The organism is Peribacillus sp. B2I2, from assembly GCF_041261685.1.
Lineage (GTDB): Bacteria > Bacillota > Bacilli > Bacillales > DSM-1321 > Peribacillus.
Map to the genome: position 1 here is coordinate 1,501,961 of NZ_JBGCCB010000001.1, position 56,773 is coordinate 1,558,733.

63 protein-coding genes, 1 pseudogene and 2 other annotated features are annotated in these 56,773 nt (G+C 40.1%); of the genes and pseudogenes, 48 read left to right on the top strand and 16 right to left on the bottom strand.

Annotated elements, in window-relative coordinates; all coding sequences use genetic code 11:
• Nucleotides 1–85: 85 nt before the first annotated feature.
• The 5 genes from ABIE66_RS07635 (at nt 86) to ABIE66_RS07655 (ending at nt 4,269) form a co-directional block, all read left to right on the top strand.
• Nucleotides 86–1,444, top strand: a complete 1,359-nt coding sequence (locus ABIE66_RS07635) for a dihydrolipoamide acetyltransferase family protein (RefSeq protein ID WP_289317287.1) — start codon at nt 86–88, stop codon at nt 1,442–1,444.
• Between the two features lie 3 nt (nt 1,445–1,447).
• The gene (lpdA, locus tag ABIE66_RS07640; RefSeq protein ID WP_289317286.1) at nt 1,448–2,860 is read left to right on the top strand and encodes a dihydrolipoyl dehydrogenase; all 1,413 of its coding nucleotides are present in this window, start codon (nt 1,448–1,450) and stop codon (nt 2,858–2,860) included.
• A 276-nt stretch (nt 2,861–3,136) separates the two neighbouring features.
• The gene (locus tag ABIE66_RS07645; RefSeq protein WP_353957684.1) at nt 3,137–3,394 is read left to right on the top strand and encodes a hypothetical protein; all 258 of its coding nucleotides are present in this window, start codon (nt 3,137–3,139) and stop codon (nt 3,392–3,394) included.
• Nucleotides 3,391–3,735 carry a hypothetical protein gene (locus ABIE66_RS07650; RefSeq protein WP_370014339.1) on the top strand — a complete coding sequence of 115 codons (345 nt, stop codon included), beginning with the start codon at nt 3,391–3,393 and terminating at the stop codon, nt 3,733–3,735. The genes ABIE66_RS07645 and ABIE66_RS07650 overlap by 4 nt, the downstream gene beginning before the upstream one ends.
• Before the next feature lie 12 nt (nt 3,736–3,747).
• Entirely contained in the window at nt 3,748–4,269 is a 522-nt protein-coding gene (locus ABIE66_RS07655; protein ID WP_353957937.1) for a polysaccharide deacetylase family protein, read from the top strand.
• A 26-nt stretch (nt 4,270–4,295) separates the two neighbouring features.
• On the opposite strand, the gene ABIE66_RS07660 is transcribed toward ABIE66_RS07655, so the two are convergent.
• The gene (locus ABIE66_RS07660; protein ID WP_370014340.1) at nt 4,296–4,730 is read right to left on the bottom strand and encodes a DUF1885 family protein; all 435 of its coding nucleotides are present in this window, start codon (nt 4,728–4,730) and stop codon (nt 4,296–4,298) included.
• 405 nt (nt 4,731–5,135) lie between these two features.
• Between ABIE66_RS07660 and ABIE66_RS07665 the strand changes: the two genes are divergently transcribed.
• A complete protein-coding gene (locus tag ABIE66_RS07665) occupies nt 5,136–5,261 on the top strand; it encodes a GapA-binding peptide SR1P (RefSeq protein WP_072272684.1) in 126 nt (41 codons plus the stop codon).
• A gap of 190 nt (nt 5,262–5,451) precedes the next feature.
• On the opposite strand, the gene ABIE66_RS07670 is transcribed toward ABIE66_RS07665, so the two are convergent.
• Nucleotides 5,452–6,909, bottom strand: a complete 1,458-nt coding sequence (locus ABIE66_RS07670; protein WP_289324285.1) for an aminotransferase class I/II-fold pyridoxal phosphate-dependent enzyme — start codon at nt 6,907–6,909, stop codon at nt 5,452–5,454.
• A gap of 404 nt (nt 6,910–7,313) precedes the next feature.
• Here ABIE66_RS07670 and ABIE66_RS07675 point away from each other — a divergent pair, with 404 nt between their 5' ends.
• The 10 genes from ABIE66_RS07675 (at nt 7,314) to ABIE66_RS07720 (ending at nt 16,187) form a co-directional block, all read left to right on the top strand.
• The gene (locus ABIE66_RS07675) at nt 7,314–8,282 is read left to right on the top strand and encodes an NAD(P)H-dependent flavin oxidoreductase (protein ID WP_370014341.1); all 969 of its coding nucleotides are present in this window, start codon (nt 7,314–7,316) and stop codon (nt 8,280–8,282) included.
• Between the two features lie 56 nt (nt 8,283–8,338).
• On the top strand, nt 8,339–8,614 hold the full coding sequence (locus tag ABIE66_RS07680; protein WP_289324287.1) for a UPF0223 family protein: 276 nt from the start codon (nt 8,339–8,341) through the stop codon (nt 8,612–8,614).
• A gap of 76 nt (nt 8,615–8,690) precedes the next feature.
• Nucleotides 8,691–8,921: a binding site (T-box leader), on the top strand.
• Between the two features lie 35 nt (nt 8,922–8,956).
• Nucleotides 8,957–9,193: a binding site (T-box leader), on the top strand.
• A 170-nt stretch (nt 9,194–9,363) separates the two neighbouring features.
• Nucleotides 9,364–10,758, top strand: coding sequence for an anthranilate synthase component I (trpE, locus tag ABIE66_RS07685; RefSeq protein WP_370014342.1), 1,395 nt, complete (start codon nt 9,364–9,366; stop codon nt 10,756–10,758).
• Nucleotides 10,755–11,360 (top strand): anthranilate synthase component II, encoded by a 606-nt coding sequence (locus ABIE66_RS07690; RefSeq protein WP_370014343.1) that lies wholly within the window; start codon nt 10,755–10,757, stop codon nt 11,358–11,360. Before trpE ends, ABIE66_RS07690 begins: the two co-directional genes overlap by 4 nt.
• Nucleotides 11,361–11,389: 29 nt before the next feature.
• Nucleotides 11,390–12,412: an anthranilate phosphoribosyltransferase gene (trpD, locus tag ABIE66_RS07695; protein WP_370014345.1), complete on the top strand. Its 1,023-nt coding sequence runs from the start codon at nt 11,390–11,392 to the stop codon at nt 12,410–12,412.
• Nucleotides 12,413–13,189, top strand: coding sequence for an indole-3-glycerol phosphate synthase TrpC (gene trpC, locus ABIE66_RS07700; RefSeq protein ID WP_370014346.1), 777 nt, complete (start codon nt 12,413–12,415; stop codon nt 13,187–13,189).
• 10 nt (nt 13,190–13,199) lie between these two features.
• Nucleotides 13,200–13,814: a phosphoribosylanthranilate isomerase gene (locus ABIE66_RS07705; RefSeq protein WP_370014347.1), complete on the top strand. Its 615-nt coding sequence runs from the start codon at nt 13,200–13,202 to the stop codon at nt 13,812–13,814.
• 4 nt (nt 13,815–13,818) lie between these two features.
• The gene (gene trpB, locus ABIE66_RS07710) at nt 13,819–15,024 is read left to right on the top strand and encodes a tryptophan synthase subunit beta (protein ID WP_289317275.1); all 1,206 of its coding nucleotides are present in this window, start codon (nt 13,819–13,821) and stop codon (nt 15,022–15,024) included.
• The gene (gene trpA, locus ABIE66_RS07715) at nt 15,017–15,796 is read left to right on the top strand and encodes a tryptophan synthase subunit alpha (protein ID WP_289324292.1); all 780 of its coding nucleotides are present in this window, start codon (nt 15,017–15,019) and stop codon (nt 15,794–15,796) included. The genes trpB and trpA overlap by 8 nt, the downstream gene beginning before the upstream one ends.
• 46 nt (nt 15,797–15,842) lie before the next feature.
• On the top strand, nt 15,843–16,187 hold the full coding sequence (locus ABIE66_RS07720) for a hypothetical protein (protein WP_370014348.1): 345 nt from the start codon (nt 15,843–15,845) through the stop codon (nt 16,185–16,187).
• 18 nt (nt 16,188–16,205) lie between these two features.
• Here ABIE66_RS07720 and ABIE66_RS07725 read toward each other — a convergent pair whose 3' ends face one another.
• Both ABIE66_RS07725 and ABIE66_RS07730 read right to left on the bottom strand, forming a co-directional pair.
• Nucleotides 16,206–16,823, bottom strand: a complete 618-nt coding sequence (locus ABIE66_RS07725) for a YktB family protein (protein WP_289317273.1) — start codon at nt 16,821–16,823, stop codon at nt 16,206–16,208.
• A 78-nt stretch (nt 16,824–16,901) separates the two neighbouring features.
• Nucleotides 16,902–17,135, bottom strand: a complete 234-nt coding sequence (locus ABIE66_RS07730) for a DUF1054 family protein (protein ID WP_370014349.1) — start codon at nt 17,133–17,135, stop codon at nt 16,902–16,904.
• Between the two features lie 200 nt (nt 17,136–17,335).
• Here ABIE66_RS07730 and ABIE66_RS07735 point away from each other — a divergent pair, with 200 nt between their 5' ends.
• The gene (locus ABIE66_RS07735; RefSeq protein WP_034314018.1) at nt 17,336–17,533 is read left to right on the top strand and encodes a hypothetical protein; all 198 of its coding nucleotides are present in this window, start codon (nt 17,336–17,338) and stop codon (nt 17,531–17,533) included.
• Between the two features lie 412 nt (nt 17,534–17,945).
• Nucleotides 17,946–18,749, top strand: coding sequence for an inositol monophosphatase family protein (locus ABIE66_RS07740; protein ID WP_289324294.1), 804 nt, complete (start codon nt 17,946–17,948; stop codon nt 18,747–18,749).
• 142 nt (nt 18,750–18,891) lie between these two features.
• Here ABIE66_RS07740 and ABIE66_RS07745 read toward each other — a convergent pair whose 3' ends face one another.
• Nucleotides 18,892–19,074 (bottom strand): YlaF family protein, encoded by a 183-nt coding sequence (locus tag ABIE66_RS07745; RefSeq protein WP_289324295.1) that lies wholly within the window; start codon nt 19,072–19,074, stop codon nt 18,892–18,894.
• 124 nt (nt 19,075–19,198) lie between these two features.
• Between ABIE66_RS07745 and typA the strand changes: the two genes are divergently transcribed.
• The 3 genes from typA to ABIE66_RS07760 are packed head-to-tail and all read left to right on the top strand — an operon-like array spanning nt 19,199 to nt 21,666.
• Complete coding sequence (gene typA / locus ABIE66_RS07750; protein WP_289324296.1) at nt 19,199–21,046, top strand: translational GTPase TypA; 1,848 nt, start codon at nt 19,199–19,201, stop codon at nt 21,044–21,046.
• 22 nt (nt 21,047–21,068) lie between these two features.
• Nucleotides 21,069–21,377 (top strand): YlaH-like family protein, encoded by a 309-nt coding sequence (locus ABIE66_RS07755; RefSeq protein ID WP_289317269.1) that lies wholly within the window; start codon nt 21,069–21,071, stop codon nt 21,375–21,377.
• Between the two features lie 4 nt (nt 21,378–21,381).
• Nucleotides 21,382–21,666 carry a hypothetical protein gene (locus tag ABIE66_RS07760; protein WP_289317268.1) on the top strand — a complete coding sequence of 95 codons (285 nt, stop codon included), beginning with the start codon at nt 21,382–21,384 and terminating at the stop codon, nt 21,664–21,666.
• Nucleotides 21,667–21,703: 37 nt separating this feature from the next.
• Here the strand turns inward: ABIE66_RS07760 and ABIE66_RS07765 are convergent, their stop codons facing one another.
• The 3 genes from ABIE66_RS07765 to ABIE66_RS07775 form a co-directional block, all read right to left on the bottom strand.
• The gene (locus ABIE66_RS07765; protein WP_370014350.1) at nt 21,704–22,135 is read right to left on the bottom strand and encodes a hypothetical protein; all 432 of its coding nucleotides are present in this window, start codon (nt 22,133–22,135) and stop codon (nt 21,704–21,706) included.
• Nucleotides 22,119–22,319, bottom strand: a complete 201-nt coding sequence (locus ABIE66_RS07770) for a YlaI family protein (RefSeq protein WP_072272690.1) — start codon at nt 22,317–22,319, stop codon at nt 22,119–22,121. Before ABIE66_RS07770 ends, ABIE66_RS07765 begins: the two co-directional genes overlap by 17 nt.
• A gap of 160 nt (nt 22,320–22,479) precedes the next feature.
• Entirely contained in the window at nt 22,480–23,079 is a 600-nt protein-coding gene (locus ABIE66_RS07775; protein WP_370014351.1) for a YhcN/YlaJ family sporulation lipoprotein, read from the bottom strand.
• Between the two features lie 266 nt (nt 23,080–23,345).
• Here ABIE66_RS07775 and ABIE66_RS07780 point away from each other — a divergent pair, with 266 nt between their 5' ends.
• On the top strand, nt 23,346–24,677 hold the full coding sequence (locus ABIE66_RS07780; RefSeq protein ID WP_289324299.1) for a PhoH family protein: 1,332 nt from the start codon (nt 23,346–23,348) through the stop codon (nt 24,675–24,677).
• A 56-nt stretch (nt 24,678–24,733) separates the two neighbouring features.
• Here ABIE66_RS07780 and ABIE66_RS07785 read toward each other — a convergent pair whose 3' ends face one another.
• Entirely contained in the window at nt 24,734–25,237 is a 504-nt protein-coding gene (locus ABIE66_RS07785) for a peptidyl-prolyl cis-trans isomerase (RefSeq protein ID WP_289324300.1), read from the bottom strand.
• A gap of 220 nt (nt 25,238–25,457) precedes the next feature.
• Between ABIE66_RS07785 and ABIE66_RS07790 the strand changes: the two genes are divergently transcribed.
• Both ABIE66_RS07790 and pyc read left to right on the top strand, forming a co-directional pair.
• Nucleotides 25,458–25,739, top strand: coding sequence for an Fpa/YlaN family protein (locus tag ABIE66_RS07790; protein WP_034313996.1), 282 nt, complete (start codon nt 25,458–25,460; stop codon nt 25,737–25,739).
• A gap of 606 nt (nt 25,740–26,345) precedes the next feature.
• On the top strand, nt 26,346–29,783 hold the full coding sequence (gene pyc / locus ABIE66_RS07795) for a pyruvate carboxylase (RefSeq protein WP_289324301.1): 3,438 nt from the start codon (nt 26,346–26,348) through the stop codon (nt 29,781–29,783).
• A 190-nt stretch (nt 29,784–29,973) separates the two neighbouring features.
• Here pyc and ABIE66_RS07800 read toward each other — a convergent pair whose 3' ends face one another.
• Nucleotides 29,974–30,960 carry a COX15/CtaA family protein gene (locus tag ABIE66_RS07800; RefSeq protein WP_370014352.1) on the bottom strand — a complete coding sequence of 329 codons (987 nt, stop codon included), beginning with the start codon at nt 30,958–30,960 and terminating at the stop codon, nt 29,974–29,976.
• A 607-nt stretch (nt 30,961–31,567) separates the two neighbouring features.
• On the opposite strand from ABIE66_RS07800, the gene cyoE reads away from it, so the two are divergent.
• The 7 genes from cyoE to ABIE66_RS07835 all read left to right on the top strand — a co-directional run bounded on the left by cyoE (nt 31,568) and on the right by ABIE66_RS07835 (nt 38,441).
• Nucleotides 31,568–32,506, top strand: a complete 939-nt coding sequence (gene cyoE / locus ABIE66_RS07805) for a heme o synthase (protein WP_289324303.1) — start codon at nt 31,568–31,570, stop codon at nt 32,504–32,506.
• 260 nt (nt 32,507–32,766) lie between these two features.
• Nucleotides 32,767–33,849 carry a cytochrome c oxidase subunit II gene (coxB, locus tag ABIE66_RS07810; RefSeq protein WP_289324304.1) on the top strand — a complete coding sequence of 361 codons (1,083 nt, stop codon included), beginning with the start codon at nt 32,767–32,769 and terminating at the stop codon, nt 33,847–33,849.
• A 24-nt stretch (nt 33,850–33,873) separates the two neighbouring features.
• On the top strand, nt 33,874–35,745 hold the full coding sequence (gene ctaD / locus ABIE66_RS07815; protein ID WP_289324305.1) for a cytochrome c oxidase subunit I: 1,872 nt from the start codon (nt 33,874–33,876) through the stop codon (nt 35,743–35,745).
• Nucleotides 35,745–36,374, top strand: coding sequence for a cytochrome (ubi)quinol oxidase subunit III (locus ABIE66_RS07820; RefSeq protein WP_289317258.1), 630 nt, complete (start codon nt 35,745–35,747; stop codon nt 36,372–36,374). Before ctaD ends, ABIE66_RS07820 begins: the two co-directional genes overlap by 1 nt.
• 3 nt (nt 36,375–36,377) lie before the next feature.
• Nucleotides 36,378–36,713 (top strand): cytochrome c oxidase subunit IVB, encoded by a 336-nt coding sequence (gene ctaF / locus ABIE66_RS07825; RefSeq protein ID WP_289317257.1) that lies wholly within the window; start codon nt 36,378–36,380, stop codon nt 36,711–36,713.
• A 138-nt stretch (nt 36,714–36,851) separates the two neighbouring features.
• A complete protein-coding gene (ctaG, locus tag ABIE66_RS07830; RefSeq protein WP_370014353.1) occupies nt 36,852–37,754 on the top strand; it encodes a cytochrome c oxidase assembly factor CtaG in 903 nt (300 codons plus the stop codon).
• Between the two features lie 225 nt (nt 37,755–37,979).
• Nucleotides 37,980–38,441 carry a DUF420 domain-containing protein gene (locus ABIE66_RS07835; RefSeq protein ID WP_370014354.1) on the top strand — a complete coding sequence of 154 codons (462 nt, stop codon included), beginning with the start codon at nt 37,980–37,982 and terminating at the stop codon, nt 38,439–38,441.
• Nucleotides 38,442–38,553: 112 nt separating this feature from the next.
• Here ABIE66_RS07835 and ABIE66_RS07840 read toward each other — a convergent pair whose 3' ends face one another.
• Nucleotides 38,554–38,916: a YugN family protein gene (locus tag ABIE66_RS07840; RefSeq protein ID WP_289317254.1), complete on the bottom strand. Its 363-nt coding sequence runs from the start codon at nt 38,914–38,916 to the stop codon at nt 38,554–38,556.
• A 345-nt stretch (nt 38,917–39,261) separates the two neighbouring features.
• On the opposite strand from ABIE66_RS07840, the gene ABIE66_RS07845 reads away from it, so the two are divergent.
• The 5 genes from ABIE66_RS07845 (at nt 39,262) to ABIE66_RS07865 (ending at nt 42,240) form a co-directional block, all read left to right on the top strand.
• Nucleotides 39,262–40,296, top strand: coding sequence for a CAP domain-containing protein (locus ABIE66_RS07845; protein ID WP_289317253.1), 1,035 nt, complete (start codon nt 39,262–39,264; stop codon nt 40,294–40,296).
• Between the two features lie 261 nt (nt 40,297–40,557).
• Entirely contained in the window at nt 40,558–40,989 is a 432-nt protein-coding gene (locus ABIE66_RS07850) for a YlbD family protein (RefSeq protein ID WP_289324307.1), read from the top strand.
• Between the two features lie 12 nt (nt 40,990–41,001).
• Nucleotides 41,002–41,244 carry a YlbE-like family protein gene (locus ABIE66_RS07855; RefSeq protein WP_370014355.1) on the top strand — a complete coding sequence of 81 codons (243 nt, stop codon included), beginning with the start codon at nt 41,002–41,004 and terminating at the stop codon, nt 41,242–41,244.
• A 60-nt stretch (nt 41,245–41,304) separates the two neighbouring features.
• A complete protein-coding gene (locus ABIE66_RS07860; protein ID WP_370014356.1) occupies nt 41,305–41,730 on the top strand; it encodes a hypothetical protein in 426 nt (141 codons plus the stop codon).
• 60 nt (nt 41,731–41,790) lie between these two features.
• Nucleotides 41,791–42,240 carry a YlbF/YmcA family competence regulator gene (locus ABIE66_RS07865; protein ID WP_370016999.1) on the top strand — a complete coding sequence of 150 codons (450 nt, stop codon included), beginning with the start codon at nt 41,791–41,793 and terminating at the stop codon, nt 42,238–42,240.
• Between the two features lie 205 nt (nt 42,241–42,445).
• Here ABIE66_RS07865 and ABIE66_RS07870 read toward each other — a convergent pair whose 3' ends face one another.
• The gene (locus ABIE66_RS07870; RefSeq protein WP_370014357.1) at nt 42,446–42,805 is read right to left on the bottom strand and encodes a hypothetical protein; all 360 of its coding nucleotides are present in this window, start codon (nt 42,803–42,805) and stop codon (nt 42,446–42,448) included.
• A gap of 101 nt (nt 42,806–42,906) precedes the next feature.
• Here ABIE66_RS07870 and ABIE66_RS07875 point away from each other — a divergent pair, with 101 nt between their 5' ends.
• The gene (locus tag ABIE66_RS07875) at nt 42,907–43,182 is read left to right on the top strand and encodes a YlbG family protein (protein ID WP_048684554.1); all 276 of its coding nucleotides are present in this window, start codon (nt 42,907–42,909) and stop codon (nt 43,180–43,182) included.
• A 52-nt stretch (nt 43,183–43,234) separates the two neighbouring features.
• On the opposite strand, the gene ABIE66_RS07880 is transcribed toward ABIE66_RS07875, so the two are convergent.
• Complete coding sequence (locus ABIE66_RS07880; protein ID WP_370014358.1) at nt 43,235–43,624, bottom strand: DUF7147 family protein; 390 nt, start codon at nt 43,622–43,624, stop codon at nt 43,235–43,237.
• Between the two features lie 457 nt (nt 43,625–44,081).
• Between ABIE66_RS07880 and rsmD the strand changes: the two genes are divergently transcribed.
• Both rsmD and coaD read left to right on the top strand, forming a co-directional pair.
• Nucleotides 44,082–44,657: a 16S rRNA (guanine(966)-N(2))-methyltransferase RsmD gene (gene rsmD / locus ABIE66_RS07885; protein WP_289317247.1), complete on the top strand. Its 576-nt coding sequence runs from the start codon at nt 44,082–44,084 to the stop codon at nt 44,655–44,657.
• Nucleotides 44,658–45,149: a pantetheine-phosphate adenylyltransferase gene (coaD, locus tag ABIE66_RS07890; protein ID WP_289324312.1), complete on the top strand. Its 492-nt coding sequence runs from the start codon at nt 44,658–44,660 to the stop codon at nt 45,147–45,149.
• A gap of 41 nt (nt 45,150–45,190) precedes the next feature.
• Here the strand turns inward: coaD and ylbJ are convergent.
• A pseudogene (gene ylbJ / locus ABIE66_RS07895) lies at nt 45,191–46,409 on the bottom strand (sporulation integral membrane protein YlbJ).
• 311 nt (nt 46,410–46,720) lie between these two features.
• On the opposite strand from ylbJ, the gene ABIE66_RS07900 reads away from it, so the two are divergent.
• On the top strand, nt 46,721–47,518 hold the full coding sequence (locus tag ABIE66_RS07900) for a patatin-like phospholipase family protein (RefSeq protein ID WP_137018809.1): 798 nt from the start codon (nt 46,721–46,723) through the stop codon (nt 47,516–47,518).
• A complete protein-coding gene (locus ABIE66_RS07905; protein WP_289324314.1) occupies nt 47,508–48,533 on the top strand; it encodes a SepM family pheromone-processing serine protease in 1,026 nt (341 codons plus the stop codon). Before ABIE66_RS07900 ends, ABIE66_RS07905 begins: the two co-directional genes overlap by 11 nt.
• Nucleotides 48,534–48,624: 91 nt before the next feature.
• On the opposite strand, the gene ABIE66_RS07910 is transcribed toward ABIE66_RS07905, so the two are convergent.
• On the bottom strand, nt 48,625–49,830 hold the full coding sequence (locus ABIE66_RS07910) for a nucleotidyltransferase (protein ID WP_370014359.1): 1,206 nt from the start codon (nt 49,828–49,830) through the stop codon (nt 48,625–48,627).
• Between the two features lie 218 nt (nt 49,831–50,048).
• On the opposite strand from ABIE66_RS07910, the gene ABIE66_RS07915 reads away from it, so the two are divergent.
• From ABIE66_RS07915 to ABIE66_RS07930, 4 genes are all read left to right on the top strand, one after another.
• Entirely contained in the window at nt 50,049–50,570 is a 522-nt protein-coding gene (locus ABIE66_RS07915) for a YceD family protein (protein ID WP_289324316.1), read from the top strand.
• 65 nt (nt 50,571–50,635) lie between these two features.
• Nucleotides 50,636–50,809 (top strand): 50S ribosomal protein L32, encoded by a 174-nt coding sequence (gene rpmF, locus ABIE66_RS07920; protein ID WP_034313929.1) that lies wholly within the window; start codon nt 50,636–50,638, stop codon nt 50,807–50,809.
• A gap of 116 nt (nt 50,810–50,925) precedes the next feature.
• Nucleotides 50,926–51,723 (top strand): enoyl-CoA hydratase/isomerase family protein, encoded by a 798-nt coding sequence (locus tag ABIE66_RS07925; protein WP_370014360.1) that lies wholly within the window; start codon nt 50,926–50,928, stop codon nt 51,721–51,723.
• Nucleotides 51,724–51,801: 78 nt separating this feature from the next.
• The gene (locus ABIE66_RS07930; protein ID WP_370014361.1) at nt 51,802–52,422 is read left to right on the top strand and encodes an RsfA family transcriptional regulator; all 621 of its coding nucleotides are present in this window, start codon (nt 51,802–51,804) and stop codon (nt 52,420–52,422) included.
• Between the two features lie 42 nt (nt 52,423–52,464).
• Here the strand turns inward: ABIE66_RS07930 and ABIE66_RS07935 are convergent, their stop codons facing one another.
• A complete protein-coding gene (locus tag ABIE66_RS07935; protein WP_370014362.1) occupies nt 52,465–52,953 on the bottom strand; it encodes an N-acetyltransferase in 489 nt (162 codons plus the stop codon).
• Nucleotides 52,954–53,411: 458 nt separating this feature from the next.
• Here ABIE66_RS07935 and ABIE66_RS07940 point away from each other — a divergent pair, with 458 nt between their 5' ends.
• From ABIE66_RS07940 to bshC, 3 genes are all read left to right on the top strand, one after another.
• Nucleotides 53,412–54,296 carry a 2-dehydropantoate 2-reductase gene (locus ABIE66_RS07940; protein ID WP_289324320.1) on the top strand — a complete coding sequence of 295 codons (885 nt, stop codon included), beginning with the start codon at nt 53,412–53,414 and terminating at the stop codon, nt 54,294–54,296.
• A gap of 4 nt (nt 54,297–54,300) precedes the next feature.
• Nucleotides 54,301–54,693, top strand: coding sequence for a DUF3397 domain-containing protein (locus tag ABIE66_RS07945; RefSeq protein ID WP_370014363.1), 393 nt, complete (start codon nt 54,301–54,303; stop codon nt 54,691–54,693).
• Nucleotides 54,694–54,803: 110 nt separating this feature from the next.
• The gene (bshC, locus tag ABIE66_RS07950) at nt 54,804–56,432 is read left to right on the top strand and encodes a bacillithiol biosynthesis cysteine-adding enzyme BshC (protein WP_370014364.1); all 1,629 of its coding nucleotides are present in this window, start codon (nt 54,804–54,806) and stop codon (nt 56,430–56,432) included.
• The last annotated feature ends 341 nt before the right edge of the window (nt 56,433–56,773 follow it).

The following is a 56,773-nucleotide window of genomic DNA, read 5'->3' on the forward strand; positions in this document are numbered from 1 at the left end:
AAAGTGATTTTGCATTAACGGTAATGCAAGATAAAGGACTTTATTCAATGCACTAAGTATGATTTAATATAGGAGGTTGAACTCAGTGGCATTCCAATTTAGACTCCCTGATATCGGAGAAGGTATACACGAAGGTGAAATAGTGAAATGGTTTGTAAAACCAGGAGATAAGATACAAGAAGATGACGTGCTTTGTGAGGTTCAAAACGATAAGGCCGTTGTTGAAATCCCATCACCAGTGGAAGGTACCGTTGAAGAAATCCTTGTTCAAGAAGGAACGGTTGCCGTTGTTGGCGATGTACTTGTAACATTCGATGCTCCAGGATATGAAGATCTTCAGTTTAAAGGGGATCATGGAGAAGAAGCGAAGGCAGAAGGTGGAAAGGATACGGAGGCCCAGGTTCAAGCAACTGCTGAAGCTGGACAGGAAGTCAAGAAAGAGGCTGCTCCGGTTCAAGAAAATAGTGCAGAAACGGGCGCGGGATCACAACCACAGGTTGAGGCGGATCCTTCACGACGTATTATCGCCATGCCTTCTGTTAGGAAATATGCACGCGAACAAGGGGTAAATATTCGTGAGATTTCTGGTTCTGGAGATAACGGCCGCATCATGAAAGAAGACATCGATGCTTTCAAAAACGGCAAAACGGCTCCACAGCAACCAGCAGCTCAAAGTGAAGCTTCACAACAAAATGATAAGGAAACAACCGAAAAACAAAAAGTTTCGATTCCAGAAGGACAATATCCTGAAACTCGCGAGAAAATGAGCGGTATGAGAAAAGCTATCGCCAAAGCAATGGTTAAATCCAAACAGACTGCTCCACATGTAACATTGATGGATGAAGTCGATGTGACGCTACTAGTTGCTCACCGTAAGAAATTCAAGGAAATTGCTGCAGAAAAAGGAATCAAGCTTACATTCCTACCTTATGTTGTTAAAGCGTTAACAAGTGCATTGCGTGAATTTCCTATGCTTAACACATCATTTGATGATGAGGCTAGTGAGATTATCCATAAACACTATTACAATATCGGAATTGCGGCAGACACAGACAAAGGACTGCTTGTTCCAGTTGTAAAAGATGCAGATCGTAAATCAACTTTTGCCATTTCACAAGAAATTAATGAATTAGCGACGAAAGCTCGTGACGGTAAATTGGCTCCTAACGAAATGAAAGGTGCTTCTTGCTCCATTACGAATATCGGTTCCGCAGGCGGTCAATGGTTCACACCTGTAATCAATCATCCAGAAGTTGCCATTCTAGGGATTGGACGCATTGCCGAAAAAGCAATTGTACGCGACGGGGAAATTATCGCCGCTCCAGTTCTGGCATTATCACTGAGCTTTGATCACCGCATGATTGATGGAGCAACTGCTCAGCATGCATTGAATCATATCAAAAAGTTATTGAACGACCCAGAATTATTGTTAATGGAGGCGTAAACAATGGTAGTAGGAGATTTTCCAATCGAAACAGATACTTTAGTGATCGGTTCAGGCCCAGGGGGATATGTTGCCGCAATTCGCGCAGCACAGCTTGGACAGAAAGTAACGGTCGTTGAAAAAGGAACAATCGGCGGAGTTTGTTTGAATGTAGGCTGTATCCCATCGAAAGCTTTAATCTCGGCGGGACACCGTTTCCATGAAGCTCAGCATTCAGAAGACATGGGTATCTTTGCAGAAAAAGTTACTGTTGATTTTTCTAAAGTACAAGCTTGGAAAGGTACTGTTGTAAAAAAATTAACAGGCGGTGTAAGCAGCCTGTTAAAAGGTAATAATGTTGAGGTTGTAACTGGGGAAGCTTATTTCGTTGATGAAAACAGCATCCGTGTTATGAATGATGACTCAGCCCAAACATATACATTTAAAAACGCAATCATCGCTACTGGTTCATCGCCAATCGAGATTCCGTCATTTAAATATACGAAACGAGTACTTAATTCCACTGGTGCCCTTGCTTTGGAAGAAGTTCCAAGTTCTATCGTGGTAATCGGCGGAGGTTACATTGGTACCGAGCTTGGCGGAGCATTCGCAAGTTTTGGCACTAAAGTGACCATCCTTGAAGGTACGGAAGAAATTCTTTCTGCAGGCTTTGAAAAACAAATGGCAGCTCTTGTTAAACGTAACCTTAAAAACAAGGGTGCTGAAATTGTTACCAAAGCAAATGCTAAAGGCGTGGAAGAAACTGAAACAGGCGTAACCGTTACTTATGAAGTAAAAGGCGAAGAGAAAAAAGTTGAAGCCGATTACGTTTTAGTAACAGTTGGACGTCGTCCTAATACTGCAGAAATCGGCTTAGAACAAGTTGGAATCAAAATGACTGACCGTGGTTTGATTGAAACGGATAAACAATGCCGTACAAGCGTGAAAAACATTTACGCAATCGGTGATATCGTTTCTGGACCTCAGTTAGCTCATAAAGCTTCTTATGAAGGTAAAATTGCAGCTGAAGCCATTGCAGGTCATTCATCTGAAATCGACTATCTTGCCATTCCGGCTGTTGTATTCTCTGAACCGGAACTAGCTTCTGTCGGTTATAATGAAAAAGAAGCGAAGGAAGCTGGAATCGAAGCGCTTGCTTCTAAATTCCCATTCGCTGCAAATGGACGTGCTCTTTCATTAAATAATACGGACGGATTTGTGAAGCTTATCACTCGCAAAGAAGACGGATTGGTTATAGGAGCACAAATTGCAGGACCAAACGCATCTGATATGATTGCAGAACTTGGTTTAGCTATCGAAGCGGGAATGACTGCTGAAGATATCGCGATGACAATCCATGCACATCCAACTTTAGGGGAAATCACTATGGAAGCAGCTGAAGTTGCCCTTGGAACTCCTATTCACATCATTAAGTAATTGATTTTAAAAAAAAGCGTACTGCATTAGGCAGTACGCTTTTTTGTATTGGCAAGAAGATGAAAATGAAGGATTACTCCTAATTCATTATTTTCTTTACACTAGTTAAATGAAAAGGACAAAAAGGGCATAAGCTATAAAAAGGACTTCTAACTTTTTTCCTTGAAAGGGTTTTAAAAAGGTAATAGAGGATAAAAAATAGGATGAGCGATGTTTGCTAAAGGATATTTTTTGCCAATAAAAAGACTATGGCTGATGTATTCATATTAAAATGGGGTGGATCACTTGAAAAATTATCTGGTAATCCTCTTTCAACTAATCGTTTGGAGTGGGTATACATTAGTTGAATGGCTGTCTGTTAATGATCGATTTGTTTTCAAAGTATTCATGTTTCTGGTCTTTTCTTATTTAGCCATTTACATTGGCAAAATGATTTTAAAGTCCAATAAGCGAACCATGCTTGTTACCGTGATAAGCCTATTATGTTATGGGATTTTACAAATCCTTTTGGAAACGTTAGTACCCATTTATTGAATTTTGTTCGTATGGCCAGCAACGACACAAGAAGCAACGGAGGAACCATGATTAACAGAGTATTAGTATTACTTACATCTATATCATTTTTCTTGATGGCTTGTAACGATCACAATCCCAATCAAACCGAAAATGAGAATCAAGAAAGTGTGGAAACGGCAGCAACAGTTCAAGATGAAAGCCAGCCAGAAAAAGATCTGAAAAAAGAAACATCAAAAATAAATCTCGTAGGGAATGTAAAGGCAGAATATCGGGTGAACAAAGATAATTGGTCATTTAAACCCATTGGGGATGCAAATCCGAAAGTTGTGTTGTTAACCTTTGATGATGCACCTGATTAATATTCGCTGGAAATTGCCAAAACCCTTAAGCGACTTGAAGTACCTGCGATTTTTTTCGTGAACGGTCACTTTCTTGAAAAAGATGAAAATAATGCGATGCTAAAAGTAATTCATGATATGGGTTTTTCTATCGGTAATCATACGTATTCCCATGTAAATGTAAAAGAATTGACTGAAAAGGAACAAGAGAGGGAAATCGTTAAATTGAACAATTTGGTTGAAGGCATTATAGGTGAACGCCCTAAGTACTTCAGGGCGCCTTTTGGATTGAAAACCGATCATTCAAAAAAAGTTGCTGAGGAAGAAAACATGTTGGTCATGAATTGGACATATGGATATGACTGGGAAAAAGAGTATCAGGATAAAAAAGCTTTAACTGATATCATGTTGAACAGCTCATATTTAGGAAATGGTGCGAACTTACTGATGCATGACCGGAAATGGACGAGTGAAGCGATAGAGGATATCGTGAAAGGTTTTCAAAAGAAAGGTTATAAGTTCCTTGATACAAAATTAATTGAAACGCCTGCATGAGCTGATTCTCGGCCACAGCAGGTTTTTTATTTCCTTGGATAGTAATACATCACCCGATTATTGAATAGATGGAGCTGTGCCCGTAATTTCTTTGCTAGGAACTTGCACAATTCATTAGCTTTTCCCTTATCACCGAAAGTTGCTGTTTCAGGGAGGGTGAATTGGATATAGGATTGAATCCGCTCTAATCCATTTTCATCCTTAACGACTTCTTGGTCAACGCCTATCAATATCATGTGGTATCGATCCTCTTTGGCTTGGAGATAAATAGCCTTATCTTTCATTCTTTCAGGTACTTTCATTTCATAAGGAAATGCTTTCTTATCATACTCCCAATCCAGTTGCTTTCCTGTTTTTGCTGTAATCATTTGATAATAATTCAGCAATTCTTTCACATCTTCAATGGTTACAGTCGCTTTTACGGACTCGGGAACAAGTTTAATATAGGCATTTTCAGTCATTTGGATCCCCCTTAGATCTTTCGAATGTAAGTATATATTAACATTTTATGGTTGTTTTATATACTAATCTATATGTAATTTGAAAGGCAAAATTCCTTTTTCACCTTGTTTTGCTGAGTAAGGAATGTGGTGGAATTTTAAAAAAAGAGCTCAAAGAGCCGTTCGTTTTTTGAAAATGAACGTTTTCATAATAAGAATTCCAATGATTGGAACCGTTTACTTCCAATCGGCGGTTTCAAAATGAAAGAAATAAATCAATGGAATGAACCTATATTGAATTTAATGGAAAAAAGTATATATGTTATACTTTTTAGCTTGATATAATAAATGTGTTATATTATAATTCATATAAAGCGGTTACATTATGTAATTGATGCATACAATATAGAGGAAGGGGTTGTAAAAATGGGAACTATCGTATGTCAAACTTGCAATAGCACGATTGAACATTTTGAAGATGAAAAAGTAAGTGTACTTTATACACACAATCACAACTGCCAAAGCTGTGATACAGCTGCCTCTGAAAAATAAATGGAAAAAGACTTTTAGATTAATAGAATTGAAGGGTGTTTCAGGGTTGTAACCTGGAGCACCCTTTTTATCGAAGTTAACGAGGGAGAATTCTTCCGTTTCCATCCAAAGCACTTTGCTCAATTACGTTGAATCAATAAAATGGGCAAAAAACCAGAGCAGGTATCTGCTTTGGTTTGATGAAATTCATTCAGTTTTTAATGATGCGCAAATATTTTATCTCTGGATCCTCTGGACCTTGGACAGGTAGGCCTGCCTCGATGTTTTTCCGGATGTAATTGATATTATCTTCAGTAATCAGTTCGCCTGGTATGAAGATCGGGATTCCCGGCGGGTAAACCATGATGAATTCAGCACTGATTTTGCCGACCGATTCCTCGATGGGAACCACTTCGGTCTCTGCATAAAATGCCTCCCTTGGTGATAAAGCAAGTGGCGGTGTATCAGGAAGGAGGACTTCAATTTTTTCATGTTCAGCAGCCATTTCCTTAAACTCATCCGATAAGTCTCGTAGGGCAGCGATCAGCAGGTCCGCTTCTATTTTTGAGTCTCCCGGTGTTATCAGGCAAAGGATATTGTACAAGTCAGAAAGTTCGACTTCGATATTATGCTTTTCACGAAGCCATTTCTCAACGTCGTATCCGGTAATATTCAATTCCTTAATGGAAATGATCAACTTAGTCGGATCATAACTAAATGCTGCCTTACTCTCAAGAATTTCGCTGCCGACACAGTATAGATAAGGAATCTCATTCACGGCCTCACGGATATATCCTGCAAGATTGATGGCCTCATCGATCATTTCCCTGCCTACCGTCGCCAGCTGTCTTCTAGCCGTATCCAGGGAAGCCAGAAGTATATAGGAGGTTGAGGTCGTTGTGAGCATGCTCAAAATGGCTTGTACACGATTTGCTGAAACCAATCCAGTTTTAACATTTAATATGGAACTTCCCGTTAGTGAACCGCCCAGTTTATGAACACTTGTTGCAGCCATATCTGCTCCAGCTTGCATGGCTGACATCGGCAAGTCTTCATGGAAGTGAATATGGACACCATGTGCTTCATCTACAAGAACTGGGATTTCGTGGGAATGAGCAAGTTCGACTATTTTTTGCAAATCAGCCGAAATACCGAAATAGGTGGGATTGATTACAAGCAAACCTTTAGCATCACCATGTTCCCTTAAAGTTTTTTCAACGGCATCGATGGTGATTCCGTGGGAGATGCCCAAGTCTTTGTCTATTTCAGGATTGATGAAAATGGGAACAGCTCCGGAAAATACAATGGCAGACATTACGGATTTATGTACATTCCTCGGAACGATGATTTTGTCCCCAGGTCCGCAGACTGTCATGACCATCGTCATGATCGCTCCACTTGTTCCTTGAACGGAAAAGAATGTATGATCTGCACCAAAAGCTTCAGCGGCAAGATCCTGAGCTTGTTTAATGATACCTTTAGGTTGATGGAGATCATCGAGTGGTGCAATATTGATTAAATCTATGGATAATGCATTTTCTCCAATGAAATTACGGAAATCAGCGTCCATTCCTTTTCCTTTTTTATGACCTGGAATATGAAATTGAACGGGATTTTTTTTTGCATGCTGCAATAAGGCAGTGTATAAGGGTGTTTCATTCTGTGACAATTCTTTGTGGCCCCTTTTCAATATAATAGGTACGAAATATCGGGGAGGGTATACTCCCTTTCTATTAACGATCGTATGTTTCTCCGATTCCATTCAAATGGTCTTGTGGATAGACATAAAACAAATGAATTATAGCACGTCTTATAATAAATGCCTAGCGTGACTTTAATGTCCTGACATAAACAAATTTTAAATGCCTTCGATGTTAAGGGGCTCAATAAAAATATCAGCCGATTATAATTGAGTATATGCCTAGTATTAACTGGATTGACTCAAGAATTCTTCATTTAAAAATATTGAATGCGTGAGTTTAAAAATTGAACGGGTAAGCAATATTTGCCATAATTAAGCTATGTTATATAGATTGCAGCTTAATAAAACAAATCACTAAAAGGAAAAGGGAGATGAGGAGTTTGAAGTGGAATACGCGTGTGACCAATTTGTTAGGGATTCAATACCCAATCGTACAAGGGGGATTGGCTCATTTAGCTTATGCAGAACTGGCTGCGGCAGTTTCGAATGCAGGAGGGCTTGGACAGGTAACGGCCATGTCCTTGGAAAACCAAGAGCAACTGATAGATGAAATTAGAAAAACTAAATCATTGACGGATAAACCCTTCGGTGTGAACTTTGCAATCGGGCAGCATGGAAGGCCTTATGAACACATGCTTGAAGCAGCATTGAAAGAGGATATCGCAGTTGTTTCCGTAACCGGCGGAAACCCTTCGCCATTTCTTGAATACGTCAAAGGTACTCAGGTGAAAAAACTGGTGCTAGTTGCTGCAAGAAAGCAGGCTGTGAAGGCTGAACAGCTTGGTGCAGATGCAGTGATGGTGGTTGGGCAGGAGGGCGGCGGACATTTAGGCCGTGATGATATTGGAACCTCTGTGTTAATTCCTCAAGTTGTGGATTCCGTTAAAATTCCAGTCATCGCCTCGGGGGGGTTTGGCGATGGGCGCGGTTTGATGGCAGCATTGGCACTTGGCGCCGATGGAATCGAGATGGGAACACGATTCATAGCAGTCAAGGAGTGCGTTCATGCGCATGAATTATATAAAAATGCCTTGGTTTCCGGTACAGAAAATGATACCGTTGTCATTAAGAGGTCCATTGGTGCACCAGCCAGGGTAATTGCAAACAACTGGACCGATAAAATCCTTGAAATAGAAAAAGAAAATGGCGGATATGAGCAATTGAAGGATTACATAAGTGGAAAAGCGAACCAGCGTTATATTCACGACGGTGTTGAAAGTGAAGGATATGCCTGGGCTGGACAAGTGATGGGGCTGATTCATGATGTACCATCGACTGCTGAACTATTCAGTCGGATTATCGGCCAAGCGGAAGCAATTCGTTCAAAATGGGCAGACTGAAGATAAATGGACTCCCGGACAACATGAAAAACTATCTAGAAGGAGCGTGTTAGGGTATGGATTATCAATATCCAATGGATCTTGATTGGACTACTGATGAAATAGTAGATGTGATTAAATTTTTTGAAGCGGTAGAAAAGGCTTATGAAAATAAAATACAAAAAGAAGAATTTATGAAAGCATATCGAAGATTCAAGGAAATAGTCCCCGGTAAGGCGGATGAAAAAAAGTATACGGATGAGTTTGAGTCAGCCAGCACCTATTCAGCATATCTCGTTATTAAGAAGGCAAAAGGAATCGAAGACGGAGAATGGATAAAAATGAAAAATTAAAAATTAAAAATATAATTTTTAGAAAACTCCATTGACTTACTGAAAAGATTGTTTTAACATAATAATCAAGAAAAAGATAAAGGCAGTGACGAAGAAGAGTACCTTAATGCTGTTCTGCAGAGAGCCAGTGGTTGCTGAAAACTGGTGAACGAATTTAAGCGAATGGACTTCCGAGCCCCAAACCGAAACGGATTGACGGAGTAGGCTTTGGCGATTATCTCATCGTTAATGGAGATAGGCATGTTAATGCCGTAAAGTGAGCTAATTTAGCTAATTAAGGTGGTACCACGGGTTCCTCGTCCTTTGGATGAGGGCCCTTTTTGCGTTTTTATGAAAATGATAATTAAATCTATGAATAAGAGTAGTAATCTTTTTAGATGCGTCACAGAGAGCCGGAAAAGGTGGAAACCGGTACGATATAAGAAGATGAATGGACTTATGAGTGGTTTCTTGAAATAAGTAGGGAAACTCGGCTGCCACCGTTAAAGGGTATTCGCAAGAAACTTTCATTTCTTGCTTGAGAGGGAAAAATGAAAGTTTTTCCAACTTGAGGTGGCACCGCGGTATACCGTCCTCTGCAGACACATATTTGTGTTTGCAGGGGATTTTTTTATGGGATTTTCAATATAAATACCTTTTAGAGGAAAAGTCAAAAAATATTCAGAGTAACTGGAAAATCCGGCACTCGTCAAAAGGGTCTGCCCTTTTAACAGTTTATATGATCGTATAAGAATCGGGAGGGAATTGAGATGAACAATTTGGATGAAAAAAAAATACTCCGCTTCAAAATGGACACAATTGAAGGGGATATCCACACACCCATTGCCATATTTCAGAAAATGGATGGGGAACAGAAATTTTTATTGGAAAGTTCCAATTCGCATCATGACAACGGGCGCTATTCTTATCTAGGTTCAAACCCATACTTGGAGGTGACATCGCTCGCTAACCAAGTATATGTGAAAGACCCTGAAACAGGTGACCAAATCGTAAAGAACATCAATATCATCGAGTTTCTAAAAAATGAATTGTTAGTTGAGATAGGAGAGGCCCCCGTACATCTTCCGCCATTTAATGGAGGTGCAATCGGCTATATGGGCTATGATATCATTCGGCTATATGAAAATATAGGCTCGGTGCCGCCTGATTCTCTGCAAATGCCTGATGCTCATTTTCTCTTTTATAAAGAATTGTATATATTCGATCATGTTTTGCAAAAAATCCATCTTTTGACTGCGGAAGAAGATAGTGAAAAAAGTTTATTGGGGATGAAGGAAAAAATCAATCAGGCAAGCAAACCGTCAAAGGAAATATCGTCGGAATATTTGGAATTCAAGTCGAATTTCAGTCAGGATGAATTTGAGAAAATGGTTCTTGATGTTAAAGCGGCGATTGTGGCTGGTGAAGTGTTCCAAGTTGTTTTATCACAAAGATTTAAAGCGGACTTCGATGGTGAACCTTTCGATGCCTATCGTCGTCTGCGTTTAGCCAACCCATCACCTTATATGTTTTATATAGAATTTGGTGACTATACCATTCTAGGGTCGTCTCCAGAAAGCTTGATCAGTGTTTCATCAGGAATGGTTCACGTTAATCCCATTGCCGGTACAAGGCCGAGAGGGAAAACGGACGAAGAAGATAAGGGATTGGAAAAAAGCCTGCTGATGGATGAAAAGGAACTTGCTGAGCATAGGATGCTTGTTGATTTAGGAAGAAATGACCTTGGGAGGGTTTGCGAAATTGGTTCAATCCACCTGACCGAGGAAATGGAAATTCAAAGATATCAGCATGTCATGCATATTGCTTCTAAGATTAGCGGAAAGCTTAGGGAAGGATTCACGAGTTTGGATGCGCTGACGGTCTGCCTCCCTGCTGGAACAGTTTCAGGTGCTCCTAAAATCAGGGCGATGGAGCTGATCAATAAACTGGAAAATTGTAAACGCGGGATGTATTCAGGCTCAATAGGATTCATTGGTTATGGAGGGGATCTTGATATGGCATTAGCCATTCGGACGATGATCATTAAAGATGGCAAGGCACATGTACAGGCAGGGGCAGGAATTGTATATGATTCAGATCCAAAAACGGAATATGAAGAAACACAAAATAAAGCACGAGCTCTAATGGAGGTTCACACAAAATGATTTTATTAATTGATAACTATGACTCGTTCACTTACAACCTTTATCAATATTTAGGGGAAGTGGAAAAAGAAATCGTTGTAAAAAGGAATGACGAAATCACCCTTGCTGAAATTAAGGAATTGAATCCCATGGCAATCGTCATTTCCCCGGGACCTGGCCGGCCGGAAGATGCTGGTATCAGTATGGAGATCATTCGTAGCTTTTATGAGAAGGTTCCGCTTTTAGGCATTTGTCTGGGGCATCAGGCCATTGGTGCAGTTTTTGGTGCGAACGTGGTTGGGGCAAAACAAATCATGCACGGGAAAACATCGGTCATCGAGCATGATGGAACAGGTGTATTTGCGAAACAGGACCTACGATTCCCGGTAATGCGTTACCATTCTCTTGTAGTTGAAAGGGCGAGTTTGCCAAATGAGCTGACTGTGACGGCGAGTGCACTTGATGATGGGGAAATCATGGCCCTAAAACATCAAGATTTCCCGCTATACGGGTTACAGTTCCACCCTGAATCAATAGGGACGAAAATCGGCAAGGAATTATTACATCAATTTTATAAGATTGCCGGAACCTTTCAATCAGAGAAGGAACAATCCATTTTATAAATACAAAAAACGACTGGGGGAGTTTAGTGGTGAAGGAGTATTTAGCGAAGTTAGCAGAGCGTCAAACATTGACGGAAGAAGAGATGAGCAGAGCAGCCCAAGCGTTATTTTCTAAAGATATCACCGAAAGCGAGATGGCAGCTTTCATCATAGCCCTTAAATCCAAAGGGGAAACGGCAGGTGAGATAGCAAGCCTTGTCCGAGTCATGAGAAAAGAAGCAAGAAGTGTAAAAACAAGCTCCCTTAATGTAATGGATAATTGCGGAACGGGAGGAGATGGATCACAAAGCTTCAATATAAGTACCGCATCGGCCTTCGTACTGGCTGGGGCAGGTGTCAAGGTTGCCAAACATGGAAACCGTAGCATTTCAAGTAAAACGGGAAGCGCGGATGTATTGGAAGAGCTAGGTGTTAATTTGTACTTGGAGCCTGACATGTTAAAAGAACTGCTGGAGGAAAATGGGATCACATTCTTATTTGCCCCATCCGTCCACCCTAATATTGCACGAATAATGAAAGTAAGAAAAGAATTGAAAATCCCGACAATATTTAACCTTATCGGACCTTTGACAAATCCAGTTCAACTCGACACGCAATTATTGGGAATTAATCGACGCGATATGCTCGAGCTATTTGCGGAAGTCCTGCATAAATTGGGCAGGACACGCGCGATCGTGATAAATGGTGCCGGTTTTATGGATGAAGCAAGCCTGCAGGGTGAAAATTCACTCGTGCTTTTGGAGCAAGGGGATATAACCCAATTTACGCTGCATCCTGAAGAAGTGGATCTGCCGGTTTACGGAAATGATGCCATCCGTGGCGGTGACGCCAAACAAAACGCCGATATTATGCTTCGCCTTCTCAAAGGGGAAAAAGGTGCCTATCGCGATACCGTTTTATTGAATGCTGGATTGGGATTATACGCACATGGTACGGCAGCTACGATCAAAAAAGGAATCTCCATGGCCAAAGAAAGCCTGGATAGCGGATCGGCTCTTACAAAGTTAGAAAATCTAATTGCTTATGGCAATAGAAATAAGGTGGTCATGTAAATGGAAAATATCTTAACGAAAATCATCGAACAGAAAAAGGTGGAAGTCGCAAAATTAAAAGAAAGGGACTTAGATGATTCGGTATTGATCAATATAGTCAGACCATCTCTTGTAGAAAATTTGAAAACGGCAAAATCAATGGCTGTTATTGCGGAAATAAAACGGGCTTCCCCTTCAAAAGGGGACATTAAAATTAATGTGAATCCAATCGAGCAGGCACTTTCATATGAAAGCGGCGGTGCGGCAGCAATATCCGTATTGACGGATGAGATTTTCTTTAAAGGATCTTTTGCAGATTTGAGAACCGTAAGCGAGGCGATACGGATTCCCAGGTTGTGCAAGGATTTCATCATCGATGAAATTCAAATCGATCGTGCCTATCGAGCTGGTGCAACAATCATTCTATTAATTGTGGCTGCACTTTCTAAAGAACGTCTTCATGAATTATATCAATATGCAAAAAATAATGGGCTTGAAGTATTAACGGAAGTCCATGATGAAGCCGAACTGGAACGAGCACTCGAACTAAATGCAGAGCTCATAGGGATTAACAATCGGAATTTAAAGACCTTCAAAGTGGATTTGGCTGTAACGGAACGACTAGCGAAGTTACTTGATCCAAAACGCCATATCATTATCAGTGAAAGTGGAATAAAGACAAAAGAAGACGTTATGCGTGTGAAGGAAGCTGGTGCAAAAGCGGTTTTAGTCGGGGAGACACTGATGACTTCATCAAATCTTCCTTATACGATGGCCGAATTGCAAATGAGTATATAAGGAGATTAATATGTTAGTGAAAATCTGCGGGATAAAGACTTTGGCAGCTGCTCGGACTGCTGTTGAATCCGGGGCAGACTTTATTGGTTTCATTTTTGCCGAGAGTAGCAGAAAAGTCGAGCCGGATATAGTAGGTGAGTTTGGGGCGAATCTACCCGGACATGTTAAAAAAGTCGGAGTGTTTGCCAATCAAACTGAACAAGAAGTGATAAAAAGTGCTGAAATTGCAGGATTGGATTATATTCAGCTTCATGGTAACGAGTCTGCCAGCTTCGCCCGCAGAATGCCCCTGCCGGTGATCAAGGCCTTTGCCATCCAGTCAGAGAAAGACCTTGAAAACCTTCATGAATACCCGGCAGATTATCTATTAGTGGATCTTCCTAAGGGTTCTTCCGGTAAGGGACTAACTTTGGATTGGGAAATGATCCGAAAAGCGGACTTGCCATGGGGGAAGGTGATTCTAGCGGGTGGGTTGACTCCGGAAAATGTCGGAAAAGCGATTAGTGCCGTTTCACCATTCGCAGTTGACGTAGCCAGTGGCGTTGAAACAAACGGATTAAAAGATGTTGTAAAAATAAAAGCATTTATCAATGAGGCAAAATATACAGCCGGAAAAGAGGAATGAATAGATGAATACTTATACACAGCCTGATAAAACTGGACATTTTGGAGCATATGGAGGCCGTTTCGTTCCGGAAACTTTAATGGCGGCTATTACAGAGCTTGAAGAAGTATATGAACAATCTAAAAAAGATCCTGAATTTCAAAAGCAGTTAAGCTATTACCTGAAACAATATATCGGGCGGGAAACACCTCTTTATTTTGCTGAGAACTTAACGAGACTAGCAGGTGGTGCAGATATTTATCTGAAGCGTGAGGACTTGAATCATACTGGAGCCCACAAAATAAATAATACGATCGGTCAGGCTTTGCTGACTCGGAAAATGGGCAAGAAAAAAGTGATTGCCGAAACGGGTGCAGGACAGCATGGGGTTGCAACGGCAACTGTATGTGCTTTGCTGAAGTTGGAATGCATCATCTTTATGGGAGAAGAAGATATCAGGAGACAGAAATTGAATGTGTTCCGGATGGAACTTTTGGGAGCCAAGGTCATATCTGTATCACAGGGAAGCGGGACACTGAAGGATGCAGTGAATGAGGCATTACGATATTGGGTAGCAAATGTGGATGACACCCATTATATAATGGGATCTGTTCTTGGACCTCATCCATTCCCCGTTATTGTACGTGATTTTCAAAGCGTGATAGGGAATGAAACGAAGCGTCAGTATTCGGAGACGGTTCATTCCCTTCCGGATGCAGTAGTCGCATGCATAGGTGGTGGCAGTAATGCAATGGGGATGTTCTATCCCTTCATTGAGGATGAATCCGTAAAATTATATGGAGTGGAAGCGGCAGGTCATGGACTGGAAACACCATTACATGCTTCAAGTTTGACGAAGGGAAAACCTGGGGTGCTCCACGGTGCATTCATGTATGTATTGCAGAACGAAGACGGTCAGATCCAGGAGGCACATTCAATTTCAGCAGGGTTGGATTATCCAGGGGTAGGACCTGAACATAGTTACCTAAAAGATATCAACAGGGTGGAATATACTTCCGTTACCGATGATGAAGCATTGAAAGCCCTTGTGTTGCTTTCAAGGGAGGAAGGGATCATCCCTGCTTTGGAAAGTTCACATGCCATTTCCTTCGGTTTAAAACTTGCTAAAGAAATGGAGAAAGGAACAGGACTGGTGATTTGCCTGTCTGGCCGTGGTGATAAGGATGTAGAAACGGTCCAATCATTAATAGGGGGTAATGAACATGAATAAATTAACAAAAGCGCTTGAAGAGTGTCTAACAAAGCGGGAAAAAGCATTCATTCCTTATATTATGGCAGGTGATGGCGGTCTTGAACGGTTAAAGACTCAGCTTCTTTTCCTTGAAGAAAGTGGGGCAACTGCTGTTGAATTAGGTATACCATTCTCTGACCCTGTCGCTGATGGACCGGTTATCCAACAGGCGGGCATCCGTTCTTTGGAGAATGGAACAACTTTAAAAGATGTCCTGAAAAAAGTTAAGGAAATCCAAGATGATGTTAACATTCCAATTATTTTAATGGGATATTCGAATTCAATCCTTGCATATGGACTTAAAGAGTTTACGGATGATTGTCTTCAAGCAGGCATTTCCGGGTGCATCATCCCCGATCTACCGATTGAGGAAGAAGCCATCTTTTCATCTATCAAAACTGCAGGGATCATGCTTATCCGACTTGTGACACTCACGTCTTCGAAAGACCGTATCACTGAGATCACCGCAGGGGCAGAGGGCTTTATCTACGCAGTTACAGTCAAAGGCATTACAGGTGCCCGTGATGCTTTTGGGGAAGAGCTCGGGGGCTATTTAAAGAAGGTGAAAGAGCTAAGTCCCGTTCCCGTTCTTGCTGGGTTCGGCATATCGACGCCAGAACATGTTCGTGATGCGATGCAATACTGCGATGGAGTCATTGTCGGCAGTAAAATCATCGAATGCTTTGAAACTGGTAAAGAAGAACAAATTAGTGACTTGATACAAGCTAGCAAAGGATTGGTGCGAAAATAAAGGAAAGGAGAGCCTTCAAGGCTCTCCTTTTTCTAACCAGTTTATTGTGCATCCGATAATTCAATCCGAATACGGATCAAATGGCCGAAAGAGAAAAAACGTCATAACCTTCAAGCACGATTATCCAACGAACTTGACGCATTCCAGTGCGAATTCAAAAAGTTTCTTTCCGACTGTCACAATAAACCGTTTTGAAACCACAACTTCGGTATCAATCGAAAAGGCGGAATTCGAAATGAAAAATGAACTCATACGAAACAAGATGTTTAAGGTTGGCAAATTGACGGTCACGGTAAGAAGCAATGAACCAAGTGAAGAAGCGGTTGAAGATTTCAATTCGTGGATAAATAAAAAGGCATATGAAAAAGCGTCCGAACCCGTTCAACAATAGCGGGCGGAACGCTTTTTTTTATTTATACGATAATTTATATAATGGAATAAGAGTTTCAAACGTTTCTTTGGCAACGTTCAAGAATGCGTTTCCGTCCGTCAAGATAGGGTCGTTTGCGGGAATGTGTCGTCCAAGAAGGAATTCAGCTTTCTTGACGTCCCGAAAACGTTCAAGCGATTCTTTCAAGTCAATTTCCTTCATTGATATTGCGTCCTTCTTCATATGATCAAGCGAAACAACGAAATCATTCGGAACGGTCGTTTTGATTTCCTTCATATTCTTCAAGAAATTCTTTGCGATTTGCTCTTTGTTCGGCAATTCGTAAATGAACGCAAGCCATATGAATACATGATCGTCAAATAATCCAATCTGAAAATGCGGGTGTTGTTTGTATCCACGTTTATTCGCCGCTATCGCAAGCCATGTATCTTTCGGGGCGTTCACACTTCTTCGGGCGTGTCTTGCAATATGCAAAAACATTTCGTTCCCAAGATTCAAGGAAAGGTCGTCCGTCAACGTTTGCCCGATCGATTGGAACTTCGGTTGAATCCGTTCTTGAATTGCCTTCATTCTTCCGTCAAGACCTTCTATATTAAATGTGTCAAAATCGTTCTTTGTGAATCCTTCAAATTGCATTACATAAAAACTCCTTCTTCAAGTTTATATTATTTTAGGTAGGGGTAAATAAAAATCAAGCAAGGACGAACTATTGAGTTAGATTTTGCGGACAACCCATGTATCATTAGGAGGGTTAACTGTCCGTCTAGCATGCTTTTCGACGTGAGGGTGCATTTCATCGCCCGTCATCACTGACAGTTGTGGGGAAAAATGTTCTCCAAGAGCTTGAAGTTTGGGCTGGATACGTTCTTTTAAAGCATCCATTCGGGGTTCCAATCCATCAATTTTAAAGACACCAAAATCATCAGCTGTAAAACCTGCAATATTCATTTTCATCTCTCCTACCGTAATATCTGCACATATTGTAGCATAAGTAAAAGTAAAATTTAAAAAATACGATTTGGATTGGTCCTGAAAAAATTCCTTATGGGTTAAAGCACAAATTAGTTGCTATTTGTGGTAGGAAGTCATATGATAAAATAAAATAAATTCAGAAAATTACGTTAATTGATGAAGGGAGAATGTTAATTATGAAACAAGTCATGAACCAAGCATTAAAAGCTAAAGAAGTTGAAAGACATAGAGCTGCAGTGTTAAGAATGGAAATGGACTATGAATTAGCAACCCTTTTTGAAGCAATTGGTGAAGAGAATGACCAAAAGAGGTCACAATGCAAGCAAAGGCTTGAACGCATCCGGTTGGAATTGTTGAAACTGAAAGCCTTGTAAAAAATGATTGGCTGCAGAGATCTTGAAGGAGATTGAATAAAAGAAATGAATCAATTTCAATACAAGGAATTTTATTATAGATGAACGGACACTTATTTTAATAAAAAATATGTGTCCGTTTTTCATTAAATTCCCCAATATATATGAGGCGGAATTTTATTATCAAGCATCGTTGAGTCGGATTCCTTTAATAAGGAAAGGAACCGTTCAAGTAAAGGTAATTTGAAGGGATTCGTGCCGGCTTACCCATGATCGGGAAATCGTATTATGAATTAAACCTTCATTACTGATACGTTTAAAAAAATGGAAAAATTAAGATGTGAAAAACTTGAAGGTAAGCTATATTTGCTTTAATCTTTAGAAGAGGATCATTTTAATGTAGTTTCTGATCATAAAGGACGGGGATATTATAATGGCATCGGTTAAGGAAATGGATACATATGCGAAGTTATGGATGAAAGAGGCGGGTACGAGGCTAAGGGCGTCCTTTACAACCAAGTTGAATATTGAAATGAAAACGAATCCCAATGATTTGGTTACTAATATGGATAAGGGGATAGAAAAGTTTTTTTGTGAAAAAATCGGCGAAGTCTTTCCAGAACACCGGATTTTTGGGGAAGAGGGAATGGGCAATGATATTAAAGACCTAAAAGGAACGGTATGGATCATTGATCCGATTGATGGAACTTTGAATTTCATTCATCAACAGCGGAATTTCGCAATTTCCCTTGGGGTTTATGTGGATGGCATCGGAAAAATTGGCATGATTTATGATGTCGTTAGTGATGAATTATATCATGCGATTAAGGGGCAGGGAGCTTTCATGAATGATCAAAGGCTCCCATCTCTTGAAGAGGCATCGGTAAGCAAAGCGATCGTTTCCATTAATGCAAGCTGGGTAACGGAAAACCGTAGGATTGATCCGAGTCTTCTGGCACCGCTAGTCCGGGATGCAAGAGGGACCCGTTCTTATGGATCGGCAGCATTGGAGCTTGCATTCGTGGCAGCTGGAAGGATTGATGCATACATAACCATGAGACTCATGCCCTGGGACTTTGCCGGAGGAGTTTTACTGGTTGAGGAAGTGGGCGGGGAAGTTAGTAATATCAAAGGTGACAAATTGGATTTTTTAGAGGGTGACTCACTCTTCGTTTCTAAACCTGGGCTGCACAAAGAAATATTCGATAAATACTTATCAGGTACTTCCAGCCATTAGAACCTGGTTAAAGACGGTGGCAAGCCGAAAGGGAATTTCGAAATGTCCATGGCATGACCGAAGTCTTGGTGAAAATGGAATAAAATACTCACTTTGAAATAATTAACAAAAAAACTCGCTGTCTGTCAGCGAGTTTTTTATATTATAACTTCCCTGCTTCACGCAATTTCTTCTTTTGAGTGAAACCGAACCCCATAACTCCGCAAAGAACAACGATTGCAGCCAATATTCCAATCCAGCTTTTTTCAGCAATGAAGATGCCAATGGAGCCAATGCTGGATGTTGCCAATAACGCTAATATTAAGAAATTCCATTTAATATTCATTAATATCACCCCTAATATATCTATTGTACATAATTTCTGTATTTGTTTCTAGTATGTTTGTGATATAATATGTAAGTTAATACTAGTGATACGTTATACACAAACTTTTTTAGGAGTGAATTTTTTGAAATTAAGAGAAAATATTCGTAATATAGCCATCATTGCCCACGTTGACCATGGTAAAACAACTTTAGTGGATCAGTTGCTTAAGCAATCTGGTACATTTCGTGAAAATGAACATGTAGAAGAACGTGCGATGGATTCTAATGCTATTGAAAAAGAACGCGGAATTACGATTCTTGCGAAAAATACAGCAGTTCAATACCAAGATACAAGAATCAATATATTGGATACACCTGGTCATGCCGACTTTGGTGGTGAAGTAGAACGGATCATGAAAATGGTTGATGGTGTTTTACTTGTTGTTGATGCATATGAAGGATGTATGCCGCAAACTCGTTTCGTGTTGAAAAAAGCATTGGAACAAAAAATCACGCCAATCGTTGTCGTGAATAAAATTGATAAAGACTCTGCCCGTCCAAACGAAGTTGTGGACGAAGTAATTGACTTATTCATCGAACTTGGAGCTGAAGAAGAACAATTAGAATTCCCTGTTGTCTTTACTTCAGGTATTGCTGGTACAGCAAGCTTGGATTCAGATCCTACCAAACAAGAAAAAGACATGACCCCATTATTCGAAACAATCGTTGAAACGATCCCTGCACCAATTGATAACACTGATGAACCACTTCAATTCCAAGTGGCTTTACTTGATTACAATGATTATGTAGGTCGTATTGGTGTTGGCCGTGTATTCCGTGGGAAAATGCATGTAGGTCAACAAGTTTCATTAATGAAACTTGATGGATCGGTTAAGCAATTCCGTGTAACGAAAATCTTTGGTTATATTGGCTTGAAAAAAGTTGAAATCCAAGAAGCTGTTGCCGGTGATTTAATTGCTGTTTCTGGTATGGAAGATATTAACGTTGGTGAAACAGTTTGTCCTATTGAACATCCTGATGCCCTTCCAATTCTACGTATCGATGAGCCAACATTACAAATGACTTTCCTTGTAAATAACAGCCCATTCGCAGGCCGTGAAGGTAAATTCGTAACAGCTCGTAAAATTGAAGAGCGTTTGAAAAGCCAATTGCAAACTGATGTTAGCTTAAGAGTTGAAAATACAGATTCTCCAGATGTCTGGGTTGTTTCAGGTCGTGGAGAGCTTCACCTTTCTATCTTAATTGAAAACATGAGACGTGAAGGTTATGAACTGCAAGTTTCTAAACCTGAAGTTATCGTACGTTTGATTGATGGAGTGCGTTGTGAGCCAGTTGAACGTGTTCAAATTGATGTACCTGAAGAGCACACTGGTTCTATCATGGAATCCATGGGAGCTCGTAAAGGCGAATTGTTAGATATGATTAATAGCGGAAGTGGTCAAGTTCGTTTACTATTCACGATCCCAGCTCGTGGACTTATTGGTTATTCTACTGAGTTCTTAACAATTACACGTGGTTATGGTATCATGAACCACTCATTTGACAGCTACCAACCAATGGCCCAAGGTCAAGTCGGTGGAAGACGTCAAGGTGTACTTGTATCAATGGAATCTGGAAAAACTACACAATATGGTACGATGCAAGTAGAAGACCGCGGTGTCATTTTCATTGAGCCAGGTACGGATATTTATGAAGGTATGATTGTCGGAGAACATAACCGTGATAGCGATTTGACTGTTAATATCGTAAAAGCGAAACAAATGACAAATATGCGTTCAGCTAATAAAGACCAAACTTCTTCAATGAAAAAACCAAGAATTATGTCCCTTGAAGAAGCTCTGGAATATTTGAACGATGACGAGTACTGTGAAGTAACTCCGGAATCAATCCGTCTTCGTAAAAAAATTCTTGATAAAAACGAGCGTGAAAGAGCAGCTAAAAGAAAAAAAGTTGCTGTTGAAGAAAAATAAATAGCAAGAGGAGGAGAAAAGATTGGATATCCAAGAGCGATTATCATTTTTTGCAGCATTGTACAGAGTGGATGAAAATCCTGAAGCAGGAATGTGGTATTTATATTTGACGATCTTTGGATTATGCATCCTTGTCTATCAGTTAGGTTTTGCCAAAAAGTTACCTTTGCTAAAAAATGTGGTCATTTATGCGGTAATGGCACTTGGATGTACCCTTCTTTCTTTCTTTGCGGTGTTTCTTCCCATGGGGGAAGCATTAATCATCGCTTCACTTGTTCTTGGAATTTATAGATTCCGTCTTCACAATTCGAGAAAAGAAGAACAGGCTTAAGATGATGAAATCATTACAGGATGCTTTATACAATTGGTTGACAATCAAAGTTGTCTGTGATGCAAGGCCTGATGATACAGCTGCACGCGATACAGAAATGTTTTTCATGCAGATGTTGAAAGATGATCATCAGGTAATCATCGATTCGGTTTCAAAAACAGAACCTTTTTATTTCGTCGAGTATCTAATGGGAGATGAAATGAAAAAACAACGTTTTCCGATTGAATTGATTGATATCATGTTAGACCAAATTCAGCTTGAGCCTGATAAGTATAAAAATATCGAGTGATGATAAAAAGAACCGTGCGATATCCGCACGGTTCTTTTTATATTGCTTTAGGGAGGAACAGTCCGTAAAAAAGGTGTAATAGTGACCACAAAAAGAAAGCTGTCAAATCAGAAGGAAGGACAACTTCTGTTTTAGACAGCGCCGATAATGGAAAGTAAAGCATGATGGCAGGAATTATCGTGAAAAAGGCAAGTGTATATTTGTTCCATTCCCTGAAAATTTTCAAAGGATAAAGGATATAAACGTAACTAAACGTAATTGCCAGTGAGAAAAGAAGATGGAAAAAGAACAACGATGCCTCATTCCAAGAAACAGCTTTGATTACAGGAAGGAAATCCACATTCAATAAAAGCTTGTACACTTGTTTATCAGAAAACATTTCGACCCACTTCATTGTCAATCCAAGCATGATTCCATTGGTGAGGCCAATCAGGGAAACTTTATAAAATATTCTACCATTCATCTTCATTTTTGATTGTCCGGTAAAGACGGAAGTTTCCGGTTGCAATCCGTTCGTTCGTACGCTCTTCTATGCGTTGATTACATGTATTGCACATATAGGTATGTATAGGACGGTTGCGAAGTTTCTTAGCTTCTGGGCTATCGTCGGGGATCGATTCAATTTGATCGCATATTACACATTTAACCTTCATATTATTTGAACCTCACTTCAATTTGAATATGCTTTTAAGTATACCAATATTTTTATGGTAAAACGAGGATAAAGTGAAACTAACAATTGAACGTTAACACTATCGGGTTCATGGCGGGTATAGAGAAAAACCCGAAGATTCACTTCGGGTTGCTAAAAATTCATTCTTTATAGTGATTGGATTGATCATTTTGCTCTTCATCAAGTTCTTTTCTTTCCGTTTTATCATCAAGTTTATTTTTTTCCCTTTCAATGGCCTTTGATGGCGTTGGGGTTAAAATATCACCAGGTACCTCAGGAATGACTCGACTTGTGATGTCAGCCAGTTCATTCAGTATCCCTGTTACAGGTTTACCGTCTTTAATATCCTTGGCTACCTCCCTGATCCGTTCATTTAAATCCGGGTCAGCGACGACGATGGCATTTGCACCGTTAGGATCGTGTTTTAAAGTTTCTCCAACTGAGTACTTAATTGTTCCTACCTGTGAACGCTCAATATCTTGGTCAATATCTATTCCGACTATGGCGTATTTGCCAAGTACGACTGCGGTGGCATCGTTAACCTCCGGAATGGAATTAGCCAAACCTGTGAGTCTTGAAGCTGTTTGCTGACCTGTAGTTCTGTCTGCTTCCTTAATGGTCGAGTTATTGACTTTCGTTATATTGTTCTTACCATTATTTTCAGACGCTTCATTATTATTATCCATTGTGCAACCTGTCATCAATAGAACAGCAGCGATTGACAAAACGATTTTTTGCAATGTACAACCTCCTTAATGTTTTTCATTAGTTACAGCCTGTCCACACCGACTAAGTCTGATGCATATAAGTATAAAATGCAGCGCATCATGGTGTACTCCATGTTGGGTATAGCATTCTTAGCTGGAAGTTTTCTTTATAGTCTGTAAATGTTCTTCTATCTTTATGCAAAGGAACATATATTTTATCAACAGTCTCGTCCGCTACATAACTGCTGAGTGTAGTAAATGGTAAGGCATATCCTAAAGAGCAGGCAGGAGGCGTCATATTGGGGAAAAAAATCTATGTTTTAGATACGAATGTCCTGTTGCAGGATCCGTATTCGATTTATTCATTCGAAGATAATGAAGTTGTCATTCCGGCAGTCGTATTAGAAGAATTGGATTCGAAGAAAAGGTATATGGATGAAATTGGAAGGAATGCCAGGCAAGTATCGAAATTGATCGACAACTTTCGGGAAAAAGGGAAGCTTCATCAAAGCATTCCGCTTCATAATGGAGGCAGCTTACGGATTGAACTTAATCACCGTTCATTTCATAAGCTTCAGGAAATTTTTGTGGAGAAAACGAACGATAACAGGATATTGGCAGTCGCAAAAAATTTATCTTTGGAAGAAGAGACGAAGGAAGATGGAAAAACGGTCATTTTGGTTAGTAAAGATACACTCGTCAGGGTTAAAGCTGATGCAATCGGTCTTGAGGCAGAGGACTTTTTAAATGATCGTGTCGTAGAAATGGATCATATATACGCTGGGCATAAAGAAGTGTTTGTATCGATTGATAATCTTAATAAGTTTTACGAAAAAAGTTTTTTGGGACTTGAAGAACTGACAAAAGACTCATATTATCCAAATCAATTCCTGTTGATGAAGGACACGCTGGGCAGTTCAGCTTCTGCGATTGGGATTGTGGATGAGAACTGCAGGTTCGTTAAGAAATTGATGTACGAAGGGGAACATATTTGGGGAATTAAACCGAGAAACGTCCAGCAGACGATGGCACTTGATTTGTTGCTTCGTTCGGATATTCAGCTTGTGACACTTATTGGTAAGGCAGGGACAGGTAAGACTTTATTGGCTTTGGCAACAGGATTAATGCAAACTGAAGATTTGTCACAATATAAGAAACTTCTGGTTGCCAGGCCCATTGTGCCGGTTGGTAAAGATATTGGTTATCTGCCAGGGGAAAAAGAAGAAAAATTAAGACCATGGATGCAGCCTATATTTGATAATCTCCAATTTTTGTTCAATACGAAAAAACCTGGGGAATTGGATGCCATCTTAGCAGGCATGAGTTCGATCGAAGTGGAAGCCCTGACCTATATCAGGGGAAGGAGCATCCCAGATCAGTTCATCATCATCGATGAAGCGCAAAATTTAACAAAACATGAGGTTAAGACCATATTGACGAGAGTCGGGGAGCGGAGCAAAATTGTATTAATGGGAGATCCGGAGCAAATAGATCATCCTTATTTAGATGAATATAATAATGGCTTGACCTATGTGGTGGAAAAATTCAAGACCGAGCGTATTGCCGGCCATGTTAAGTTGATAAAAGGGGAAAGATCTGGATTGGCCCAACTCGCTGCTACGCTTTTATAATACAATCGGCAAGGGATGACCCTTGCCGATTGCTATAAAGTTCTATGAACTAAGTCTTATTTAACAGTGAAAGACCTTACATTTTTTATCGGATCATTGATGTTGGAAGCATCACCGAAGTAAATTTCCATGGGGCCGCCCTCGGATACTTTAAGCGGCTTTCCATCCTTGGAAAAGCCCAGGAAAAATTCAAGTGCCGCTTCCAACGGGAATGTAAGTTCCTTATCATCGGTTGTGACGATCACTTCCGTTACCCCGCTTTCAGGTTCGGCATTTCTTAAAAAAGGTTCAAAAGGAATGCCGAAAGTCCCTTCGAGCAATCTTTGCTTCTCGAACTTTCGTTCCGTTTTTAATGTGGGTGGCATGGTTGCGCCTTCCTGTATTTCTTTTTGCCAATGTTTGGAGGCGGCAATCGTATATTCTTCTAATTCATTGACTTGGACTCTTTCAGCGTGGAAATATGTATCGATTTCAACTTTACGGTCATCAAAAATCCATACTCCAGGATCTAGTGTAATTGGATATTTCACTTTTCCGTTAATAAATACGATGGGTTCCAAATATCTCATTCCTTTCTGTTGCTCTTTAATAATTATAATCAATTATAATTGAAATGTCACATCTTCAAGAAGGTGAACAATTTTAATGGCTGGTATAATCAGTAGAGAGGTGATTGTGTTATCTCAAGGGCAAATTGTTTGTCAATGTCCTTGCTTTTTCACAAAACAAAAGGTAGAATTTAAAGATAAGATTTAATCGCTCTGAGCGGGGGGATTTAACATGGCATCTGATATGCTTGTCAATCATCGAGAAAAAGCTTATGCTTTATTAAAAGCAGATGCTGACAAGATTCTAAAACTGATAAAAGTTCAAATGGAAAATCTCACTATGCCTCAATGTCCTTTATATGAAGAGGTACTTGATACACAAATGTTCGGCCTATCACGAGAAATTGATTTTGCCGTACGCTTGGGCTTGGTAGAGGAAACCGAGGGCAAATCCCTTTTGGAAACCCTTGAACAGGAATTGTCAGTTTTGCATGAAGCATCATTAAAAAAATAATAAATAAAACATACTAACTCAAACAAATCTCGATGATTGTTTGAGTTTTTTATTTATATAAATCATTTGTCAATAGTGTTATACTATATTCAAATGTGACATACTAATTGAACGTGCAGAAGCTCAATGGAGTTTTTTCATTTTCGAATTTTCAATGGAAAATCCCTTAAAATCTAGCATTTTAAGGACTGGTGGGAAATATGCCTTGCTGAATTAACATTGGATTCGTTAGGAGGAAAAAAGTGCGAATTCCTTGTTTTTACATGGGAATATACTTAATTTTTTATTTTTTTATTGTATTCAGTTTATTTTAGTATTATGGTTATATTAAATGTATGTTAAATCCAACTGTTTACTTTTTGATAATATATTATAATAACTAAATTTTCTTTTGCTAATGGTTAAGGATTCTTTTTTTTGTATTTATGGTAGGTAAAAAACGAAAACATGAAAATATATCGAAATAATTACATCAGCAATAAAAAGAGCCTTATCAGGTCGGTCTCCTTATTCTGGGGAAATAAACTTATGAATAAAAAGTGGTGAATCTATCACGCTTTTTTTCTATATATTCAATAAAAATACATATTGATTAGGGTGGTAGCAATGGGGAAACGTATAGAAAAAGTACTTGCGGCAAATCGTGGAGAAATAGCGATACGGATTTTTCGGGCATGCACGGAATTAGATATTCATACAGTTGCAATCTATTCAAAGGAAGATTATGGTTCTTATCACCGATATAAAGCGGATGAGGCATATTTGGTCGGGGAAGGCAAAAAACCGATTGATGCATACCTGGATATTGAAGGCATAATAGCGATTGCCAAAATGAGCGGAGTCGATGCGATTCATCCCGGTTATGGTTTCCTTTCTGAAAATATTGATTTTGCGAAACGTTGTGAGGAAGAAGGAATCATCTTCATCGGACCAGAATCCAGACACCTAGATATGTTTGGTGACAAAGTGAAAGCTAGAACCCAAGCTGAACTAGCTAATATCCCGGTCATCCCTGGTAGCGAGGGACCGGTGACCAGTGTTGAAGAAGTCAGGGAATTTGGTGAAAAATACGGTTTTCCAATTATTATAAAAGCATCTTTAGGCGGCGGCGGCCGTGGAATGCGAATTGTCGGAAAAACCGAAGAAGTTGAAGAGGCTTATGATCGCGCAAAATCAGAAGCTAAAGCGGCTTTTGGCAATGATGAAGTCTATGTGGAGAGATTCATACAAAATCCAAAGCATATCGAAGTTCAGATATTGGCTGATACTCATGGGAATATCGTCCATCTATACGAACGTGACTGTTCCGTTCAGAGACGGCATCAAAAAGTTGTGGAAGTGGCACCTTCCGTTTCCCTTTCAGAAGATTTAAGGGAAAGAATTTGTGAGGCAGCAGTCAAGTTGGCGAAAAATATTGATTATGTAAATGCTGGAACGGTCGAGTTCCTGGTGGCAAATGGAGAATTTTACTTTATTGAAGTCAATCCACGGGTGCAGGTTGAGCATACCATTACTGAAATGATTACAGGCATTGATATCGTTCAATCTCAAATCATGATAGCCGAAGGGCATGAGCTACATGGCAAAAAGATCGGGATTCCCGAACAAGCAGGAATTAAGACGCATGGATATGCGATTCAATCACGGGTGACGACTGAGGACCCATTGAATAATTTCATGCCTGATACCGGGAAAATGATGGTATACCGTTCCGGTGGAGGATTTGGTGTCCGTCTGGACGCTGGGAATGGGTTCCAAGGTGCGGTTATCACACCGTATTATGATTCCCTTCTCGTTAAACTTTCTACTCATGCGCTTTCATTTGAGCAGGCAGCTTCTAAAATGGTTCGTAACCTTAAGGAATTCAGGATTCGAGGAATTAAAACAAATATCCCCTTCCTTGAAAATGTTGTTAAACATGAGAATTTCATAAATGGGGAATACGATACATCATTCATTGATTCAACACCGGAATTATTTAGCTTCCCAATCAGAAAAGACCGTGGGACAAAAATGCTTTCATATATCGGAAATGTAACCGTGAATGGTTTCCCGGGAGTCGAGAAAAAGAAAAAACCTGTTTTCGATCCAGCTCCAATTCCTAATGTTGGTGGCCTGCCGCTTATCTCGGGTACAAAAAATATACTTGAACAGCAAGGTGCAGAAGGACTGGTCAATTGGATTAAAGAACAGAAAGAAGTATTGATCACAGATACGACTTTCCGTGATGCACATCAATCTTTACTTGCGACGAGAATTAGATCGAAAGATATCCTTGATATCGCTGAACCTACAGCAAAACTCCTTCCTGATTTATTTTCAATGGAAATGTGGGGCGGGGCAACTTTCGATGTGGCTTATCGTTTCTTGAAAGAAGATCCATGGGACAGGCTGTTAAGTTTCAGGAAAAAAGCACCGAATGTCCTTTTACAAATGCTATTAAGGGCTTCAAATGCAGTTGGTTATAAAAATTACCCTGATAATGTCATTCGTGAATTCGTAGAAAAATCAGCGGATGCCGGCATTGATGTTTTCCGGATCTTCGATAGTTTAAACTGGGTTAAAGGGATGGAAGTGGCTATAGATTCAGTCCGTCAATCCGGGAAAATTGCGGAAGCGGCCATTTGTTATACCGGGGATTTGAATGATCCGTCACGCAGCAAATATAATATCGAATACTATAAAAAAATGGCGGTGGAATTAGAACATGCCGGTGCCCATATTTTAGCGATCAAGGATATGGCTGGCCTCTTGAAACCGGATGCTGCTTACCGTCTTGTGTCAGAACTGAAAGCAACGACGTCCCTTCCGATCCATCTCCATACTCATGATACAAGTGGAAATGGGATTTACATGTATTCAAAAGCGATTGAAGCTGGTGTGGATATCGTTGATACGGCGATTGGGTCTTTAGCTGGCCTGACTTCACAGCCAAGTGTACAAACACTTCATTATGCACTGGAGGGGTCAAGCAGACAACCTAAATTGGAAGTCGATTCACTAGAGCGTTTAGGAGAATACTGGGGAGAGGTCAGGAAATTCTATCATGACTTCGAAAGTGGCATGAACGCTCCTCATACCGAAGTTTACAAACACGAGATGCCTGGCGGTCAATATAGTAATCTACAGCAGCAAGCTAAAGCTGTGGGGCTGGGAGACCGCTGGCATGAAGTGAAAGAAATGTACCAGCGCGTCAATGCGATGTTCGGTGATATCGTAAAAGTGACGCCTTCATCCAAAGTCGTTGGGGACATGGCTTTATTCATGGTGCAAAATAACCTGTCTGAAGAAGATGTCCTGACAAAAGGAAAAACCATCGATTTTCCTGATTCAGTCATAGAGTTATTCGAAGGCTATCTGGGTCAGCCAGTTGGTGGATTCCCGAAAGAGCTTCAGGAAGTTATTCTGAAAGGGAAAAAACCTATAACGGTAAGACCGGGTGAATTATTGGAAGAAGTGGACTTTGCTGCTCTTAAAGAAGAATTATTCAAGGAATTGGGACGGCCTGTCACTGATTTCGATGTGCTTGCATATGCCCTATATCCAAAAGTATTCTTGGATTACAATAAAACAATTGAGCTGTTTGGAGATGTTTCCAACCTTGATACCGCGACTTTCTTATATGGCATGAGGCTAGGTGAAGAAATCGAAGTTGAAATTGAAAAGGGAAAAACGCTCATCGTTAAACTAGTTTCAATCGGCCAACCTTTGGCTGATGGAACACGGGTTGTGTATTTTGAGTTGAATGGTCAATCACGTGAAGTGATCATCAAGGATGAAAACATTAAATCTTCCGTTATATCAAAAATGAAAGCTGATCCTAAAAATAAAGAACAAATCGGTGCGACAATGCCAGGTACGGTTATTCGTGTAGTCGTCGAGAAAGGCGATCAGGTCAAACAGGGTGATCACCTGATCATAACGGAAGCGATGAAAATGGAAACTACCGTACAAGCGCCATTCTCCGGGACCATTAAAGACATCTATGTAAATGATGGAGAAGCGATCAGTACTGGTGATTTATTGATTGAAATAACTAAGTAATATCGCTGACTGTGGCCTTGTGAACGATTTGGGGTATGTTGGGTATGCTTGAGGTTTCAAGCTGCCCTGTAGCCTCTTTTAGGCGATGTACGGTCATTGATTTTCTCCTTAAGGTAAAACAAAAACCACCATCTCCAGAATGGTGGTTTTTGTTTTACCTTATTATCTTATTTGCTTGAACAATCAGACATTAACGGGCGGGTATCGTTGGTGTTATATCATGTTCATCCTGTCCTTTGACTGTGTGGGCAGAGTTCCCTTTTTGCTTGGCTAGGGCATTTTTTTTACTTCTTGATGTCAGTAGCATCAAATAACTCAGTACACCAAAAAAGCAGGCAATGAATAAAGCGTGTGCCAATGCGATATACAAGTTCTGCCTAGAGAAAATTATAAAGGCTCCAGCGATAACCTGTAAAAAAACGAGAATGAATGCAGCAATCCAACCGCCATATAACACTTTTTGATTCTTGTAATATTTTTTTGCAATATAAGCAACGTATGATACCCAAATGAAAATAGCGCCAGCCATTGCACGGTGCCCCATCTGCACCCATTCATAAAGGTTGGAGGGAAGCGCAAGGCTATCATTTACACATAAAGGCCAATCCTTACAGATTAGACTGGATTCTGTATGCCTTACAAGAGCACCCGTATATACGACTACCAGACAAAAAATCAATACGCCAATAATATGGAATTTCATTCGTTTGTCAACTATGAGTTTCTCGGCTTCGAACTTCTTGTCGACTTCAAAAATCAATAGTGTCAGTAAAAAGACGGAAGCAAAGGAAATGAGTGATATCCCAAAATGAAGGGCCAGGACGAAATCGGATTGTGACCAAAGAACGGCAGCGGCTCCAATCAACCCCTGTAGTAACAGAAAACCAAAAGAAAGGACGGATAAGAAACGTGCTTCACGGATATGGCCGATTTTTCGCCAAGACATATACGATAAAATTAAAACCAAGAATCCTCCAGCACCTGAAACGAGTCGATGGGAAAGCTCAATGACCAATTCAAACGTGATTTTGTCCGGAATCAATTGGCCGTTGCATAATGGCCAGGACCTTCCGCATCCCATGCCGGAATCCGTCTTCGTGACTAAAGCTCCACCCAGTAAGATGAAAAGCATTACAATCGTAGTTAAAACAGCAAACCATTTAAGAGACGATTTCACTAGTAGTCCCACCTTTTTCTCTGTAGCAAATTAGGGTTGTTCCATAAAATTAATAATAGCATAGGATTTTTCATAAATATTTGTCGAACTTCCTCGATATTACACAAAATAGAATGATTTTACAAGTTCAGTTAATATTATAGCTATTAATTAAAATGCCTGAAATAGTTGAAAGTTACAAGAGACTTTGATAGAAATAAAGGGAGTGTAAACCTTCAAGTAGGAGCAAAATAGAGATAGAGCCTGGGGGATGATGATAAAAGCTTACTATTCATGTTCTTGATGGACATCCATCTTACAACTGCAGTGAAATTTTTGAGACACAAATTGGTCAAAAATATCCGAAAAATTTTCACAAAAGCTTCCAAAAATGTGTTTTAATATATTGAAGAAATGATTTTACTAAATTTTACTGTTATTAAGCATGATATTAAGAATGATAGCTCTTTATGGATTCCATTGGCCACGGTCATTGGTAAATAATTTACTTTTTGTTTACGCTTCCTTGGTTACAAATATCAAAAAGTATGAAATAATGTTCTATAGCATTTGTAAGTATTTTTTCTGCATTTGCGTCTGTGCTGAATGATTTAAAGGAGGAAAACAAATGTCAGAAACAAGGGGTTTGTCAGAAGCTGTCATGAAGGACAGTAAAGCCGCCCTTCAATCAGATATACCGGAAACAACAGCTTGGAAGGATTTTCTCGCACTTATAAAAGTGGGGATTGTCAATTCAAATATAATTACAGCTTTTACCGGCGTATGGTTAGCCCTTCATTTTTCGGGGCTTAGCTTCTTAAGTAATCTTGATGTAGTGTTTTATACACTTGCAGGTTCGGCGCTCATCATGGCGGGATCTTGCAGTTTCAATAATTATTATGATCGTGACATCGATCATTTAATGGAAAGAACGAAAAATCGTCCAACGGTAACTGGGAAAGTACAGCCTTCAAAGGTATTGGCGTTAAGTTTTGGCTTAATTGCTGCAGGGCTGATTTTACTTGCGTTGACTAATATGACAACGGCCATACTTGGTGCATTTGGCGTCTTCGCCTATGTTGTTTTATATACCATGGTTTTTAAACGGAGATTTGTCTCGAATACGATTATAGGCAGTATATCCGGAGCGGTACCTCCACTTATCGGGTGGGCTGCCGTCGACCCGGGCCTAGATAAGATTGCTTGGGTCCTGTTCGCGATCATGTTCTTATGGCAGCCTCCTCATTTTTATGCACTTGCAATGAGGCGTGTCGAAGAATATCGTGCAGCGGGTGTACCCATGCTTCCGGTTGTAAAAGGGTTCAAGGCTGCAAAAAGATCGATTATGTTATGGATCGTCTGTTTAATGTTCGTTCCTTTCTTTTTAACTCCATTAGGAACTCCGCTGGTTATTCTTGCTGCATTATTGAGCACAGGTTGGCTTATTTTAGGAATAAATGGGTATAAAAAGAAAGATGATGTTAAATGGGCAACATCCATGTTTGTATATTCTTTAAATTATATGACCATTTTATTTGTAGCGATGGTTATTGTCACACTCATCTAGTTTTGGTTAATATAAGCTGGCGGCCTGTTCGTTTTACAGGCTCCAGCTTACAAATAAATAATGCACTGACCGCCATTCATACATATTAACGGAAAACTCCTCAACAGGGTCATTCATAAGAGCGGTTACATGAATCATCTTAATAATTCCTTAGATTAGGGATTCTTTCTTTTTAGAAATTGACATAGAGAGAATATTCGCAATTGCGCCCATTTTTATTTTTGTGAGAAAATTTTGACGAAAGAGGGGTTTCTGAAGCTATGAAAAAAAGGCTGCACAAATGGCGCCTAATTGCTCTGCTGGGTATTGTAGGACTTGTCCTTTCGGGCTGCGGCGAACCATTTCTATCCGCGCTGAAGCCAGCTGGCGATGTTGCGCAATCTCAGTATGACTTACTGATATTGAGTACACTGATCATGGTACTGGTTATTATTGTTGTGATTATTTTGTTCGTTGTAGTTTTACTACGCTTCCGTCGGAAGAAAGGCGACGAAACAATACCGAAACAAATTGAAGGAAGTCATAAACTCGAAATTATCTGGACTGTTATTCCTATCCTTCTTTTAATTGTTCTGGCTGTTCCAACCGTCGTCACGACTTTCGACTTAGCTGACACAAAGGCAATGGATAAGAAAGATAAGGATGGAAAAACGAAGGATGCACTTGTCGTGAATGTTAGGGCGAACCTTTATTGGTGGGAGTTTGAATATCCGGACCTTGGCGTTGTCACAAGTCAGGATTTGGTTGTGCCGACCGATCAAAAAGTGTATTTCAATCTAACTGCTTCAGATGTTAAGCATTCATTCTGGATACCGTCTGCCGGTGGAAAGATGGATACAAATACAGAAGGGGTCAATCAGTTTTTCTTAGAATTCGACAGTGAAAAGGCGGAAGATTCGAACAACTTATTCTACGGGAAATGTGCTGAACTTTGCGGTCCTTCCCATGCCTTGATGGATTTTAAGGTCGTAACGAAGTCTAAAAGCGACTTTGAAGCTTGGACTAAAGATATGAAAGCGGCGAAAGAACCTGTCGTGGAAGGTGATCTAGCCAAACAGGGTGAAGATGTCTTTAATCAAAGTTGTATAGGTTGTCATGCGGTGACACCAAATGACAGCAGGCCTGAGGCTGCTCGTCAGGCACCGAATCTGGCTACATTCGGTGAACGTCAAAAAATAGCTGGCGTTTTGGAACATACGGAAGAAAATGTGAAAAATTGGATCAAGGATCCTGAGAAGTATAAACCGGGTAACACGATGACCGGTACTTACGGAGAACTTTCAGATTCAGATATTAATGCACTGGCAGCTTATCTTTTAGAGCTTAAGGTGGAAGAAAAATAGAACATTGATTAAGGAGGTTAAATCGTGAGTACGTACGCTAATAAAAAAGGATTTGGCGCTACGATTTGGGATTATCTGACGACGGTAGACCATAAGAAAATCGCCATTTTATATCTTATCTCTGGCGGGTTATTCTTTGTAATCGGCGGTTTGGAAGCGATGTTTATCCGTATCCAGCTTGCAATCCCAAATAATGACTTCGTAAGTGCCGGATTTTATAATGAAATTTTGACCATGCACGGTACGACAATGATATTTCTGGCCGCCATGCCATTAGTATTTGCTGTAATGAATGCTGTTGTACCCTTACAGATAGGGGCTCGTGATGTTGCGTTCCCATTTTTGAACTCGCTAGGTTTTTGGTTATTTTTCTTTGGAGGAATCTTTTTGAATCTTTCATGGTTTTTAGGGGGGGCTCCCGATGCAGGCTGGACATCATATGCATCACTTTCCCTTCACTCCGAAGGCCATGGCATTGATTTTTACGTCCTCGGACTACAGATATCAGGTTTGGGAACATTAATTGCAGGGATCAATTTCCTTGTAACGATTATTAATATGCGTACGCCTGGAATGACTTATATGCGTATGCCGCTGTTTACATGGTCAACTTTCGTTGTTTCCGCATTGATATTATTCGCTTTTCCTCCGCTTACCGTGGGATTGGTGTTAATGATGTTCGATCGGATGTTTGGCTCGAATTTCTTTGATGTAGCAGCTGGGGGGAATACGATTATTTGGGAGCATTTATTCTGGATATTCGGTCACCCGGAAGTTTATATCCTGATTCTTCCTGCATTCGGTATTTTTTCGGAAATTTTCGCTACATTTTCCAGAAAAAGATTATTTGGTTATTCATCGATGGTATTTGCAACCGTTTTAATCGGGTTCTTGGGTTTCATGGTTTGGGCCCATCATATGTTTACCACTGGCCTGGGTCCAATCGCAAATGCAATCTTTGCTGTGGCTACCATGGCAATCGCAGTACCAACAGGTATTAAGATATTCAACTGGATTTTTACGATGTGGGGAGGAAGCGTCAAGTTCACGGTTCCGATGCTTTATGCAGTTGCCTTTATACCTACATTTACCATGGGGGGCGTAACAGGTATCATGCTCGCATCAGCACCTGCTGATTATCAATACCATGATAGTTATTTCGTTGTTGCCCATTTCCACTATGTAATTGTCGGTGGGGTTGTATTAGGTTTACTGGCTGGAATCAATTTCTATTGGCCGAAGATGTTTGGAACTATGTTAAGTGAAAAATTGGGACAAATCACATTTTGGACGTTCCTTATTGGTTTCCATTTAACATTTTTCATTCAACATTTCTTAGGGTTAATGGGGATGCCTCGTCGCGTATTTACATTCTTGGACGATCAAGGACTCAATACAGGTAATATGATTAGTACAGTTGGAGCCTTCTTAATGGCATTTGGGGTCTTGGTTATGGTCATCAATATAATCATTACATCCGTGAAAAATGAAAAAGTCGGCAATGATCCATGGGGAGATGGACGTACGCTGGAATGGGCCATTCCATCACCACCGCCGTTTTATAATTTCAAACAACTTCCGCTTGTCCGTGGATTAGATCCTTACTGGGTTGAAAAAATGGAAGGGAAAACGGAAATGACTCCTGCAGAACCACTAGGGGATATCCATATGCCAAATTCATCTATACTTCCTTTAACGATTGCTCTCGGTTTATTTGTAGCCGCATTCGGTGCTTTATATAATATGGATGATAAGACATGGACCCTGCCTATAATAATTGTTGGACTTTTGATAACGTTTGGTTCAATGTTTATCCGTTCCGTCAAAGACGATCATGGATTCCATATTCATAAAGAAGACCTTATGGACGATAAAGACAAGGGAGGTAAGGCATAATGCAATCAGATGAAAGATTCACGGATGCCACTTGGCCTGCTTCTCCCGAGAAAGCGACTTTAGAAGGTAAAAATAAGTATTTGGGATTCTGGTTGTTTCTTGGTGGAGAGACGGTATTATTCGCCTCACTATTTGCAACATACCTTGCATTGAAGGATAAGGTTCCAAATGGTGATGCAGCCCTGGCAAAAGATTTATTCGAATTACCACTTACTTTTGTAGCAACCATGCTGTTATTGACCAGTTCATTGACTAGTGTGTATGCAATGTATCATATGAAAAATAACCACTTTAAACAAATGCAGGCTTGGCTTGTGATTACGGTGGCACTTGGTTTTGCTTTTCTAGGTCTCGAGATTTATGAATTTAATCACTATGTTCATGAATTCCACCATACATTTACGAGTAGTGCCTTCGGCTCCGCATTTTATACCTTAGTTGGTTTTCACGGAGGGCACGTTGCTTTCGGTTTGGTTTGGATCATATCTCTTATGGTTCGTAATGCAAGAAGGGGCTTGAATTTATATAACGCTCCTAAATTTTATGTCGCGAGTCTTTATTGGCATTTCATTGACGTAGTCTGGGTGTTTATCTTTACAGTCGTATACTTAATGGGAATGGTGGGATAACTGATGGCGAATGAACAATCAAATTCAGCGAACCCGAATGTCGATTTAAAATATCGCCGCAAGAAGAATGCTGAAGAGATGAAACATCAAGTGATAACATTTACGCTTATGATTTTCTTTACATTGCTTGCTTTTGCTGCAGTAGGAATTGAAGGGTTTTCACATTGGTTCATTAAACCAGTCATTTTGCTACTGGCTGTTATACAAGTAATTTTCCAATTGTATTATTTTATGCATATGAAGCACAAAGGGCATGGTACCATTGCATTGTTTTTATTTTCTGGCCTTGCAGTCGGCTTAATAACTGTCCTTGTTTTCACAACGATCGTTTGGTTATAAACCATAAAGAAAATCGGCTATTGAATGATAGCCGGTTTTCTTTATGTGCTAGAAAAAGAATCCAGGTTTATCTATATTTGTTACCATGTTTCATTTTAGGTATAATGAAAGTAAAAAGTTCATGAACGAGGTGATTTTTTGTCTATTGATATTTTCGGATTTCGCGCCTTATGGAGTCCTTATTATTTTGCCGCCCTCGTACTTATAACCCTTGGCTATTTTTGGCTGGTGACAAAAAAAAGGGAGAAGTTTTCGGGCAGTTCATCGCTTTCCGTTAAACAGATAACTTATTTTTTAATAGCCATGATCCTTCTTTATGTGGTAAAAGGATCGCCGCTGGATTTACTGAGCCATATCATGTTCAGTGCCCACATGTTTCAAATGGCATTGCTCTATCTTGTGATTCCGCCTTTATTCATCATTGCGATTCCAGATTGGCTTTTGAGAACGTTCATTAATTCAAAGGGAGTGAAGGCGTTATTTCAATTTTTCACGAGACCTCTTGTCGCCCTTTTACTATTTAATGTTCTTTTCTCGTTGTACCATATTCCGTTAGTGTTCGACTTTATCAAAACGGGGATGTGGATTCATGCCGGATACACGGTCCTTTTGTTTGCGACTGCAGTATTGATGTGGTTCCCACTTGTAAATCGACTGCCTGAACGTGAAAGTCTATCAGGTGTAAAAAAAGTAGCTTATATTTTCGGCAGTGGCATTTTAATGACTCCAGCTTGTGCTTTAATCATTTTTGCTAATGATCCGATGTATGATACGTTTACCAATGCGGAATCTTGGGCAAGTGCCATGGAACTTTGCGTTCCGGCTTCAGCACTGTCGAGTTTAACTCTCAGTGGTCCAGAAATGTTCAATGGGCTGCCATTGCTGGAAGATCAACAGCTTGGTGGGGTTTTGATGAAGGTGATTCAAGAAATCGTATTAGGCTATGTATTAGGTGTCATTTTCTTTGCTTGGTTCAAAAAGGAGAATGGCGGGCAAAATGATATCGACCCGATACCTTCGGATTTTCAGACTGTAGAATAGTTGTACGAAAAGACTTGTCTAGGGGCGGACAAGTCTTTTATATGTCATAGCCTGATAGCTGCCAGGTTCATGGTTAACGGATTTCCGACCAAATAGCTAGTGATTTGACTTGGCTATTCCATAAAAGTGAGCATTCTGTTAATAAAACTTGATTTTATTGAATTTTATGAGTGCCTCTTATAAAATGGTAGTTGATTAATAAATATAGAGAGGACTACAATACATATGTCTTTACCAATCCTTCCAACAATAAGTACTGCCTTCATTGTATTAAGTGCCATCACTGTTGCAATAGGCTGGTATCAAATTAAACAACGCAAAATCGAGACCCATAAAAAAACCATGATGGTAGCTGCGGTTTTTGCGGTAATCTTTTTCACTATATATCTTTCTCGGACGGTCTTCATTGGGAGTACGTCATTTGGCGGACCCGATGACATTAAAATTTATTATACGATTTTTTTGATCTTCCATATAACACTTGCCACAACTGGTGCGGTTTTGGGGATCATCATGCTTACCACTGGGTTTAAAGGCAAATTCGCCATTCATAAAAAAATCGGCCCTGTGACAAGCATCATTTGGTTTTTCACTGGGATAACTGGAGTAGCCGTTTACATCCTGCTTTATGTCATTTATCATGGCGGCGAGACAACATCTTTAATAAAGGCGATCCTAGGATTTTAAAATAATGAAAAAGCCTGATGCAAAAAAAAGCATCAGGCTTTTGTAATGGATAAAAAAAAGAGAGCATCAGTTATGATCCTCTCTCTTTTACCGAACTTTTTACTAACGGCTTTTATAGACCGTTGAATTCTGAAAGCTCTTCTTTGATCTGAGCGAGGATTTTTTCACATTGTTTAACAAGTGATGCAGGGAAGTCCTCCCCTTCGCCATATTCAACTCCGTGTGGATAATAGTGTTTTCCTAATAGGGGAACCATTAGTTTGATGACGGCCCTGTGAGCGCCTACATCGCCTTCTGTAGCATAGCCTAGTATTCGCAGGTAAAACGTGCCTTCTTTTACTTCGAACTTACGATCATAACTGACTCTTTCGTAATCCCATTGTTCTGCACGTATTAAACCATATTGCGGCATTAGGTCATCTAATCGGTTTAAGTCGGCTGTGATGTTTTCAATTCCAAAGCTTTCAAATTTCACGAGTACTACCTCCTATGTTTACTATTGAGAATTAAAATGACATACCGGGAAAATATTATGTACATGAATATATTAAAAATCTCCAAGTATGTTTATAATATACCATTTTATCCTATATTTTATAATAGTACGAAATGGTGGAAGTTGCAATGAACTCAACTAGGGTATTTTGATCATTCATAAAAGTTCCGCTTTTAAATAAATTTAATGAAGGGGCAGTCTATCGTAAATTAGAAAATTATGATTGAACAGTGATATAATCAGGAAAGAAAGGTTTTTTGCATTGGATACATAAATAAGATAGAGAGAGGGAGTGTTCCTCTGCGAAGTTTTGGTAAGGTGTTGGTGTTAATCATTATTTTTTTCGTAATCGGTATTTATCTTAATATCGGCGATGAAGATGAAGGAAACCCTCTTATTGATGGTAACAAAGGTGTTAACCCCAATGGACATATAAATGAAAAAAGTACTTCTTCCGAAAAAGAAGGGGTTACTAAAGTGACTGAAGGTTTGGCAGTAACAATTGGGAAAAATGCAAAAGAGATAGAAAAGGAATACGGTAAGCCAGATCGAATTGATATGTCCGCATATGGATATGATTGGTGGGTTTATAAAAAGGACTATAACGATTATTTCCAATTAGCCGTTGAAAATGAAAAAGTGGTATCTGCTTATGGAATCGGTGATGATGTCAATGTCGCCCCTTTTAAAATAGGACAATCGATTGATGCCATCTATTCAAGCTTATATGTAGAACCTACTGTTGATATTGAGGTTGGCGACAGTTCCTATCGTTTTGAATTGTCGGAGGAAGATATGAACATGAGGCCATTGATTGAACTAGGGAACATACATGTTCAGCTTTATTTGGATAAATTCACAGGGACTGTTTCAAGCATCCGATTTTTGAATGATTCCGCGCTTTTAAAGCAAAAGCCATATGAGTTGACCTATAATGGTAAACTTGTGACCGTTAAGGACCTTTCTAAAGAAGAATTGGAGAAAGTGGAAGATGGCAATGAGCAGCAAATTTTTGATATTACGAATATAATGCGCAGCAGGTTTGATTTGAAGCCTTTAGAATGGGATGGTCCGACTGCGGAGGTTGCTTACCTTCATAGCCGGGAAATGAGGGACACTCCTGAAGGAACCCATGTTTCTGAAACAAAAGGGGACTTGGAAAAACGTCTCGATGCTGGTCATGTTAAATACAGGGCAGCAGGTGAAAATATTGCGGCTCATTATGTGGACGCAGCTGCAGTCATGGAAGGCTGGTTGAATAGTAAAGGGCATCGGGATGCGATGCTGAACGAGGAATTTACAGGTCTGGGTGTTGGGGTTTATAAAAAGTATTACACTCAGAATTTCATAAAAAAATAAAAAGACGGATCCGATTTGGGTCCGTTTTTTTGTTCTGGATTATTTTTTTATAATAAAAAAGTTCCCTGTCGATATAGGGCAAAGTTCCCCATCATCACGGTGGACCTTCCCCTCGATGATGATCGTTTGCCAATGTATTAATTTGCAAGTTAATCGACCGCCATGGTAAATCCAATTGCATTTGAAAAGGAATGGTATGCACTTTTTATTTACCTTTAGCATATGGTGCAATAGGCGATGTCTAAGTGTGAGGTGAGAGTAATGGCAAAAAGAAAGCGGCCCTCCGTGGATGGATTTCGGGAGTTTGTCAAGAAACATCCTTATTTAGTGAATGAAGTGAGAAACAAGCAAGCAACATGGCAGGAACTTTTTGAAGAATGGTATTTACTCGGTGAAGATCATCCACGCTGGCAGGCTGACGGCGGGGTTGATGAGTCCAAAGTAAATGCAGAATCCACATCACGGCCGGTAGAAAAGGGCGACCAAAGTACAGAGTTAATCGGTTCGTTAATGAGTGCAGTTAAAAATATGGATATGGGGCAGATACAACAATATATTACAAATGCCAATCAGGCCATCGGTGCAATCCAAGGAGTGCTATCTGTTTTCCAAGGGAATAAATCAGGTGATACCAGTCCTCCCCCAAAAGAAAAAGAGCAGAGAGCTAACCCTTTTTTATTCACCAAAGATTAAGGAGGGTTTTTCATGCGTCAGAATATATATGAATTCATTCAAACAAACGAAGATATGCGAAATTACTTGAGGGTTAACCCTGCATGGTACAAAAGGTTAATGCGTAATCCCCATGAAGTGGATGTATTTGAAACCGAAGCGAAATTTTATTTTGAGAAGTCGATTCCACATCGGGTTTCTAAATTTTCGGAAAGCGTTCAAGTGGCTTCCATGATGCTTCATATGTTTCAAGCAATGAATGCTCCAAGTGAATGAAGAAAATAAGAGTAAATTACTCCTTTTGGCGAACAATAAAGGCAAAAGGGGGACGATGGCATGAGAAAGTTGATTTTGGTTTTAACAGTGTTGATGGCAGCGTCGGGGTGTGGAAAGAAAATACCGGAACCTGAAAATTCAGAAGTAGCCATACAAGATGTAACTGCCCATAAAGCTGCCACCACTGTATCGAGCATCCGAAATTCAGATGAGGACTTTCGGGTAAAAACTTTTGTGAAAGGCAACTCTGTTTATGTAGAGTGCTACTTGAAAAACTATGGTTTTTCTGAAGCGAATTCTGAACAATTGGCAACTGTGTCCGTATTTATTGATAATCAGAAGAAAGTTGATAAGAGGACGGCGGCATTTATCTTAAAGGATGTCCCGAATGGCATTCATAAAATTAAGCTGGAGATTTTGAATGGTTCAGGTGAAAAAACAGGGCTGCAAAAAGAGTTTGAGGTACATATCACTTCCTCGATTTAATCAAACCATTAGCTTCTGAAAGGGAGAAATGGTAAAATGGTTGTGGAGGTGAGCTTGTTAATGCTTGCTACTATGGAAATCATCGACATTTTACAACAGGCTGATGGATTGGCAGAAATGATCCTTCATTCTGAAATAGGGGAAGACTATCTCCTTAGTTTATATAAATTACAGAGCGACAAAGAAGCTCAGAGGAAAATTTCCAAGTTTACTTCATTAAAGGATCTATTTGAAGATGTTCAAAGGTTCGGTAAATATCATCCGGATTATAAACGCATCAATTTGGAAACCAGGGAAGCTAAACGAGACCTGGATATGCATCCAACGGTTGCGGAGTTTAAGCGGGCGGAGACTGAATTACAATCGGTTCTTGATGAAATAAGCGGAAGAATAGGCCGTGCTGTTTCTGAACAGGTCAAAACCCCAGCGGGAAATCCATTTTTTGTATCATCTGGGGGATGTTCAACGGGAAGTTGCGGAACCGGCGGAAGTTGTGGATGCTCTGCTTAATGATATAGCCGGATCATAACAATTTATTGTTTGGCCGGCATTTCAATAAGCCATCGAAATTCGATATAACTTCGGAGTTCGGTGGCTGTGTCATGTATGGAACCGTCGTCCTGGATAGTGGGGGATAATGAATCAATGCAAGTATTAAATATCCTTCCTGAACCTCATTCATTTTTGCGTACTTCTGGATAAGTTCCAAATGCGATTAACTGCGATATAGGATACAATCCGGACAAAGGTTGCCGCAGCAAAACATCTTTTGCTGCGGCACATAAAAACGATGACGGAATACATATAAATGATCTTCCTGCCGTACAAAAATGGTTTCACAATGAAGCTGCTTGCCACGCATTGAAAGGCTAGCGGCTTTTTTTATTATGAAGGAAAGCTTACTATTATCATTTTGTGCCGGATGAAAATGGATATATATAAATGGTATACCTGTGAATTTTTTTATCGATGCTTGGGTAATTTCATCATTATCCAATAGATGAACTATAAATTGATCCCAAATTTGGTTTAAATCCATCGTTGTTTCTGCTCCCTTCACAGTATGTATATTCATAATAGTAAGAGAATTTCGTTTATAATCTTTTTTCTTGGTTGAAAGTAAAGATTCTGCTATGCTACACTTAGTTAAAACCTTTATAAAAGGGAGTTATTGATATGCTTGGAGCGAGACAGGGAATCATCGTCTATTTACATACATTAAAACAAGCCAAAATGCTTAGGAAGTTTGGAAATATCCATTATGTTTCAAAAAAGTTGAAATATGTAGTCCTTTATACGAATATGGATGAAGTGGAACCACTGGTGGAAAAACTGAATAATTATTCGTTCGTAAAAAAAGTGGACCTTTCTTACAAGCCTTTTTTGAAGGTGGAATTCGAAAACTCCAAGCCGGATAAAGCGAAAGAATATGATTATAAAATGGGAATTTGAAAAAAGCTGACTCATGCGGAGTCAGCCTTTTTCAATTCAGGCATCAAATCTTTTAGCCTAATGGGGGCAGATATCTATTCATTCGCAAAATGCCGATTAAGTGTTGGTAGTACAACTCGATTTCTGCAAAAAGCGCCGAAGATTTCACATCGATTTCAATAATGGGTTTATCCAGTTCCTCCGCCAAGCTCTCAAAAAGCTCATAGCGTTTGTTTTTGGTGGCATGAGGGTTAGGTATGCCTTCACGGCAAATATAAAGCGGCTGGAATTTCCCTGGATCTGTAGGCTGCATGACAATGACCAATGACGTTACCTTTTTATCATTTATTGTAGTATGCAGGGACAAAAGCCTTGCAACCCGATGCTTCTGATTGCGTCCTACTTCCAGTAACTCATATATATCGGAATACCCTTGTCCAAGTTCAATAAAACGTTGAATCACTTAAACCTCTCCTAACTAACTTATTATTCATTACTTTATCATTATCACTCATAAAAGAGAAGGACAACTTCAATGACGAATCATGATAAAGAAACTTTGATATCATAAAAAAAAGCCCTGCAAAAATTTGCAGGGTCCTTCTATGTCTAACTAAGGACCAGAAGGCAAAGGGAGAGGAGAAACCGGAGGAAGAACTTATGGGGAAACGTAAGCCTTCTCCGCGGTTGGCAACAACACCTAAAAAGGAATGTTGTTATTCACATTATTGCCAAAAACCACTTTATTATTCAAAATGTAAAAGATTTATAAAAAGAATGGATATATCCATCCCGATACGAAGTGATAAGTTGATTTCCTTTTAGGAAATGCAGGAAATGGCTTTTATTATTGGCTAGCTTTTTCTAATATGTTAGGATAGGAAAGTAACAGAAATTTGTCATAAAATGTGGTGAGAATGATGAGGGTCGTTTCCGGAACTTGTAAAGGAAGACCACTTAAGGCTGTACCGGGTACAGGAACCCGGCCGACTACTGATAAAGTCAAGGAATCCATTTTCAATATGATTGGTCCCTATTTCGAAGGAGGGCTGGTCCTTGACTTGTTCGCCGGGAGCGGTGGACTGGGAATTGAAGCGTTAAGCAGAGGCATGGATAAAGCCATATTTGTAGACCGGGATTTTAAAGCAAATCAAACGGTTAAGGCCAATTTGGAACTATGTAAGTTTTCAGAGCGTGCAGAAGTTTATAAAAATGATTCAGAGCGTGCATTGAAAGCTTTGGTGAAAAGGGAAATGATTTTTGAATTAATTTTTCTTGATCCACCTTATAAGAAACAAAAGCTAGTTGAGATTCTTGAAGAAATACATAAATACCGATTGCTGAGCGATATGGGATACATTGTTTGTGAGCATGGTCATGATGTTACATTGCCAGAAAGAGTTGGTGACTTTACCGTTAAGAGAAAAGAGGTTTATGGTGTCATTGCCGTTACGATTTATCAATGGGGAAACGTACACGAACAGGGGGAACTATGAATGTCCAAAATAGCGATTTGTCCAGGGAGTTTTGATCCAATAACATTTGGTCATCTTGATATCATTCAAAGGGGAGCTAATGTTTTTGATGAGGTATATGTGGTCATCGTGAACAATTCAGCCAAAAATTCACTGTTTACAGTGGAGGAGCGACTGGAATTGATTACTGAAGCGACTGCCCATATGCCAAATGTTAAAGTGGATTTCTATCAAGGATTGACGGTCGACTATGCTGAAAGCGTTTCCGCAAATGCCATTATCAGGGGATTGAGGGCGACCTCAGACTTTGAATATGAAATGCAGGGAACTTCAATGAACCGATTCCTTAACAGTAACATAGAGTCATTCTTTATCATGACGAAAAATCAATATTCTTTCTTGAGTTCAAGTATCGTAAAAGAGGTTGCGAAGTATGGCGGGGATATCTCTGAACTAGTGCCACCCGTTGTCCAGAAAGCTCTGGCCAAAAAGTACGAGGAACAGAAAGAATAGAAAAAAGAGCATTGCCAATGCGCAATGCTCTTTTTTTCGGTTTAAGAAAGGTCTTTGAATAGCCTTTTTGTATATATGATGATGTATAGGATCAAAAAGGCGAGGGTCAGAATTGGTCCGAAATCAAGCATATTTTGATAAAGGGAACTTGCATGTTCTCCTGATCCACTGACCGGGAAGGAGGGTATCGGGCTGCCACTGAACCTATTGCCTTTATAGAATGGTTCCCAAAGCAGGACTGTAATTGTGGATGCCAGAAGGCCATGTGCTATCCTAGCCAGAAAAAAGGGAGCAAAACGAATGTCTGTTGTGGCTATGATACTGGCAACTTGCGCCTGAATGCTGAACCCGTTGAAAGCTAAGATGAAACTTGTCATAACAGTTTGCTGAAAGAGACTCGCATTTTCGACCGTACTGGTTAATTTTGAACCAAGAGTCATTTCAAACATGCCTGATATGAACGGTAGGCTTAAGGAATCCGGGAAATTAAAAATATGTAAAATCCCACTTACCCACGATGCGAGCAATCCGGTAATGTTCATATGAAATAAAAGCTTATTGACCACCGAAAAGAGAATGATGAACCCTCCGATCATCAATAAAGTTTGAATAGATGAGAGTACCGCATCTCCAAGCAAACTGCCAAAGGGTCTTGTTTCTTTTATTCTGGTTCGATGCATCTGGCCAAAGGCTTGTCTAATGGAGGGGAGCTTGGTCATTACTTTTGTATGGGATTGTTCTTCTTTCCAACGGTAAAAACGCATGATAATGCCTACACAAAAATTTCCTAGGTAGTGGGAAAGTGCAAGGATGATCCCTAAATGAGGATTGTGGAAAAACCCAACGGCAACTGCAACGAACAGGAACAATGGATTGGAAGAATTGGTTGAAACAAACGAGTCTTTCAGCTTCAATGCGTGTTAATTGTCCTTCCTGACGAAGCCTTACAGTGTATTTCGCCCCAGCCGGAAACCCTGATGCAAGTCCCATCGCCCAAACAAACCCGCCCACTCCCGGTACACGGAATAAGGGACGCATAAATGGTTCGAGCATGACGCCGATGAACCTGACAACCCCAAAACTGATTAATAACTCCGAGAAAATCAAGAAAGGTAGTAGCGAAGGGAAAACAATTTTCCACCACATATTCAGCCCGCCTTTGGAAGCTTCAAATGATTCTTGGGGGAAGATGATCAAGCCAACTGCCATCATCGTGACGGAGGTAGCTAGCAGTACTGTTTTAGATTTTGATTTTAGCAAAATTCAGCCTCCTCTTGAAGGTTACTAAATAAGGGCAGTTCGTTTCGTATATAATAAAATATGAACATCCTTTTCGCGAAAAAGTAAGGTCATGAATAATGTGGATTGTACCGACATGTATAAATGAGGATAATCCGCACAATGGAAAATTCAATGTAGCCTTTCATTTACATGGCTGCATAGTTTTTTTCTGCCATGCTTGTTTCACTGTCAATATAAATAATATGCTTCTATAAATCCGTTTAAGACCATAACTTTGAATGAGTGTTATTTCAATATTTTGAACTAGTAATAGGCGGGGGGGGGTATCTTTGTCGAAACCAAAGGTCGGGCTTGCACTTGGGTCGGGAGGAGCTAGGGGTTTTGCACATATTGGCGTGATAAAGGTATTACAGCAAGAAGGCATTCCAATAGATATGATTGCTGGAAGCAGCATGGGAGCCATGGTTGCTGCCTTTTATGGAGCGGGTTCAGATATCGAGAGGCTGTATAAGTTGTCCCGTGCATTTAAGCGAAAGTATTATTTGGACTTCACCATACCTAAAATGGGCTTCATTTCAGGTAAACGGACAAAGGATTTAATCAGGGTATTTACATATGGTAAGAAATTTGAAGAACTCGATATTCCTGTGGCAGTGGTCGCCACTGATATAAAAACGGGGGAAAAGGTCATTTTTCAGGAAGGTCCCATCGCTCCAGCTGTTAGGGCAAGCATTTCCATCCCTGGCATTTTCATTCCCGAAAAAATTGGAAATCGACTGCTTGTTGATGGAGGTGTTGTTGACAGGGTTCCTGTTTCAGTCGTGAAGGATATGGGAGCGGACATCATAATTGGAGTGGATGTAGCCCACGTGAAACAGGATATGGAGATAAACTCCATCTATGATGTAATCATGCAAAGCCTCGATATCCTGCAAATGGAGCTGGTTAAAAGCAGGGAGTTTGCTTCAGACGTGATGATACGCCCCAGGGTTGAGAAATACAGCTCGAAATCATTTACAAACGTACAGGAAATAATTAGTATTGGAGAAGAAGCTGCAAGAGGAAAGATAGATCAAATTAAGCAAAGCATTGTTACTTGGAAGGAGTCCTTTGAAGATGAGCCGTAAAATGTATGTACGCACTTTCCTGGTGGTGGCTATACTTCTCATAGCATCAGCCCTTTATTCCCTACCTTTTTATGTATCAAAACCAGGAATGGCTAAAGAATTAGAGCCGATCATAGAGGTTTCCGGAGGAGATGAAGCGAAAGGCAGCTTTATGTTAACCACTGTAAGGATGGGCCGGGCGAATATATATTCCTATATGCTGGCGAAGTGGAGCAAATATCAGGAGCTTTATCCAGAGACCTCCATTCGGAGTGAAGATGAAACAGATGAAGAATATAATGTCAGGCAGCTGCACTTAATGGATGGTTCTAAAAATAACGCCATTCAGATAGCATATGAAAAAGCAGGGAAAGAAGTCGATTACGAGTACCTGGGTGTATATGTTTTGGACGTGCTTAAAGGAATGCCGGCAGCTAAAGAACTGAAAGCGGGCGATCAAATCATTCAGGTCGATGATGTTAAATTCAATTCTGCACAGGAATTCATGGACTACATTAACGGAAAAAAAGCTGGAGATGAGGTTAAAATAGTGTATAAGCGGGAGGAAACGGAGAAAACGGCCTTTCTTTCATTGCAGCCTTTTAAAGATGACCCAAATAGGGTTGGAATAGGCATTTCGCTTGATGATAACCGAAAAGTGATCACAAAACCAGCTATAGCCATAGATTCAGAACAAATAGGCGGTCCGTCTGCTGGTTTAATGTTTTCTTTGGAAATTTATAATCAATTAACAAAGGGCGATCTTACAAATGGATATGATATAGCGGGGACAGGAACGATGTCGGATGATGGGACAGTCGGTCCAATCGGCGGGATTCAACAGAAAATAGTGGCAGCCGATAAATCTGGAGCCGAAATATTCTTTGCCCCAAATGAAAACGGGGCAGCAGGTTCGAATTATGAAGATGCACTCATTGCAGCAAAGGACATAGACACGGAGATGAAGATCGTGCCGGTTGACAACTTTGAGGATGCAATAGCCTATTTAACGAAACTAAAAGGAAAAGAAAAATGAAAAAAAGCGCAAGCAGTCATCTACTGTTTGCGCTTTTTTGATGATTAGATTTTTACTCTTAAGGATGCACGGGCCAGGCTTAAACCATTCTTCATTTGAAAATGATGGGGGATTCATATTCCCTTTTCATCAAGGCAGCCTGATGCGGTTCGGACAAGCCCAGTGCATACACCTGTGCCGCTCGCAAATCCGTATCGATGTCCTGCTTCTGATAGGACGAAAGTTTAGAGATGAGCGGGAGCGGTAAACCTTTTTTTACAGTGCGCAGATATTCTTGTCCCCGGCCATTCATGCCAAGAAGTCTGATATAGGCTGGTTGGTCATTGTGAATCACCTGTTCCTTTAATGTATGGGTCAATATATGGACACACATCCGCTGTAGTCGTGTCCATGTGTAGCGTTTTGTCTTCAGAGCGGCCATGAATTCAGAAAACCTCGAAGATTGTTTGGCCATTTCTTTTATTCGGTGTTCTATGCCTTCCTCAATTTCGTAAATCACTGCCAATTCGGTTAAAGTTGAAGACAGGATTCTGTATTTTAACATGGGCCAATACATTTCCCAGTCATGTAAGGCATGGTAGTGCAATAAATATTGCTCAAGACCACTCATTGTCGGTTGAGGAATATAACTGGATACAGGATCCAATTTCTGGTGTTCATGGATGGCTTTGCGTATCCCCGTTGCGCTGGCAATAGGGTCTTGGGACAACTTTGTTTCATGGTATCCGGCAGCAACCCTTTGAATCGTATAAGGGCGAATGGAGTAGCCGTTTGAAAGGGCAGCACTTACATATTCCTTTCCAAGAATATTATTTGGCTTCGTCAAATCCAATGCAGCATCACCATTGATGATCGATCGATAAGCCTGGGCAGCACTGGCCGGATAACTATTACCGGCATCCATAGCAGATTTAATGGCAGCATCGAATGCAGCGGAATTATCCGAAAGGATTCTGTGGGCGGTGATGAATGGTTCAATTCTGCCATCCTCGCTTCCGAAGCAAAAGGAGTCACAGCCAAGGGATTCCAAAAGAGAGATAGATCCTTTTGCAAATATCTCCGCCTTCTGTGTCGCGAAAGCATAGGGAAGTTCGATGACAAGATCTATGCCGCCATTCAAAGCCATTTCGGCACGTGTCCACTTGCTGACGATAGCAGGCTCGCCACGCTGTAAAAAGGGCCCGCTCATAACTGCCACCACAACATCTGCCCCTGTTTTTTCTCTACTTTCTCTTGCATGTAAAACATGTCCATTGTGAAAAGGGTTATATTCGACAACTAAACCGCAAGCTTTCATTCGTTCACCTCAGAGAAAAACTTTGTATTTTTTAAACTTAGTGCTAAAATAGTATTTCAAGTAAAATTACTATAAGTAATCGTCTTGATTTTTTGTTTGAAATGATTCTTAAACTTGGACAATCAGTTAGGATGACTACATTATAGTGTAAAGAAAAAATATTGACAAACTTATAATTGAAAGCTATAATTATTTTTGTTGCCTTGAGGTGATTTCATTTGAAATGGACGATTAGTCAACTTCAAAAAATTCGGGACAAAGATTTACGGTTTGATGAACTGGTGGATGTCTTAGACATTAGAGAAAGAGACCCGCAAATTCGCGATGTCTCTCCGATTAGAGTAGCAGGAAGAGCTGATATCAGCTCGACCGAGATTACTTTTCACTTGCATCTTTCAGGTGAATTAACATTACCTTGCTCCCGTACACTGGTAGACGTTAAATATCCGATTGATATTGATACAAAAGAAACCTTTCTTTTAAAGGCAGATGGCACTGATTTCTACGGAGATGATGTCACTGTTGTGGAAGGTGACGTTGTAGACCTAATACCGGTAATTAAAGAAAATTTATTGCTAGAAATTCCGATGCAGGTTTTTTGTGAGGATGTCGATTCGAACGAAGCTGCTCCTCAATCTGGGAAAGACTGGGCTGTTATTTCTCAAGAAGAAAATGAGCATAAGGTTGATCCGAGATTTGCAAAGCTTGCCGACTTTTTTGACAACAATAAAGAATCTTGATTGGAACGAAAAATCGTTAATCCGATTTTTCCAGCTTTTTTATATTTTTTAAGGAGGTGGGAATAATGGCTGTACCTTTTAGAAGAACGTCGAAAACTGTAAAAAGAAAACGTCGTACGCACTTCAAGCTTCAAGTACCTGGTATGGTAGAATGCCCGAGCTGTGGTGGAATGACTCTTTCACATCACGTTTGTAAAGAATGTGGAACATATAAAGGAAAAGAAGTTGTCGCAAAATAATTTCTTGACCTACTTGAGAGCTTTGCTTTCTTGATGCAACACGCTAATCAAAGCGCAGAGATTTTTCTCTGTGCTTTTTTTACAAATGTATTTGGCAGAATATTTGGAATTCATCGATGTTTGATGATAATTTTGGAGAAGGTGTTTACGTGAATCAGGTGATTAAGGTTGAAAAGGATAAACGCGGTTTCATGAAGGTCCTATTTAATAGACCGGAGAAAAGGAATGCCGTGAATTATCAATTTATGAACGAACTTGAGTCGATATTGTCAGAAGCGGCACACGATGACGAAATTAAGTTGCTGGTCCTTACAGGGGTGGGTTCCGAGGCTTTCTGTTCAGGTGGGGATCTAAGTGAATTCCAAGATTTGCATACAGAAGCAGAAGCCTTTACTATGTTATCGAAAATGGGTGAAATTCTTTATAAACTAGCAGTATTCCCAAAACCAACATTAGCGCTCATCAATGGAAGTGCTGTCGGCGGGGGATGCGAAATAGCGACAGCATGTGATTTTAGATTGGCAAAGAGCGGAGTCAAGCTCGGGTTTGTACAGGGAACTCTAGGAATCACGACAGGATGGGGCGGAGCTTCACTTTTACTTGAAAAAATACCAGAGCAAAAAGCGCTAAAGCTATTATTGGATGCAAAAATACATAAAGCTGAGGAAGCGAAGGAATTTGGTTTCGTAGATGAGATAGTCGGAGAAGGTATGGATGGATGGGAAAGTTTCGCAGAAGATTTTCTTCGCCATGAAACTGGGGTATTGATGGCTTATAAAAGATTGTTGGTCCATAAATGGCAAGGTAGTGGACTTAAAGGAAGAATGGATGCGGAAATCCGGGAATGTTCTAAACTGTGGGCGAGTGATGAGCACCATGCTGCAGTCGATCGTTTTTTAAAAAAGAAAAAATAAATATTACACGCTCTATATATCTTCTATCTTTCCTAGCATGTGCATATTATGAATTAAAACTTGCTGGGAGGTAGAGAGATGTCGATTGCGAGACAAGATGCATGGACTCACGATGAGGATCTTTTGTTGGCTGAAGTGGTGCTAAGGCATATACGAGAAGGCAGTACACAATTAAAGGCGTTTGAAGAAGTGGGGAAACAGTTATCGAGGACATCGGCTGCATGTGGATTCCGTTGGAATTCATTTGTAAGGAAGCAATATAAGTCAGGGATAGAGCTGGCGAAGAAACAAAGGAAAGAACAGGTAGTCATTGATCCTGATGTGGAAAGGGATTCCAGTGCAGTGGTGGAACATAACACTATTGAACAAAAGACGCCACGGCAGGAAGAAAATGAATCTATTACCCTCCAGGCAGTTATATTATATTTAACCAAAATGGATGAATTCTTTCAGCTTGATAATAAGGAAAAAGAACGGATTTCTGAGCGGTCCCTATTCCTTGAACGGGAAAATGTCCGATTAAAGGAAGAAAATGCCCTGCTTAAAGAAAACCTGAAAGCGGTAGAGGAAGATTATCGTGCCTTGATGCAGATAATGGAGCGTGCAAGAAAGCTAAGTGTACAAGAGGACGAAAAGACGAATCCTAAGGTGAGTTTTCAAATGGATAAAAATGGTAATTTGGAGAGAGTCAATAAATAAAAAATGCGGGTGGGAAAATCCGCCCGCATTTTCTTCATTTCCTTATTCTTGTGTATCCATTTCTTTATTTTCTTGTTCTGTAAATGGGCTCCAAATCAGCGGGTTTTCTCCAAGGTCCCTGTCCATATCATAGGAAACTGCAGAAAAGCCCATCTTTTTCCAAAAGTCCTGTGAATGAACTCGTGGGTTGGTTTTGATAGGCATGTTCAGGCTTTTGGCGAATTCGACTAAAGCTCTTCCATATCCTTTTTTCTGATAGTTAGGCAGGACTTCAAGTTTCCAAAGAACAAGGAAGTCCCTTGAATTGTCAAAATACTGGTCAAATTTAGCACTTCTTTTATACAGGCTCATCCGGGCTACAAGTTTGTCGCCATAAAAGATTCCGTAAAAAGGTGATTGGCTGTCATTTTCAATGATGTTACCCTCTAAATCATCTAGCATTGACAGTTCCTGTATCCCGTATTCTTTGAATTTTTTGAATTCCTCAAGCGTTTTAAAATTTACAAGTAATCGTTCCACCTTGTATTCCATAAAAAAGCTCCCCCTTAATTCTGATAAACCTCTTCCGATAATACCCATTGAAAGTCATCCCACTGATCTTTACCCTGTGGAATTCCAGCTTAGGCTAAATCTAGAATGTCATCGACCGATTTATCCTTGCTGACTAAATGCTTACAGCCTTTTATCCCCCGCCCTATTCCCTTCGATTTCTCGTCGGTTGAGATTGGAGGTATCTTTTGTTCCTATAAAGTCTAAAGATTGGCTAAGCTTTTCGTATCTAATATACCATTAAATTACCGCTTTAAGAAGAAAATATATCTTCATTGGCGCATTAATGGGATTTTATTGCGAGCGTGTTGATGGGCAGGCTAGATCATTCAATCTGATTACCGGCGTTTTCTATAGTTATTGATGTGAAAATTGATGCAAGATAAAAAAGATAATGTGATAAAATAGTAAATATATTTAAAAAAGTAAGGAAGGGTATTATGAGAATTGGAATCGTTGGTGGAGGGGCTATCGGGCTTCTGTTTGCGTCTCATTTGAGTGAAAAACATAGAGTGACTCTCTATACCCATACTGAGGAACAGGCCTCGATTATCAATCGTGATGGTATCCGTCTTATTGAGGGTGGTGAAAGCCGGCTGCTGACAGGCATCATTTCGAAGGGCTTGGATGAGGGGATATACGATGAGGATCTACTTATAGTGGCCGTCAAGCAATATCACCTGCCGCAAATACTGCCTAGGATCAATGGTATTCAGGTTCCCTTGCTATTCTTGCAGAATGGCTATGGGCATATTTCTTATTTAAAGAGGCTTCAATCCCCAGCCATCTATTTGGGGGTAGTAGAGCATGGGGCAATGAAACATGATGGGAACACCGTGGAGCATACAGGGCTCGGCATTACAAGGATCGCTTCCTTTAAAGGGGAACTTGAACAACTCTCCTTAGTGAATGGAAGGATCGATCATTTTCCCTTTAAAAAAAGTGAGGACTATCACTCGATGCTGATTGATAAGCTTGTCGTCAATGCGGTGATAAATCCATTAACAGCGATACTTGAAGTTGAAAATGGTGGTTTGATCACAAATGCTTTTTACTATCAATTGTTTCAAGACCTTTTTGAAGAAATTTCCGATATTTTGGAAGTGCGAAATAAAACAGAGTCATTTGAACATGTGAAATCCGTTTGTATGGCGACAGCGGAAAATCGATCATCGATGCTAAAAGATTTAGAAAATGGCCGTAGAACGGAAATTGATGCTATTTTGGGTCATGTCCTCTCGGAGGCAAAGAGTAAAGGGAAAAGTGATTGCCTGACGTCTTCTCTATATAGGATGGTCAAAGGAAAAGAGTCTCAGGGGGGATGAGGGTGTGCCGAACGTAGTTTCGAGCCTTGCCGCGATATTTATTACCCTGCCATTCGTAGGGTATATACTTTTTTTTATAAGTGCCAAACAATTCACTGGTAACCATAGGCGCTCCGTTCAATTTGCAATGGACATGAGTACGCTGCTGTTCGTAATATCCGTCCATTATTTGATCATTACAATTTGGGATAAGCAAATTCTTTGGGTGATCATGCTCATCATGCTCATCAACGCATTCGCGGTGGTCCTTGTCCATTACAAGGTGAAAGAAGAAATCATCTTCCATAAGGTATTAAAGGGTTTTTGGAGAGTGAATTTCGCCTTCTTTTTCTTGGTATACCTTCTATTATTTTCCATCGGTGTTATTACAAGTATTACTAAGATATTGACTACATAACATAGTACAACGCATCAATTTTCTGCTGCTGGGCAACTTCTTTTGTTTTCTTAAACGGGAATGTTATACTCTAAAAAGAATTGTAGTTGGCAGAGAAAGGGAGAACAGAAATGGAGATGAAAGATCTCGCGTTACCATCTTTAAACCGTTTTGCATCGGACTATTTACAAAACCGTCTTGAAACAGAGGATTATTTTCACTATGACTTGTCTAAGCCTGACATTTATCGCAATAGATATGATGAATTGATGAACCGCTCTTTTTTACGTGATGAATTGTCGGATTACATAAAACAATACATGTCTCGTTTTTCATACAATGATGCCGTTAAGGGAAATGTTGAAAGGTTGCGCAGGGATGATTCCGTGGTTGTGATTGGAGGGCAGCAGGCTGGGTTATTATCCGGTCCGCTGTATACCATTCATAAAGTGATTTCGATCATTAAGCTTGCGGAAGAACAGGAAAAAGAACTGGGGCAGCCGGTCATTCCAGTTTTTTGGATAGCTGGAGAAGATCATGATTTGGCTGAGGTCAATCATGTTCATGTTATGAAAAACGGAAAACCCTACAAAAAAACCTATCCTTCCTATCAGCCGTATAAAACAATGGTTTCTGATGTGGAACTGGAAACGGAAAAGGCAGAGAAGTGGTTCGAAGAAATCATTGAAACATATGGTGAAACTTCCTTTACGAATAAACTCCTGTTTGATATGAAGGAAACCATTAGGCAATCGAAGACCTTCGTCGACTTCTTCGCCAGGTTGATACATGAGTGGTTCAAAGAATATGGCCTTTTACTAGTTGATGCTGGAGATCCGGAATTAAGGCAAATCGAGAAGGACTACTTTGAATCGATGGTTAATAAAAGTGAACGGATTGCTAAATTGGTCGAGGAACAACAATCATTCATGCATGCAAAAGGGTATGCAAAAATGATAGAAATGGATAGACAGGCAGCGAACTTATTTTATTATGATCCAGAAAAAAAAGATCGATGTTTACTCGAACGTGTGGACGGCGGCTTCAGCGGGAAAAATGGTGAGGTATCATTTACCGGGCAGGAACTTCTGCAGATAGCCAAAAATCATCCAGAACGATTAAGCAACAATGTCATTACACGTCCGCTTATGCAAGAAATGCTTTTCCCTGTATTGGCTTTCGTTTCTGGTCCAGGGGAAATAGCCTATTGGGCAGAATTAAAACAGGCATTTGAGTTGTTTTCCATGAAGATGCCACCAATCATTCCTAGGTTAAACATCACGCTTGTAGAGCGTAGTGTCCATACGGATCTTGAGGAAATGGGACTCAGTTTGGAAACTGTTCTGACAGAAGGAACCGCTAATGCTGTAAAAAGTTACCTCGATTCCGTGAAAGATGAGACGATTGACAGCCTGTTCGGGACGCTGAAATCACAGCTTGAAGAGAACCATGAAAAGCTTTTTGTCCACGCTGTCTCTTTAGATAGAGGACTTGAACCGATGTTGAACAAAAACATTGAATTTATCCAAAAGCAATTGGATTTCATGTATGGGAAAATCGGTGACCGAACAAAGGAACGTCATTCGGTGATATTGAAGAAATATGAACGGATAGCAAATTCGCTGTATCCCCTTGGATCACCCCAGGAGAGGATTTGGAATGTTTTTTATTACCTGAATCAATATGGGCCAGAGTTCATTCAGGATATCATGAAACTGGAATACCGGTTCAATAATCAGCATAAATTGATTTTCATGTAGAAAAACCATCCGTTTGGGGAAAAGTGGTGGACCAAACATATTGAATAAGGGTTCCCACTTTCCTATCCTGACGGAGGGGTTGAAAAGTGGAAAAAAGACAGGTGCTAAAGCCTGTCTTTTTTTCTGGTTACAGGCATTTGACAGGTAGTGCTTCGACAGTAATAGTGGGACTGCGTCGTAGTCTGAGTCCATTCGAGCGAAATGCAGATTTCTTTAAATAAATTGGCTAAATAAACTTAAGTAGAAAAGAAGGGAATTTTTACTTGGAAGGAGAAAGTAAAAACAAGTGGAGAAAGGTGGGGGATTGTGGTACATTGAGATTAGAATGTGGGGGTAATGGG

Bases quoted from the DNA above. Each gene is read 5' to 3' on its own strand.
- lpdA (WP_289317286.1), top strand. From the start codon at position 1,448: ATGGTAGTAGGAGATTTTCCAATCGAAACAGATACTTTAGTGATCGGT.
- ABIE66_RS07660 (WP_370014340.1), bottom strand. From the start codon at position 4,730: ATGACTGAAAATGCCTATATTAAACTTGTTCCCGAGTCCGTAAAAGCG.
- ABIE66_RS07665 (WP_072272684.1), top strand. From the start codon at position 5,136: ATGGGAACTATCGTATGTCAAACTTGCAATAGCACGATTGAACATTTT.
- ABIE66_RS07675 (WP_370014341.1), top strand. From the start codon at position 7,314: ATGAGGAGTTTGAAGTGGAATACGCGTGTGACCAATTTGTTAGGGATT.
- ABIE66_RS07680 (WP_289324287.1), top strand. From the start codon at position 8,339: ATGGATTATCAATATCCAATGGATCTTGATTGGACTACTGATGAAATA.
- trpE (WP_370014342.1), top strand. From the start codon at position 9,364: ATGAACAATTTGGATGAAAAAAAAATACTCCGCTTCAAAATGGACACA.
- ABIE66_RS07690 (WP_370014343.1), top strand. From the start codon at position 10,755: ATGATTTTATTAATTGATAACTATGACTCGTTCACTTACAACCTTTAT.
- trpC (WP_370014346.1), top strand. From the start codon at position 12,413: ATGGAAAATATCTTAACGAAAATCATCGAACAGAAAAAGGTGGAAGTC.
- ABIE66_RS07705 (WP_370014347.1), top strand. From the start codon at position 13,200: ATGTTAGTGAAAATCTGCGGGATAAAGACTTTGGCAGCTGCTCGGACT.
- trpB (WP_289317275.1), top strand. From the start codon at position 13,819: ATGAATACTTATACACAGCCTGATAAAACTGGACATTTTGGAGCATAT.
- trpA (WP_289324292.1), top strand. From the start codon at position 15,017: ATGAATAAATTAACAAAAGCGCTTGAAGAGTGTCTAACAAAGCGGGAA.
- ABIE66_RS07725 (WP_289317273.1), bottom strand. From the start codon at position 16,823: ATGCAATTTGAAGGATTCACAAAGAACGATTTTGACACATTTAATATA.
- ABIE66_RS07730 (WP_370014349.1), bottom strand. From the start codon at position 17,135: ATGAATATTGCAGGTTTTACAGCTGATGATTTTGGTGTCTTTAAAATT.
- ABIE66_RS07735 (WP_034314018.1), top strand. From the start codon at position 17,336: ATGAAACAAGTCATGAACCAAGCATTAAAAGCTAAAGAAGTTGAAAGA.
- ABIE66_RS07740 (WP_289324294.1), top strand. From the start codon at position 17,946: ATGGCATCGGTTAAGGAAATGGATACATATGCGAAGTTATGGATGAAA.
- ABIE66_RS07745 (WP_289324295.1), bottom strand. From the start codon at position 19,074: ATGAATATTAAATGGAATTTCTTAATATTAGCGTTATTGGCAACATCC.
- ABIE66_RS07760 (WP_289317268.1), top strand. From the start codon at position 21,382: ATGAAATCATTACAGGATGCTTTATACAATTGGTTGACAATCAAAGTT.
- ABIE66_RS07765 (WP_370014350.1), bottom strand. From the start codon at position 22,135: ATGAAGATGAATGGTAGAATATTTTATAAAGTTTCCCTGATTGGCCTC.
- ABIE66_RS07770 (WP_072272690.1), bottom strand. From the start codon at position 22,319: ATGAAGGTTAAATGTGTAATATGCGATCAAATTGAATCGATCCCCGAC.
- ABIE66_RS07790 (WP_034313996.1), top strand. From the start codon at position 25,458: ATGGCATCTGATATGCTTGTCAATCATCGAGAAAAAGCTTATGCTTTA.
- pyc (WP_289324301.1), top strand. From the start codon at position 26,346: ATGGGGAAACGTATAGAAAAAGTACTTGCGGCAAATCGTGGAGAAATA.
- cyoE (WP_289324303.1), top strand. From the start codon at position 31,568: ATGTCAGAAACAAGGGGTTTGTCAGAAGCTGTCATGAAGGACAGTAAA.
- coxB (WP_289324304.1), top strand. From the start codon at position 32,767: ATGAAAAAAAGGCTGCACAAATGGCGCCTAATTGCTCTGCTGGGTATT.
- ABIE66_RS07820 (WP_289317258.1), top strand. From the start codon at position 35,745: ATGCAATCAGATGAAAGATTCACGGATGCCACTTGGCCTGCTTCTCCC.
- ctaF (WP_289317257.1), top strand. From the start codon at position 36,378: ATGGCGAATGAACAATCAAATTCAGCGAACCCGAATGTCGATTTAAAA.
- ABIE66_RS07835 (WP_370014354.1), top strand. From the start codon at position 37,980: ATGTCTTTACCAATCCTTCCAACAATAAGTACTGCCTTCATTGTATTA.
- ABIE66_RS07850 (WP_289324307.1), top strand. From the start codon at position 40,558: ATGGCAAAAAGAAAGCGGCCCTCCGTGGATGGATTTCGGGAGTTTGTC.
- ABIE66_RS07855 (WP_370014355.1), top strand. From the start codon at position 41,002: ATGCGTCAGAATATATATGAATTCATTCAAACAAACGAAGATATGCGA.
- ABIE66_RS07860 (WP_370014356.1), top strand. From the start codon at position 41,305: ATGAGAAAGTTGATTTTGGTTTTAACAGTGTTGATGGCAGCGTCGGGG.
- ABIE66_RS07865 (WP_370016999.1), top strand. From the start codon at position 41,791: ATGCTTGCTACTATGGAAATCATCGACATTTTACAACAGGCTGATGGA.
- ABIE66_RS07870 (WP_370014357.1), bottom strand. From the start codon at position 42,805: ATGAATATACATACTGTGAAGGGAGCAGAAACAACGATGGATTTAAAC.
- ABIE66_RS07875 (WP_048684554.1), top strand. From the start codon at position 42,907: ATGCTTGGAGCGAGACAGGGAATCATCGTCTATTTACATACATTAAAA.
- rsmD (WP_289317247.1), top strand. From the start codon at position 44,082: ATGAGGGTCGTTTCCGGAACTTGTAAAGGAAGACCACTTAAGGCTGTA.
- coaD (WP_289324312.1), top strand. From the start codon at position 44,658: ATGTCCAAAATAGCGATTTGTCCAGGGAGTTTTGATCCAATAACATTT.
- ABIE66_RS07905 (WP_289324314.1), top strand. From the start codon at position 47,508: ATGAGCCGTAAAATGTATGTACGCACTTTCCTGGTGGTGGCTATACTT.
- ABIE66_RS07910 (WP_370014359.1), bottom strand. From the start codon at position 49,830: ATGAAAGCTTGCGGTTTAGTTGTCGAATATAACCCTTTTCACAATGGA.
- rpmF (WP_034313929.1), top strand. From the start codon at position 50,636: ATGGCTGTACCTTTTAGAAGAACGTCGAAAACTGTAAAAAGAAAACGT.
- ABIE66_RS07925 (WP_370014360.1), top strand. From the start codon at position 50,926: ATGTTTGATGATAATTTTGGAGAAGGTGTTTACGTGAATCAGGTGATT.
- ABIE66_RS07930 (WP_370014361.1), top strand. From the start codon at position 51,802: ATGTCGATTGCGAGACAAGATGCATGGACTCACGATGAGGATCTTTTG.
- ABIE66_RS07935 (WP_370014362.1), bottom strand. From the start codon at position 52,953: ATGGAATACAAGGTGGAACGATTACTTGTAAATTTTAAAACGCTTGAG.
- ABIE66_RS07940 (WP_289324320.1), top strand. From the start codon at position 53,412: ATGAGAATTGGAATCGTTGGTGGAGGGGCTATCGGGCTTCTGTTTGCG.
- bshC (WP_370014364.1), top strand. From the start codon at position 54,804: ATGGAGATGAAAGATCTCGCGTTACCATCTTTAAACCGTTTTGCATCG.